The following is a 56,037-nucleotide window of genomic DNA, read 5'->3' as shown; positions in this document are numbered from 1 at the left end:
TTTATCATGCCCTCCAGCACCGTGCCGGGTAGCAGCCTGACCCTCTGGGATGCCACCTCCAGCCTGCTGACGCTGAAGATTATGACCATTGCCGCACTCATCTTTGTGCCGATCATTCTGGCCTACACCAGCTGGTGCTACTACAAAATGTTCGGTCGCATTACCCAAGATGATATTGAACGCAACACGCACTCTCTCTACTGATTAAGGAGCTTTTGCATGTGGTATTTTGCCTGGATCCTCGGCACGCTGCTGGCCTGCGCATTAGGTGTGATCACCGCCCTGGCGCTGGAGCAGAGAGATGCAAACCGTGCACAGGATGACAACGCCTGATCGGTCAGCATGCTGGCCGGTAGCATGGGGTAATAAAGGGGTCCGGACGGGCCCTTTTTTTGTGCCTGTTAACGGCACACTCGCCTGACTGCAGACCAGGACTTTTGTCAGTATCAGGTCAGGAAATGTTGAGTAATTCCTTCTGGTTGTTACCGTCAGATAATTATTTTCTTCTGGCTCTGGCGGACCATTCCCAAGCGGATCGCTCTTGCGTATAGTAGCAACGTTTAAAAATGAGACCGGGATGTAGAGTGAGTACAACGCTGTTTCGCTGGCCGGTGCGGGTCTACTATGAAGATACCGATGCCGGAGGTGTGGTTTACCACGCCAGCTATCTTGCTTTTTATGAACGAGCACGTACCGAAATGCTGCGTCAGCGCCATTTCAATCAACACGTCCTGTTAGAAGAGCAGGTCGCATTTGTGGTACGGCGCATGACGGTGGAGTTCATTGCCGCGGCTCGCCTTGATGACCTTCTGGAGATACAGACCGAAGTGACCTCAATGACCCGCGCAACCATGACCTTCACCCAGCGTATCGTCAATGCTGAAGGCAGGGTGCTCAACGAGGCGGATGTCCTGATCGCCTGCATTAACCCACACCTGATGAAGCCGATTGCGCTTCCCAAGTCTATTGTCGCGGAGTTCAAGCAGTGACTGACATGAATGTTCTTGATTTGTTCCTGAAGGCGAGCCTTCTGGTCAAACTTATCATGTTGATTTTGATCGGCTTTTCTATTGCCTCCTGGGCAATCATCATCCAGCGTACGCGCATTCTGAATGCGGCAGGACGCGAAGCGGACGCCTTTGAAGATAAGTTCTGGTCCGGTATCGAACTCTCGCGTCTCTATCAGGAGAGCCAGGGGCGTCGTGATGAGCTGGGCGGTTCGGAACAAATTTTCTACGCTGGCTTTAAAGAGTTTGCCCGCCTGCATCGCGTAAACAGCCATGCGCCGGAAGCGGTGGTAGAGGGCGCCAGCCGCGCCATGCGTATCTCTATGAATCGCGAGCTGGAAGCGCTGGAGACCCATATTCCTTTCCTCGGCACCGTGGGTTCTATCAGCCCTTATATCGGTCTGTTTGGTACCGTATGGGGGATCATGCACGCTTTCATCGCGCTGGGCGCAGTCAAGCAGGCCACGCTGCAGATGGTGGCACCGGGTATCGCAGAAGCGCTGATCGCCACTGCAATCGGCCTGTTTGCCGCGATCCCGGCGGTCATGGCCTATAACCGTCTGAACCAGCGCGTCAACAAGCTGGAGCAGGGTTACGATAATTTTATGGAAGAGTTCACGGCTATCCTGCATCGTCAGGCTTTCTCTAGCGACAATACGAAGTAAGTCGAGGTTTACGATGGCCAGAACCCGTGGTCGCGGACGCCGCGATCTTAAGTCGGAAATCAACATTGTTCCGCTGCTCGATGTGCTGCTGGTGCTGCTGCTTATCTTTATGGCAACCGCGCCAATCATTACGCAGAGCGTGGAAGTTGATCTGCCGGACGCCACTGACTCCAAAACGGTTGCCAGCGATGATAATCCGCCGGTAATTGTTGAAGTGGCCGGTGTAGGACAATACAGCCTGGTGGTGGATCACGATCGTATGACCCAGCTGCCGCCTGAGCAGGTTGTGAGTGAAGCGCAGCGTCGTATTGAAGCCAATCCTAAAACCGTGTTTCTGATTGGCGGGGCCAAAGATGTGCCTTACGACGAAATCATTAAAGCGCTGAACCTGCTTCATCAGGCTGGCGTCAAATCAGTCGGTCTGATGACGCAGCCGATTTAACGCGACTTGTTTTTGGGAACCGAGAGTGTCGAAGGCAACCGAACAGAACCAGAAGTTGAAACGCGCAATTATCGTTTCGGTGGCGCTGCACATCGTGCTGATTGCGCTGCTGATCTGGAGCTCGTTCAACGAACATATTGAAGCGAGCGGCGGCGGCGGCGGTAGCGATATTGATGCCGTCATGGTCGATCCCGGGGCTGTGGTTGAACAATATAATCGTCAGCAAAATCAGCAGAGCGACAGCCAGCGTGCGGAACAGCAGCGGAAAAAGCAGGCGCAGCAGCAGGCGGAAGAGCTACAGCAGAAGCAGGCCGCCGAGCAGCAGCGTCTGAAAGCGCTGGAAAAAGAGCGGCTGCAGGCGCAGCAGGAAGCGAAAGAGCAGGCTAAACAGCAGGCTGAGCAGCAGAAAGCGGCCGAAACGGCTGCAAAGCAGGCTCAGGAGCAGCAAAAAGCGGCTGAAGCCGCTGCCGCACAGGCGAAAGCGGATGCGAAAGCAGAAGCAGACGCGCGCGCTAAAGCAGCAGCAGAAGCGAAAGCAACCGCAGCGGCTGAAGCGAAGCAGGCTGCTGCCGAGGCGAAGAAACAGGCAGAAGAGCAGGCGAAAGCAGCGGCAGCGGATGCTGCAAAAGAGAAAGCGGCAGAGCAGGCGAAAGCGGCAGCTGAGGCGAAAGCTAAAGCACAGGCGGAAGCGAAAGCGCAGGCAGCGGCCGATGCCAAAGCTAAAGCAGCGGCAGAGGCGAAAGCCAAAGCTGCGCAGGAAGCCAAAGAGAAAGCAGCAGAGGCGGCGAAGGAGAAAGCTGCGGAAGCTGCTAAAGAGAAAGCAGCTGAAGCGGCTAAAGAGAAGGCGGCCGCTGAGGCAAAAGCGAAAGCAGACGCCGCTGCCAAAGCGAAAGCGGATGCAGCCGCTAAAGCAAAAGCAGATGCAGCGGCGAAAGCCAAAGCAGCCGCGGACGCGAAGAAAAAGGCTGCTGCTGAAGCCGCGCAGGGCGAAAGCGATGTTGACGATCTGCTGGGCGGCCTCTCCTCCGGTAAAAACGCGCCGAAGAGTGGCGCTGCAGCCGGCGGCGGTGGTGCAGCAGGGCAGGGCAATCAGAAGAAAGCGGGTGCATCGGGTGCTGAGGTCAACGCCTATCTGGGCCAGATCACCAGCGCCATCCAAAGCCGCTTCTATGATGCCGATCTCTATCGCGGTAAGAGCTGCGATTTACGTATTAAGCTGGCACCCGATGGGCTGCTGATTGATGTGAAATCGGAAGGGGGCGATCCGGCACTTTGCCAGGCTGCCATTGCCGCTGCGAAGCAGGCGCGTATTCCTAAGCCACCTTCGCAGGCGGTGTATGAAGTGTTTAAAAACGCACCAATGCGTTTCAGGCCGCAATAATGCAGTAACGTACGGCAGGTTGAACTAAGGTTAGCTTGCCGTATTCTATAAAATACTCGTGTTTTTTCAGGAACTGTGCGAATTATCGTGAACTCAGGTTCAGGTAAGGGAGATAAGATGAAGCAGGCACTTCGTGTAACCTTAGGTTTTTTTGTACTGCTGTGGGCCGCTGTGCTGCACGCAGAAGTACGCATTGAAATTACGCAGGGCGTTAACACTGCCCGTCCGATTGGTGTAGTACCGTTTAAATGGGCCGGACCTGGCGCGGCGCCAGAAGATGTCGGCGGTATTGTGGCAGCTGACGTGCGCAACAGTGGTAAATTTAATCCGCTGGATCGCTCACGTCTGCCGCAGCAGCCCGGCAGTGCGCAGGAAGTTCAGCCTGCCGCATGGAGCGCGCTGGGTATTGATGCCGTGGTGGTCGGTCAGGTCTCACCTAACGCCGATGGCAGCTATCAGGTCGCCTATCAGCTGGTCGACACCGGTGGTGCACCGGGCAGCGTACTGGCACAAAACTCCTTCAAAGTAACAAAACAGTGGCTGCGGTATGCGGCGCATACCGCCAGTGACGAAGTCTTTGAGAAGCTGACCGGCATTAAAGGCGCATTCCGCACCCGTATCGCTTATGTTGTGCAGACCAACGGCGGCCAGTTCCCGTATGAGCTGCGCGTGTCTGACTACGATGGTTACAACCAGTTTGTGGTACACCGTTCACCGCAGCCGCTGATGTCACCGGCCTGGTCACCTGACGGCAGCAAACTGGCCTACGTTACGTTTGAGAGTGGCAAATCAGCGCTGGTGATCCAGACGCTGGCAAATGGCGCTATTCGTCAGGTTGCCTCCTTCCCGCGTCACAACGGTGCACCATCGTTCTCACCGGATGGTTCTAAGCTGGCTTTCGCCCTCTCTAAAACGGGCAGCCTGAATCTCTATGTAATGGACCTGGGCTCAGGTCAGATCCGTCAGGTAACAGACGGCCGCTATAACAGCACTGAGCCAACCTGGTTCCCGGATAGCCAGACCCTGGCGTATACCTCGGATCAGGCGGGTGCACCGCAGATTTATAAAGTCGGTGTTAACGGCGGCGCGCCACAGCGTATTACCTGGGAAGGCAAACAGAACCAGGATGCGGATGTGTCGACCGACGGTAAAACCATGGTGATGATCAGCAGCGCCGGTGGCGCGCAGCACGTCGCCAAACAGGATCTGGAAACGGGAGCCGTTCAGACGTTAACGGACACGTTCCTGGATGAAACGCCAAGTCTGGCACCAAACGGCACCATGGTTATCTACAGCTCTACTCAGGGGATGGGATCCGTGCTGCAGCTGGTTTCAACTGACGGGCGTTTCAAAGCGCGTCTTCCGGCAACTGATGGACAGGTAAAATCACCTGCCTGGTCGCCGTATCTGTGATGCATCGCTCCCTTGCCTCGTCGGCGGAGGAGTCAATGTATGGCAAACAAAATAATAGGATAAAGAAATGCAACTGAACAAAATGCTGAAGGGTTTAATGCTGGCTCTGCCAGTGATTGCAGTCGCTGCTTGTAGCTCACACAAAAACAACAACAACGATCAGTCCGGTATGGGTGCTGATGGTGCGTACGGTGCGGGCTCTGGCGCTGGCATGAACGGCGGCAACATGTCTTCTGACGAGCAGGCGCGTCTGCAGATGCAGCAGCTGCAGCAGAACAACATCGTTTACTTCGGTCTGGACAAGTATGACGTGCAGTCTGACTATGCTCAGATGCTGGATCAGCACGCAGCTTTCCTGCGCGGCAACCCGTCTTACAAAGTGACTATCGAAGGTCATGCGGATGAGCGTGGCACGCCAGAGTACAACATCGCGCTGGGCGAGCGTCGTGCTAACGCAGTGAAAATGTATCTGCAGGGCAAAGGCGTCTCTGCCGATCAGATGTCTATCGTATCTTACGGTAAAGAGAAACCAGCCGTACTGGGCCATGACGAATCAGCGTATGCTAAAAACCGTCGTGCCGTACTGGTTTACTAAGAGAATCATATGATTAGTAACTTCAGACTATCCCTTGCGGGTCTGTCGTTACTGGTTGGCGTAGCGGCCCCCTGGGCCGCTAATGCCCAGGCGTCAATCAGTAGCGTTGGCTCAGGCTCGGTCGAAGACCGTGTCACCACTCTTGAACGTATCTCCAATGCTCAGGCGCAGCTGCTGCAGCAGTTACAGCAGCAGATGAGCGATAATCAGAGCGACATCGATTCCCTGCGCGGGCAGATCCAGCAGAACAGCTATCAGCTTAACCAGGCGGTTGAGCGTCAGAAGCAGCTTTACCAGCAGCTCGACACGTTAAGCAGCAGCCAGTCCGCTGCACAGAGCGGCGGTAACGCTGATGCTGCCGGTGCCGCAGCGGGAAACGCTGATGCGGGTAGCAGTAATACGGCTGCCGCACCTGCACAAACCGGCGATGCAAATACCGATTACAACGCTGCCGTCGCGCTGATTCTGGAGAAGAAGCAGTACGATCAGGCTATCTCTGCACTGCAGGCATGGGTGAAGAAGTATCCTGACTCTACCTATCAGCCAAATGCCAACTACTGGCTGGGGCAGCTGCATTACAACAAAGGCAAGAAGGATGATGCGGCTTACTATTTTGCCACGGTGGTGAAGAACTATCCCAAATCACCGAAAGCGGCGGAAGCGCTGTTTAAGGTTGGCGTGATCATGCAGGATAAAAAAGACACGGCAAAAGCCAAAGCGGTTTATCAGCAGGTGATCAAGCAGTTCCCGGATAGTGAGTCAGCAAAGCAGGCGCAAAAGCGGCTGGCCGGATTGTAATTTGTACGAAAAAGACCAGATTTCGCCTGATTTCTGGTCTTGCCGCCTGAAAGGTAAGCAGTTGAGCTATCTGCGGGAAAATAAGGGTTGCGCCCTCCCGCTAAATCAGTAATATATGCCGCCGTTGCCGGGACATATGTAAATGCGTATCGGCGACGCTGAAGATGGGTCGTTAGCTCAGTTGGTAGAGCAGTTGACTTTTAATCAATTGGTCGCAGGTTCGAATCCTGCACGACCCACCATCTCAACCACAGGTTCAGGCGGGTTCTTCAGTTAGCTTCACAACCTTGATGGGTCGTTAGCTCAGTTGGTAGAGCAGTTGACTTTTAATCAATTGGTCGCAGGTTCGAATCCTGCACGACCCACCATCAAGTTTAAAGTTGTAAGCCGCTTCCACAGCGGGTCGTTAGCTCAGTTGGTAGAGCAGTTGACTTTTAATCAATTGGTCGCAGGTTCGAATCCTGCACGACCCACCAGATTCAGAAAAAAGCGCCCAACGGGCGCTTTTTTCGTTTTCCGCAGTACGGTAATGCCCCCCCACAGACGCGCATTAATACACCAGGGTCGCATTAATGCGACCCCTACGGGTATGGGGAGCGGTAATGCATTGACGGAATATGCCCATCCATACGTAGGGGCGCCATTTATGGCGTCCTGGCCGCGTATAACCCCCGATGGTTAATGAACGCGTCAGGGTCGCATTAACACGCCAGGGGCGCATTAATGCGACCCCTACGGGTATGAGGAGCGGTAATGCGTTTGCGTTGACGGAATATGCCCATCTATCCGCAGGGGCGCCATTTATGGCGCCCTGGCCGCTACCGTGCCGGCTTTTTCCGGGAGGCTTTTTCGGGCATCAGGCTTTTCCAGATATGCTGCACGGCATAGCTGCGCCATGGCCGCCAGACCTGCGATAGCTGCTCTGCCTCTCTGGCCGTTACGCCACCGAGATTATTACGGATAGCGATATCCTCTTTCGGGAAAGCATCAGGCCAGCGTAGCGCCCGCATGGCGATATAGCTGGCGGTCCACGGGCCGACCCCCTTCAGCGCCAGCAGCTGCTGCTGTACGGTATCCGGCGGCAGAGATCCGTTAAAGCGCAGCGCGCCGCTGGCGCAGGCGTGGGCCAGTGCGATAATCGCATTTGAACGGGCGCTGACTATGCCGAGCACCGCAATATCATCGACCGTTGCTGCTGCCAGCGTGGCCGCGTCCGGAGAGAGGCGGGAGAGCGCTGGCCAGGGCGTCTCCAGCGGCTCGCCAAAGCGCTCCGTCAGACGGCTGCTGAGCGTTACAGCCGCTTTTACCGTAACCTGCTGGCCGAGAATCGCGCGCACGCTTAACTCAAACGCATCGAACGCGCCGGGCACGCGCAGGCCCGGGTGGCGCGCCAGGCTCTCTGCCAGCAGCGGATCGCGGCCCAGTAGCTCGCTCACCGCCTGCGGCTGAGCATCCAGATCGAACAGATCGCGCAGCCGGCGCAGCAGGGCAGGCAGCACCGGCGTCAGTGTGGTAGTGAACTCAACCTGCAGCGCATGCTTATCGGGCAGGGCGCTGACGCGCACCCAGCCGCGACAGCCGCCCAGCGCGACGGTGCGGTGATAAGCGCCATCGGCCACCCACTCAGCCTGCTTCATGACGTGCGCTTCAAGAAACTCCAGCATCGCCGCCCAGTCATAGGGTGGACGGTAGCTCAGCTGCAGGGTGGCGCTCTGCTGTGGCAGCGCAGCGCCTTCCGGCTGGCTCCGCTTACGCAGCGCGGAAGGCGTCATGTGATAGCGCGCCTGAAACACATCATTAAAGCGGCGCAGGCTGCGAAAGCCGCTGGCGTAAGCGATCTCCGTTACGGGCAGCGCGGTTTCGGTCAGCAGCTGTTTGGCCAGCAGCATACGCCGCGTCTGACGCAGCTCCAGCGGCGAAACGCCCAGCTCCTGCTGAATAACGCGCCGCAGCTGACGTTCACTCAGAAAGAACTCACCGGCAATATCTGCCAGCGAGGTCTGCTCCTCCAGCATGCCCTCTTCAACGCGACGGATCAGACGATCGGCAATGCGGTGATGGTTATCTACCGGCGCAAATCCCGGCGCCAGCTCCGGGCGGCAGCGCAGGCACGGGCGAAAGCGCGCCTTTTCCGCTGCTTCTGCGTTATGAAAAAAGCGGCAGTTTTTCAGCAGCGGTTTGCGCACCGGACAGACAGGACGACAGTAAATACCGGTTGAGGTTACGCCCACGTAGAGCAGCCCGTCAAAGCGACTGTCGCGCGACGTCAGCGCCTGGTAAGCAATTTCAGGATCAAGCATCGTCTTCTCCGGTAAATAAAGGGCATCATGGCGCAGTCCGGGTGCGGAAACACGCTGCTTTCGGACAGCTAATCAGTTTATGTGCCTGTCCGAAAACAGCCAGTTTGCGGCGCGATTAATGCAATAATAGTCGGGAGTCATCCACTGCGGAGATCTGTTATGTACCATACTAAAACCATCGTGACGCCGGTCGGCGAGCTGACGCTGATTGCCAGCGATAAAGGCCTGGCAGCCGTGCTGTGGGAAAATGAAGGATCGCAGCGCGTGCCGCTGACGCCGCTGTCACGTAACGAGTCGCACCCGGTGCTGTGCGAGGCGGAGCGTCAGCTGCAGGAGTATTTTGCCGGCACCCGGCAGCGTTTTACCCTGAGCTACGACCCGTCCGGCACGCCGTTCCAGCAAAAGGTATGGGCCGCCCTGCTGACCATCCCATTTGGAGAGACGCGCAGCTACCGGCAGATAGCCGAGCAGATTGGGCATCCCAAAGCCGTACGCGCGGTGGGGGCTGCCAACGGCAAAAACCCGCTCTCTATTATGGCTCCATGCCACCGCGTCATTGGCAGCAACGGCAAACTGACCGGCTTTGCCGGTGGCCTGCCGGTTAAGGCGTTTTTGCTGGAGCTGGAGCGGGCAGGTAAAGAGCCGGGTGCGCCGGTTGTTTAGTATAAAAAACTAAATAGCGATTTATTATGCTTTGTAGTATTTTCGTGGCTTCTGTTGTTAATTACATAAAACACTGATGCGGTAGTGCGCCACCGGATCGGCGGCAGGCGAACCGCTCTTTTACGCACCCTGCATTTCAGGCACAGGAGCCAGTAATGGACATTTTCAGCACGCAAAATATCCTGGTACATATCCCTCTGGGCGCCGGCGGATACGACCTCTCATGGATTGAAGCGTTCGGCACGCTGGCCGGGCTGCTCTGTATCTGGCTGGCAAGCCAGGAAAAAATCAGTAACTACCTGTTTGGCCTGATCAACGTCACGCTGTTTGCGGTGATTTTCTTTCAGATCCAGCTCTACGCCAGCCTGCTGCTGCAGCTTTTTTTCTTTGTCGCCAATCTCTATGGCTGGTACGCATGGAGCCGGCAAACCAGTGACCATGAGCGCGCGTTAAAAATTCGCTGGCTGTCGCCGCCGAAAGCGCTGGCATGGGGCGCCGCCTGCGTTATTGCGATTGCGCTGATGACGCGCTATATCGATGTGGTGTTTGGCTTCCTTACCCGCAGCGCAGTGCAGATCATGCAGGGAATCGGCCTGCAGGTCAGCATGCCGCAGCTGCAGCCTGACGCGTTTCCCTTCTGGGATTCCTGCATGATGGTGCTCTCTGTCGTGGCAATGATTCTGATGACGCGTAAATATGTCGAAAACTGGCTGCTGTGGGTCGTCATCAACGTCATTAGCGTAATGATTTTTGCCCGGCAGGGGGTATATGCGATGTCGCTGGAGTACGCCATTCTCACGCTGATTGCGCTGAACGGCTCGCGTCTGTGGATACAGAGCGCACGCGAGCAGGGCTCACGTGCGCTGGCGGGTTAGTGATGATGATGCGCGTGTCCGTCCAGCACCGTATGATGATCGTCATCAGCGGCGTGTTCTGAACCGAGCGCGCAGTCGGGCAGGCTGCACGCCTGATACTCCATCTGCACCGTGGCATGTTCAATCTGATAGTGCTGATGCAGATAGTGATGAATTTTTCGCAGCAGGCCGTCGTGATCGTACGGCGGCACCACCTGAACATGCAGCGTAAGCACCGGCTTCTCTCCCACCTGCCACAGGTGAATATGGTGAACGTTACGCACCTCATCGATGTTCAGCTTCAGCTCGCGCGCCAGCTTATCAATATTGATATTCACCGGTGCACCCTCCAGCAGCTCATGCAGGCTTTCACGCAGCAGCGCCCAGGCGCTGCGCACCACCAGCACGGAAACCAGCAGTGAAAGAATCGGATCGATGGGCGTCCAGCCGGTAAGCATAACGATAACCGCGGCGGCAATGGCGCCCACCGAACCAAGCAGATCGCCCATGACGTGCAGCGCGGCGGCGCGCACGTTGAGATTTTTCTCGCCGCTGCCGCGATGCAGCAGCCAGAATGAAAGCAGGTTAGCAAACAGCCCGGCGATAGCGATACCGAGCATCAGGCCGCCCTCAATCGGCTGCGGATGAGTAAAACGCCGGATCGCCTCCCAGACAATCAGCACGGTGATCACCAGCAGCGCAATCGCGTTTACAAACGCCGCCAGGGTGGTCAGACGCAGCAGGCCAAAGGTATGCCGCGCATTGGGTTTACGGCGCGCAAACTGCACCGCCAGCAGCGCCATCAGCAGGGCGGCGGCGTCGGTCAGCATATGTCCGGCGTCGGCCAGCAGCGCCAGTGAACCTGAAAGAAGGCCGCCGATCACTTCGGCCAGCATAAACAGTGCCGTGACGCTAAACGCCGCCGCCAGGCGGGTGCGATTAGCATTGTGGTCACCGTGAGAGTGAGAGTGTGCCATAGCGTTCCAGTTGGTTGAGTAGCCTGTTGGTTAATAATATCAGTAAATTGAGCGTGTCAGGATGGAGCTGCTGCTGTTTCGCGGCGTCAATCAGCTGCTGACACGCTCCGGCGGCATCTTCAATGCCCAGCATCAGCCAGCTGCCTTTCAGGCGGTGAGCCGCTTTTTCAATCGCCGCCCAGTCGCGCTGCCCGCTGGCCTGCAGCAGCGCATCGCGATCCTGCGTAACGGCGCGCTGCAGCGTTTCACAGATGCGCGGCAGCCAGCTGGCGTCGTGCTGAGCCAGCTGCTGCAGCGTTGCCGGCAGCTGCGCCAGCGGATCGGACTGCGCCTGCGCCAGCAGCGCGGCCAGCGCCTGCAGCGTAACGGGCTTCACCAGCTGCGCCTCATGCGCCTGCAGCGGCAGGCGCAAGCGCTGCACGTCGGCGGAACAGATCACGCGCAGGGCAGGGTGTGGTCGCTGCCGCTGGCGGCGGCGCAGAATGCGCAGCAGCGTCAGGCCATCGGGATGCGGCATCATCTGATCGATAAACAGCACATCAAACGGCTGCCTGGCATCGGCGAGCAGCAGGGCGCGTCCCGCATCAAAGGTCTCAGCCTGAATGCCAAAAGCAGCCAGCTGCTGCTGCAGCACCAGCAGATTAACGGGATGATCGTCAACAATCGCCACCCGCAGCTGCGGATAGCGCGGCCAGACCGGATCGTCGCCGGCATCCGCAATGTCACAGGGCGTCAGCGGCAGCGTTACGCTGACGCGTGTGCCCTGGCCCGGCGCAGAGCTCAGCTGCAGCGTACCGCCCATTCGCTGTACGATTTCCCGGCAGATAAAGAGCCCCAGACCGCTGCCCTGTACCGCATGACGCCGGCCAGACGGCGCCTGATACCATGGCTCAAACAGGTGTGCCTGTTCGCTGAGCGGAATGCCGCTGCCGCTGTCCGTCACAACAAGTGTAATCTGCTCCTCTGCCGCCAGCGTAAGGCTTATTTCGCCTTCACGGGTGAACTTCAGTGCATTAGCCACCAGGTTATTAATGACCTGCTGCAGGCGATCGCTATCCAGCAGCACGCTGGCGGGCAGCGGCGTCAGGGCCGTTACGCGCAGCTGCGGACCGCCGGGGCGCATCAGCGGATGGTAAAGCTGCCGCTGCTGCTGCAGCCAGCGGGAGAGATTCAGCGGGTGCGGATTCAGGCGGAAACTCTGATTCTCAATCCGCGCATGATCCTGCAAATCGTTCAGCAGCGCCATTAGCGAGCGGGCGCTGCTGTGCATCAGCGCGACCCGTGAGGGCACATGCTGCTGCTGCTCCAGCTCCAGCAGGCCAAGGATCGCCTGCATCGGCGTGCGCAGTTCATGACTGACGGTCGCGAGAAACTGGCTTTTAGCCGCACTGGCGCGCTCCGCTTCTGCGCGCTGCCGCCGTTCACGCCGCTGCTGCAGCACGTGACGCAGCTGCAGCAGCAGCAGCCCTGCAATAATCAGCGCCGCTGCAAACAGCAGCAGTTTTGGTATGCTGCGCATCATCATCGTGCTGCCGGGCTGCGGCGGCTGCGCCCAGCTTGCCCGCATCTGGTTCAGCGTTTCTGGCGGTATCTGCTGCAGCGCGCGATCGAGCAGGGCGCGCAGCTGCGGCTGCTGCGGGGTTACCCGGGGCGCCATCGGCCAGGCGATATCGCTGGCGGCAAACGCCAGACGCAGCGCGGTGTCATCGCGGCTGGCCAGCCGCCAGCGTGCTGAGATCACATTATCCACCAGCGCATCAATCTGTCCGCTGCCGAGCGCCTGCCAGAGCCGGGTGCGGTCGTCAAACCACTGTGGCGTAATACCCGGCGGCAGCAGCTGACGGGCCAGATCGCCGCGCAGTACGCCAAGACGTTTGCCCTGCAGCGAGGACCAGTCGGCAGGCGCAAGCGGCATCCGGCTGTAAACGCCCCAGATAGCACGCCATACCGGAAGCGTAGTGGAGGCCGCATCGGGCGTATCCAGAGGCTCCAGCAGCGTAAGCATCACCGCCTGCTGTGCCAGCAGCGCCTGCGCCTGCTGCGGGTTAGCGACCCAGCGCGGCGTGAAGCGGATACCGGTGCTCTGGCCCAGCGCATTAAGCAGGTCAATACCAAAGCCGCGCGCGTTACCGCTGGCGTCCCGGTAGCTCCAGGGGGCATTATCTGGCGCGGCGGCGTAGGTGACAACGGGATGCGCCGCCAGCCACTGCTGCTCTGCCGGGCTGAGCATCAGCGTCTGCGTATCCTGATAGCGCGGCAGCGGCGGGCTCCAGCGCTGAGCAACCTGCCGGCTGAACTCCGCCGGCAGCAGGCGAAGCTGCGCATCGATCCATGTTGTCAGCGCCGGATCGCGGGCGATCGTGCGCAGCGTCAGTACCGCATCCGGATCGGCGGTGATCTGGTAGATCTCTCCCTGCTGCAGCTGGCTGAGCAGAAAGCCGGCGCTGGCTTCATCGGCGACCAGATAATCACTCTGCTGATTGAGCAGGGCGTAGAGCGCCTGTAAGTTGCCGGCCAGCGGATGCCAGCGGTGGCGCGCTGCCAGCTCCGGCGGCAGCTGCGTCAGCGTGCTGCCGGCAATCGTCAGCTGAGCGTTATCGCTGTTAAACATTACCGCGCGCTGATTTGCACGGTTGCGGTAAATACGGAGCGGCGTGCTGAACCAGCTGGCGCTGAGCGAGGCGCCGGCAGGCAGCGGTGCGCTTTCAGTCGTCAAAACTAGGTCCACCTCACCGCGCTTCAGCGCCTGCAGCTGCGCGCTCCGGTCAGGGTAGCCCTGCAGCTGAAACCGTACGCCGCTCTGCTGGCTGAGGGCGCTGAGATAGTCAGCATCAATGCCCCACAGGCGATCGCCGATGCGCATCGACCAGGGCGCGCTATTTTGCACCGGCACCGCCACGCGCAGCTGCGTGGCGGGCGGTGGCGCAGCGTGAGGCACCGGCATAACCGCAGGCAGCATGACGCTGCTGGCGGGCAGCAGTTCAGCGCGTGCGCCGGCTACCAGCAGCAAGCAGAGCAGCCAGAGCCGCTTCACTGCTGCGCTTTCCACAGTTCAGCCAGCTCAACCACCGAGGTTACGCCGGTCTTGGCCATGATATTTTTTTTATGCGTGCTGACGGTTTTATTGCTGATATGCAGCTGCTCACCAATCTGCAGGTTAGAGAGGCCGCGCACCAGCAGCGCTACAATCTGCTGCTCTTTCTCCGTCAGCGGCAGGTCCAGGCGCTCCGGCAGCGGCGGAAAGGCCTGCTGTCCCCCCAGCACTGCAAGGATGGCGCTGAGCAGCTGAGCCATGCTCTGGCTTTTCACCACATAGCCTGCCGCCCCCAGCGAAGCGGCGCTCAGTAAGGTGTGGCGGCTCTGCTGTGCAGAGTAGATCAGCACCGGGCGCTGTGCATCGCGGGCGCGCAGGCGGCGCAGCAGCTCCAGACCATCACAATCCGGCAGGCCGATATCAAGAATAATGACGTCAATATTATGCTGCTGCAGGCAGGCGCGTGCCTGAGATTCATCAGCGGCGGCATAGAGCTGCAGAGGAATAGGGGCGTGCTGGCAGGCAGCCTGAAGTGCGACTTCAACCAGCGGGTGATCGTCAATAAGCAGTAGGGTAGCCATGTCACCGTTCCTGTGAATTTCATGGCGGTTAGCATAGCGGAAAAGCGGGGCCGGCAAAAATAAAGGGCGAGCCTGCGCTCGCCCTGATTACCGCAGAGACATCTCTTACTGAGTTGTGCCGTCGGTCTTGGTATTCACGTTGTCGCTACCCGATTTGGTTTCGACTTTTTTGTTCATGTCCGGGCAGCGGCCATCTTTACACATGGTGTTTTTGTGCACCTCTTTGGCAGACATATCGCCTGACTCAGTGCCTGACATTGCTGCGCCGTTGGTATTGGTGTTGCCGGTGTTGATATCGCTATTATCAACATTGTGCGGAGGCAGATTCTGTTTTGCGCCGCCCGCTGCCGCACCCGCTTCAGCTGATGCGTTGGCCTGTCCATTGTTGTTTGCAGCCATCGCTGCACCGCTACCCAGAGTCATTGCTGCCGTCAGAAAAACAATTGCAAACTTATTCATCATTATGCTCCTGTAATAAATGGATAGTTGCCGTTTGACACCCACGGGTGCTGTGTGACGAAAAAAGCGGGCCGTAACGAAATTAAATTTCGTCAGGAGTGTTCGGCGTAAAAATATATAGTGTAAGCGACTCGTTCCTCAGTGCTTACGTTTAAAAGCTTAGTCTATGGCTCTATAAATGCAAATGAGACAAAAGCATTTTCATAACGCTCTTAATTTACTCATGCCGGCTGAAGGGATAGATTGAAGGGGTTACGTCCGGCGCACGCAGGGCGAAAATCTGAATGGAATAAGTATGGATTACCAGAACGACGATTTACGCATTAAAGAGATCAAAGAGTTACTTCCCCCGGTAGCGCTGCTGGAGAAATATCCGGCAACGGAGCGCGCGGCGGCGACCGTATCGCAGGCGCGTCAGGCCATTCACCGCATTTTGCATGGCGAGGACGATCGCCTGCTGGTGGTGATCGGTCCCTGCTCAATCCACGACACGGCAGCGGCGAAAGAGTACGCTGCACGCCTGCTGACGCTGCGCGATGAGCTGAGCGGCGAGCTGGAAGTGGTGATGCGCGTCTATTTTGAAAAGCCGCGCACCACGGTGGGCTGGAAAGGGCTGATTAACGATCCCCACATGGATGGCAGCTTTCAGATTAATGAAGGACTGCGTCTGGCGCGTAAGCTGCTGGTGGATATCAACGACACCGGTCTGCCGGCTGCCGGCGAGTTTCTGGATATGATCACGCCGCAATATATGGCCGATCTGATGAGCTGGGGCGCCATCGGTGCACGCACCACCGAATCGCAGGTGCATCGCGAACTCTCTTCCGGTCTCTCCTGTCCGGTAGGGTTCAAAAATGGCACCGACGGCACGATCAAAGTCGCTATTGACGCCATTGGCGCGGCCAGCGCGCCGCACTGCTTCCTGTCAGTAACCAAATATGGGCACTCGGCTATCGTTGAGACGCGCGGCAATGAAGATTGCCACATCATCCTGCGCGGCGGCAGAGAGCCAAACTACAGCGCTGAGCACGTTGCGGCAGTGAAGAGCGGGCTGGAAAAAGCGGGCCTGCGTCCGCAGGTGATGATCGATTTCAGCCATGCCAACAGCAGCAAGCAGTTCCAGCGGCAGATGGTTGTGGCGGAAGATGTGGCACAGCAGATTGCCGGCGGCGAGCAGGCGATTACCGGCGTGATGATTGAGAGCCATCTGGTTGAAGGCAATCAGAGCCTGGAGAGCGGGAAGCCGCTGGTGTACGGCCAGAGCGTAACCGATGCCTGTATTGGCTGGGAAGATACGGAAACAGCGCTGCGTCAGCTGGCGCAGGCGATCCGTACCCGTCGCGGCTGAAAGTAAGTCATAAAAAAGGCCAGACAAACGTCTGGCCTTCAGGTTTACTGCGGAGGTTTACTTCGCTTTACCCTGGTTTGCCACGGCCGCGGCTTTCGCTGCGATCTCATCGGCATCACCCAGATAGTAGTGTTTGATTGGCTTGAAGTTTTCATCGAACTCATACACCAGCGGCACGCCGGTCGGGATGTTCAGTTCGAGGATCTCATCTTCGCTCATGTTATCGAGATATTTTACCAGCGCGCGCAGCGAGTTACCGTGTGCGGCGATGATAACTTTCTCACCGCTTTTAATGCGCGGCAGAATGGTTTCGTTCCAGTAAGGGATAACGCGATCAATGGTCAGCGCCAGGCTTTCGGTCGTTGGCAGCTGTGCATCGGTCAGTGATTTATAACGTGCATCGTGGCCGGGGAAACGCTCATCGCTGCGATCCAGCTCTGGCGGAGTAATGGCAAAACCACGACGCCACTGCTTAACCTGGTCATCACCATATTTAGCCGCGGTTTCTGCTTTATCCAGACCCTGCAGCGCACCGTAATGACGCTCATTCAGACGCCAGGTTTTTTCTACCGGCAGCCAGGCCTGATCCAGTTCATCCAGCACGTTCCACAGGGTGTGGATGGCACGTTTCAGCACGGAGGTATAGGCGAAATCGAACACGAAGCCCTCTTTCTTCAGCAGCTGACCCGCCGCTTTCGCTTCGGTACGACCTTTGTCAGAGAGATCCACATCATACCATCCGGTGAAGCGGTTTTCCTGATTCCACTGGCTTTCGCCGTGGCGGACCAGAACCAGCTTAGTTACGGCCATAGCTTTACTCCTTAATGCTTAAGTAGATTAGTAATGAACCCGGCTGCGGCCGCCTGAAGCGGCGGCACACTGATAGCGCCATACCATAACGGAAAACGGCGCACGGCGTAAGTCTGTCGCATACGCAGTGCGCGTTTTTCAGCCGTCGTCTCAGTGTGCCGTAAAGCGATACCGCGTCTCTGAGCGCCAGATGTCACCGGGTTGCAGCCAGCAATCGGGCTGCGGCCACTCGCTATGGTTAGGCGAATCGGGTAAAAATTCACTCTCCAGCGCAATGCCCTGGAAAGCAGTATAGCTCTCCTGCTCGCGGGCGCGCGTTCCCGCCAGGTAGTTGCCGGTATAGAACTGCAGAGCAGGTGCCGTGGTAAACACGCTGAGCTGCAGCGCGCCGTCAGCGGACCATAGCCCGGCGGCACACTGCGTAATGTCGCCTGCCGCGTTCAGTAAAAACGCGTGATCGTAGCCTTTGACCGCCTGCTGATCGGCATCAGCCAGAAACTCGTCCGCCACGCGCTTAGGCTGGCGGAAGTCGAAGCTGGTCGCCGCAACGGCTTTCAGCGGCGCAGCGGGGATGCCCGCGCTGTCTACCGGCAGGTAACGATCTGCCTGCAGTTGTAACCGATGCTGGCGGGCGTCGCCATGATGCGCATCAAGGTTAAAGTAGGCGTGATTTGTCAGGTTAACCGGGCAGGCGCGATCGGTCTCCGCCTGATAGCGGATCGCCAGCGTATTATCCTCCGTCAGTTCATAGGTCACGGAGGCGATAAGATTACCCGGATAGCCCTGATCGCCATCCGGCGAGTCGAGCCGGTAGTGCACGCTGCTGTCGCTCTGGCTGACAATCTGCCAGCGGCGTTTGTCAAACCCTTCCGGCCCGCCGTGCAGCTGATGCGGCCCCTGATTGGCAGCCAGCTTCAGATTAAGCGTCTTTAGCTCAGCCTGCGCGATGCGGTTGGCGTAGCGGCCAATCGTGGCGCCGAGATAGGCGTCCTGATGCAGATAATCTGACGGCGTGGCGCAGCCCAGCAGCGCTTCACGCACGCTGCCATCCTGCATCGGCACGCGCGCCGAAAGCCAGGTGGCACCCCAGTCCATAAAGGTGGCCACCATGCCGTGACGGTTGCGCAGCACCGTGATGCGCCACGGCTGTCCGTCTGGCGCATGGGAGTTGACGTCGCTTACCATTGACCCGCTCCCTCTGAGGCCTTGCAGACGTAGAAGGTCTCTTTGATACCGGTCTGCGCTTCATATTTTTCCGCCACGGCCGCTCTGACCTGATCTACCCGCTCTGCCGGCATCAGCGCCACGATGCAGCCGCCAAAGCCGCCGCCGGTCATGCGCACGCCGCCGTGCGGACCCACTTCCTGTTTAACAATCGCCACCAGCTGATCGATTGCCGGTACGGTGATTTCAAAATCGTCGCGCATAGAGGCGTGTGAAGCCGCCATCAGCTCGCCCATGCGTTCAAGATCGCCCTGACTCAGCGCGTCGGCCGCTTCCAGCGTCCGGGCGTTTTCGGTAATAACATGACGCACGCGCTTCGCCACCAGCTTATCCAGCTCATGCTCGCGTGCTTCAAACTCCTCCAGCGTGACGTCGCGCAGCGCCGGTTTGTTAAAGAAGCGCGCGCCGGTCTCACACTGCTCGCGGCGGGTATTATATTCACTGCCTACCAGCGAGCGGCGGAAATTGCTGTTGATAATAACCACGGCGACGTTGTCCGGCATCGGCACCGCACGGGTCGCCAGGGTGCGGCAGTCGAGCAGCATGGCGTGATCCTGTTTGCCGAGTGCTGAAATCAGCTGATCCATAATGCCGCAGTTACAGCCAACAAACTGGTTCTCCGCCTCCTGGCCGTTGACCGCAATCGCCGCGCCATCGAGATCCAGCTGCCAGAGTTCACGGAATACCGTGCCGACGGCCACTTCCAGTGACGCAGAGGAGCTGAGGCCGGCGCCCTGCGGCACGTTGCCGCTGATCACCATATCCACGCCGCCGGTGCCGGCGTCACGCTGCTGCAGGTGTTTCACCACGCCGCGCACATAGTTGGCCCACATCGGCTCTTTTACCGGTTCGATCGGCGCATCCAGCGAGAAGCTATCCTGCTGGTTGTCATAATCCATGGCGATCACCCGGACCTGGCGATCGTCGCGGCGTGCGCAGGCGATTACCGTCTGATAATCGATAGCGCACGGCAGCACAAAGCCGTCGTTGTAATCGGTGTGTTCACCAATCAGATTAACGCGGCCCGGCGCCTGAATGGTATGGGTGGCAGCATAACCAAAGGTGTCAGCGAACAGCTGCCGGGTAGTCGATTTCAAAGACATTTATTGCGCCTCACGAAAATGGATATCGCTGACAGAGCGCAGACGTTCTGCTGCCTGCTCCGCCGTTAAATCACGTTGGGTTTCAGCCAGCATCTCATAGCCGACCATAAATTTACGCACCGTTGCCGAGCGCAGCAGCGGTGGATAGAAGTGCGCATGCAGCTGCCAGTGATCGCCGGCCTCTTCGGTAAACGGCGCGCCGTGCCAGCCCATCGAATAGGGGAATGAGCACTGGAACAGATTGTCATAGCGGCTGGTCAGCAGCTTAAGCGCGCGCGCCAGGTCGCTGCTCTGCTCTGCGCTGAGTTCGGTCAGGCGTCTTACGTGCGTTTTTGGCAGCAGCAGGGTTTCAAACGGCCAGGCGGCCCACCACGGTACTACGGCGATCCAGTGTGCCGTCTCCACGACGGTACGGCTGCCATCCTGCTGCTCGCGTGCCGCGTAATCCAGCAGCAGCGGCGTGCCTTTTTCGGCATAGTAACGGCGCTGGTTATCATCCTCTTTCTGCGCTTCATTAGGCAGAAAGCTGTTAGCCCAGATCTGACCGTGCGGATGCGGATTGGAGCAGCCCATGGCCGCGCCTTTGTTCTCAAACACCTGCACCCACGGATAGTGCTGTCCCAGCTCAGCGCTCTGCTGCTGCCAGGTCGCAACAATGGCTTCAAGGTTGCTCAGCGACAGCTCCGGCAGCGTTTTGCTGTGATCGGGCGAAAAGCAGATCACCCGGCTGGTGCCGCGGGCGCTTTCACAGCGCATCAGCAGGTCGTCGCTCTGCGGCGCATCCGGGGTCTCCTCCATCAGCGCAGCAAAGTCGTTAGTAAAAACATAGGTGTTGGTGTAATCAGGGTTTTTATCACCGGTGATACGGGTATTGCCCGCGCACAGAAAGCAGTCGGGATCGTGCGCCGGCAGCGTCTCACGCGCTGGCGTCTCCTGCGCGCCCTGCCACGGGCGTTTCGCCCGGTGCGGTGACACCAGGACCCACTGATCGGTTAACGGGTTATAGCGGCGATGCGGATGATCCACCGGATTAAATTTTTGCATAACTTGTCCTGGTAACGGCAAACAGTAAACGTTTTCTGCGCTCAAACTAGCATATGCCCGCAGGCAAAAGCGTGATCAAGTCTGGATAAATGGTATCGTTTACACAAGTCGCTTATTCTTAATTTTGCGGTCTGTGAAACAAATGGATTCAAAATTAGCACAGATTAGTGGTAGCGATTACATTGGCAGGTGAGGCACCGGTCGCCTGCCTGACGGAGCAGGCGATCGGCAGGGCAGAGTAAGCGGGGCAGAACGCGGTCAGGGCTGCGGCGTGCGCAACGCCTCCTGCTGATAACAGTAACCCTGCGGGGTTTTGACAAAGCTGAGGCGATGGGTAATACAGCGCGGCGCATCTTCAGCGTGGTGCGAGACGAACAGCAGCTGGGTGCGGCCTTCACCAATCAGCACATCCGTAAAGCGGCGTACCAGCTGACGGTTAATCGGGTCCAGCCCCTGCAGCGGCTCATCCAGAATCAGCAGGGCGGGATGTTTAACCAGCGCGCGCGCAATCAGCACCAGCCGCTGCTGACCCCAGGAGAGGCTGTGAAAAGGGGCATCTGCCAGCGCGTTATCCATGCCGAGCAGCGCCAGCCACTGACGCGCCAGCGCTTTCTGCCGCTCTGAAACGGCCTGGTAAAGGCCAATCGAGTCAAAAAAGCCGGAGAGCACCACGGTGCGCACGCTGCAGCTTACCCGGTAGTCAAGGTGCAGGCTGCTGCTGACGTAGCCGATATGCTGCTTAATATCCCAGATGGTTTCGCCGCTGCCGCGCCGGATGCCAAACAGCGTTAAGTCGTTGCTGTAGCCCTGCGGATGATCGCCGGTCACCAGGCTAAGCAGGGTGGATTTGCCGGCGCCGTTTGGCCCGGTAATCTGCCAGTGTTCGCCGGCGTTAACCTGCCAGCTGAGGTTATCGATGATAGGACAATCATCATAGGCGACCCTGCCATGACGCAGTATTACGCGTGGCGTGTCAACGGCCAGCGCCGGCAGCAGATCGGGGCGATCTGCCTCCGGCAGCGCCATGCCCTGCAATCGTTCGCTGTGCGCCAGCTGGGCCACCAGCGCTTCCGCCAGCAGCGTCCTGCGGTCACCGGCGTGGGTCAGGGTGCACTCTGCCAGCACGCCCGCCTGCTGAATGAAATCGGGGATATCTTCAAACCGGTTCAGCACCAGCACCAGCGTATAGCCCTGCGTATGCAGCTGCTGCAGCAGCGCGGTGAGGCTGGCGCGCGACGCGACGTCCAGCCCGTCAAACGGCTCATCAAGGATCAGCAGATCCGGCTCTGCCATCAGCGCCTGACAAAGCAGAGTTTTGCGGGTTTCACCGGTAGAAAGATATTTAAAGCGGCGATCCAGCAAATCCTGGATACCAAACTGCTGCGCCAGCGCGCGGCAGCGGGCTTCATCGCTGACGTCCGCCTGGACGATCTCTGCAGCGGTGCGGCCGGTATCCTCTTCCCCTTCGCTGAGCATATCGGTGTTATTGCGCTCCCACTCCTCACTCACCAGCTGCTGCAGCTGCTCAAATGAGAGGCGAATCGGCCGGCGAAAATCGCTGCTGAAGTGGCCTTTTCCCGCGTTAAGTTCACCTGCCAGCACCCGGGCCAGGGCAGATTTACCGCTGCCGTTAGCGCCAACAAAGGCCCAGCTCTCACCGCGCTGAACGGTCAGCGCGTTAATGCTGAGCGCGCGATGGTGACTAAGATGAAATGTGCCTTGCGAAATCTGCAATAAAGACATGATTTATTCCGGTTTGTGCATCGTTGTTACTGTTGTAACGGCCGCTGCTACGGAAGTCAATCAGGGCAGAGGCGTCAGATTAGCGTGGCAATAATCGCCTGTTCAGCGCTAAAGCAGGCGGTGACTGCGTCGCCTGGCCGCAGCGGCTGTTGCGCCAGCTGCGCTGCGCTCAGGGTAGCGCACAGCGTTTCACCACCGCTCAGCGTCAGCAGCACTTCGCTCATCTCTTCTCCCTCTTCAATGGCGCTGACCTGAGCAGAGAGGGCGTTATCGCCGGGTTCTCCTTCGTCACCGAGCCGGATCCACGGCGCTTTAATCAGCACCAGCACCTCTTTTCCGGGTACCAGCTGCAGCCGCTGCGCGCTGCGCGCGGTCAGCGCCACGTTAACCGGGGTCACGCCATCGGCCAGTACCACCTCAATATGCTGCTGCACCGGCCGGTTATCACGGCTGCGCACGGTGGCAAACAGCTGATTACGCGCGCTGGTCTGCAGCGAGAAGCGCGCAATCGCAGCCAGCAGGCTGTCGAGCGGCAGGTTATCCTGCTGCAGGGCATCAAACGCTTTCTGCTGGATCTGCGCCAGCAGATCGAACAGCTGGATCAGTCGTGTGCCATAGCGCGTCAGACGGGCGCCGCCGCCGCCTTTGCCGCCGGTAGCCCGCTCAACCAGCGTCTCATCCGCCAGCTGGTTCATCTCGTTGATGGCGTCCCAGGCGCTTTTATAACTGATGCCCGCCAGCCGGGCACCCTGACTGATTGACCCCGTCTCAGCAACCCGCCGCAGCAGTTCAATACGGCGCGGATCGGCAAACAGTTTCTGCTGAAGACGAATATGAAGTGAGAGATCGGCTTGCATGTCAGCTCCTTTAGTCGGAAGCGGGTAGTGTACGGCGTAAAGTAAAAGCACGAAAAGGGCAGCGCCTTTTTTTCCGCTGCCGCTACAATCACTTTTTTAAATTCTGCGTGAGGTTTCCATGCTGGAACTGATAAAAAGCCTGGCCGTCGCGGTCATCATGGTGCCGATTGTGATGGCGATTATGCTGGGTCTGATTTACGGCCTCGGAGAGGTGTTTAACATTATCTCCAAATTTGGCCGCCGCAATGACCGCCCGGCGAAAAGCTCACAGCACTGATTGACCCGCCCGCACGCTGCGGGCGTTTTTTTATCAATTTCCGCCCGCTCCTGCCGATACCCACTCTGATAATATTTATCCGCATGCTGCGCATAGCGGCATCTGCCCAAGCGTTGTATTATTCGGTATACAACGAAACAGGGAGTCTTACATGCTGAACAAATCTTCTTACTGGCTGGCTACGGCTACGCTGACCCTTTCGCTGGCGGGCCAGGCGGTGGCGGCTGATAAAATTACGGTGTTTGCTGCAGCATCACTGACCAATGCGCTGCAGGAGATCGCTACCCGCTATCAGCAGCAGAGTGGGACCGAAGTGGTCTCCTCGTTTGCCTCCTCCTCTACGCTGGCACGCCAGATTGAACAGGGCGCGCCGGCCGATCTCTTTATCTCTGCCGATCAGCAGTGGATGGATGACGCGGCGGCAAAACAGAGTATTGAAGCGGAGACGCGCGTAACGCTGTTGGGTAACGATCTGGTGCTGATCGCGCCTAAAGCTGCCGGCGCGGCACCCGTAACCATCTCTGCCGCCACCAACTGGAAAAATCTGCTGCAGGGGCAGCGTCTGGCGGTGGGCGATCCGGCACATGTGCCCGCCGGGATTTACGCCAAAGCAGCGCTGCAGAAGCTGGGCGCCTGGCAGCAGCTCGCGTCACAGCTTGCGCCAGCCAGCAACGTGCGCGCCGCGCTGGCGCTGGTTGAGCGTAACGAAACCCCCTATGGCATCGTGTATGGATCTGACGCCGTCGCAAGTAAAGGGGTGATGGTTGCCGGGCGTTTTCCCGCCGATTCTCATCCGCCGGTGGAGTATCCGATGGCCATAGTCAAAGCGCATCAGAACGCGGCGGTCAGCGCCTTCTGGCACTATCTGCAGGGGCCCGAGGCCGCGGCTATTTTTAAACAGTATGGATTTACGCCAAAAAGATGATACTGAGCGATCCCGAGTGGCAGGCTGTTGCGCTCAGCCTGAAAGTTTCCTGCGTGGCGGTGCTGTGCAGCCTGCCGTTTGGCATTCTCATGGCCTGGATTCTGGCACGCTGCCGTTTTCCGGGTAAAACGCTGCTCGATAGCCTGGTGCATCTGCCGCTGGTGCTGCCGCCGGTAGTGGTGGGCTATCTGCTGCTGCTGGCGCTGGGACGTCGCGGCGCGATCGGTGCCTGGCTCTGGGAGTGGTTTGGCTTTACCTTCGCCTTCAGCTGGCGCGGTGCGGCGCTGGCGGCGGCGGTGATGGCATTTCCGCTGATGGTGCGCGCCATCCGGCTGGCGCTGGAGGCGGTGGATACCCGGCTGGAGCAGGCCGCGCGAACGCTGGGAGCGGGGCGCTGGCGGGTCTTCTTTACTATTACGCTGCCGCTGACGCTGCCGGGCATTATTGCCGGTACCGTGCTGGCGTTTGCCCGTTCGCTGGGGGAGTTTGGCGCCACGATCACCTTTGTCTCCAATATCCCCGGAGAAACCCGTACCATTCCTTCCGCGATGTTTTCCCTGATTGAAACGCCGGGTGCAGAAAGCACCGCCGCGCGGCTCTGTGCGGTGGCTATCGCACTGGCGCTGCTGTCGCTGGTGGCGTCAGAATTACTGGCGCGCTGGGGCCGCAAACGCTGGGGGATCGCCTGATGCTGACGCTGCAGTTTTCCCAGCGGCTGGGTGATCATTTGCTGGAGCTGGATACGACGCTGCCGGCGCACGGTATTACCGCCGTGTTTGGCGTCTCGGGCGCGGGTAAAACGTCGCTGATCAACGCTATCAGCGGCCTGACCCAGCCGCAGCTGGGCCGCATACAGATCAATGAGCGGCTGCTGTTTGACAGCGCGCGCGGCATCAATCTGCCGCCGGAGCAGCGACGTATCGGCTATGTGTTTCAGGACGCGCGACTCTTTCCGCACTATCGGGTGCGCGGCAATCTGCAGTACAGCATGGCCGCATCAATGAAGCCGCAGTTTGCGCAGCTGGTGACGCTGCTGGGACTGGATGCGCTGCTGGATCGCTTTCCGGCCACGCTTTCAGGCGGTGAAAAACAGCGCGTGGCGATTGGCCGGGCGCTGCTGAGTGCGCCCGATCTGCTGCTGATGGATGAACCCCTGGCGTCACTGGATCTGCCGCGCAAGCGTGAGCTGCTGCCGTGGCTGCAGCAGCTGACAAAGCAGATTGCCGTGCCGGTGCTCTACGTTTCGCACAGCCTGGATGAGATTGTGCAGCTCGCGGACAACGTGCTGGTGCTGGATAACGGCAGCGTTAAAGCGGCAGGCCCGCTGGAGAAAGTCTGGAGCAGCAGCGCAATGCGCCCCTGGCTGCCGGTCAGCGAACGCACCAGCGTGCTGCGCGTGCAGGTGCTGGAGCAGCATCCTTACTACCCCATGACCGCACTGCTGCTGGGCGATCAGCATATCTGGGTGAGTCGCGTTAACCTGCCAGCAAAAAGCACGCTGCGCATTCGCATCGCGTCAGCCGATGTCTCACTGGCGCTGCAGCCAGCCCAGCATACCTCCGTGCGTAACATTCTGCCTGCGCAGGTCATGGAGCTGCTGGATATTGACGATCAGGTCGAAGTCAGGGTCCGCATCGGCAGCAGCGAGCTCTGGGCACGCATCACGCCGTGGGCACGCGATGAGCTGGGCATTCGCGTCGATCAGTGGCTCTATGTCCAGCTCAAAAGCGTTTCAGTTATTGCCTGACGGAGGCGGCTGCCGTCACAGCACTTCCCGGCGAATAATCTCTGCAATACCCGGCTCAAGATTGGTGCCGGTCACCTCGGCCGCGCGCGCTTTGATGGCGTCATCGGCGTTGCCCATTGCAACGCCCAGTCCCACCTGCTCCAGCATGCTAAGGTCGTTATAGTTATCGCCAAACGCCAGCACCTCCTGCATGCTGAAGCCCTGGCTCTCCACCCACTGCGCCAGGCGTTTGCCTTTGCTGTTACCCGCCTGGGCGATATCAACCTGATCGTGCCAGGACCATTCACACGCCAGGCCCAGCTCCGCTTCGGTGCGTTCAGCAAACTGCTGTAATGCGCGGGTATCCGGATGTGACAGGGCAAACTTCCAGATCGCTTCAGCATCCTGTGCCGCCTGCGCCAGGCTGGGCACCTGCAGGAACAGCGGACGCTGCGCTTCCGGCAGCGATTGCGCCCAGTTCAGCGTGCGGGTGACGTGACCGGTCGGCTCCTGGTAGAGCATGGCATCGTCGACGTACAGCAGACCGTGAATGTTCTCCTCATCAAGCATCTCTATTACCCTTGCAGCCTGACTTTTCGCCAGCGGATCGGCGGCCAGCACTTTTTTTGCCTGATAATCATACAAATAGGTACCGTTACAGCAGATTGCGGGTGTATCAAGCTGCAGCGCCTGATAAAAAGGGTGGATAGCGCAGTGATGGCGACCGGTAACGATCAGCACTTTAACGCCCGCCTGCTGCGCGCGGGCCAGCGCCTCCAGCGATTCAGGCAAAATAGTTTTATTGGGTGTCAGCAGGGTGCCATCCAGATCGAGGGCGATTACGCGATAGCTCATTACGGGTTCCGTCTTTGAATAACCAGGCATCAAGTCTACACCTGCCAGCCGCGCTGAGACAAAAAAGCGGGCAAAAATCCCGCCAGCGTAGCCGGCTGAAACAGGCTACAGTTATCCCTTTCATCAGGCAGCGAATAAGGAAAAACGCATGAAACAAGTCGTGTATACCGCCAGTCCCGAGAGCCAGCAGATCCACGCCTGGCAGCTTCAGGAAGATGGCGCGCTGACGCTACTGCAGGTTACCGATGTGGCCGGTCAGGTGCAGCCAATGGTGGTGAGCCCGAAAAAAGATTTTCTTTATGTGGGCGTACGTCCCGATTTTCGCGTGCTCGCCTACCGCATCGCCGCAGACGGAACGCTGACGCTGGCGGGTGAAGCGCCGCTGCCAGGCAGCCCGACGCATATCTCCACCGATCGCGAAGGCCGGTTTCTCTTTTGCGGCTCCTATAATGACGCCTGCGTCAGCATCAGTCCGCTGGATGAGAACGGCCTGCCGCAGGCCCCGTCGCAGGTGATCAACGGCCTTGAGGGATGCCACTCCGCCAACATCGACCTGGATAACGAGACGCTGCTGGTGCCGGCGCTGAAGCAGGATCGCATCTGCCGTTTTCAGCTGCATCAGGATGGCACGCTGACGCCGCACGCGCAGGCAGACGTCAATACTGCCGCAGGCGCAGGCCCGCGCCATATGGCGTTTCATCCCGGCGGCGCTTATGGCTATGTGGTCAATGAACTCAACAGCACGGTGGATGTCTGGTCACTGCAGGGCGAGATGAGGTGCGTACAGAGTCTGGATATGATGCCGGCTGATTTCAGCGGCACACGCTGGGCGGCAGATATTCATATCACACCGGATGGCCGGTCGCTCTACGCCTGCGATCGCACCAGCAGCACGATTACCGTGTTCAGCGTCAGTGAAGCGGGCGATGCGCTGACCATTGAGGGCCATCAGCCAACGGAAACGCAGCCGCGCGGTTTTAATATCGATAGCCGTGGCGCTTACCTGGTGGCTGCGGGACAGAAATCGCATCATATTGAAGTGTACCGGATTGCGGAGCGTGGCCTGCTGCAGCCGCTGGCGCGTTATGCGGTCGGGCAGGGGCCGATGTGGGTAGCGATCCTCGCGCTGGCGTGATGATGTCACGCAAGGTCGCCCTCAGAGGCGACCTTTATCAGGGTGCGCAGCGAAGCGCGCCCGGTGCGATCAGGCGTATTTTACCGTAACCGATGCGCTGGCAAGCGCATGGAAATGCACGTTAAAGCCGACCATTGCGCCGCTGGCGCCTTCATCCACATCCAGCGTCTCCACGTCCAGCGCGTGCACGCTGAAAATGTAGCGGTGTGATTCACCCTGCGGCGGTGCGGCGCCGCCGTAGCCGGTCTGGCCGAAGTCGGTACGGGTCTGGATGGCGCTTTCAGGCAGCTCTGCCACGCCGGAACCGGCGCCCTGCGGCAGCACCGTGACCTCAGCCGGAATATTGGCTACCACCCAGTGCCACCAGCCGGAACCGGTGGGCGCATCGGGATCGTAGCAGGTGACAACAAAGCTCTTAGTGCCTTCCGGCACCTCATCCCAGGCGAGATGGGGCGACAGGTTATCGCCCTGATAACCCATGCCGTTAAACACGTGGCGCTCTGGCATCTTATCGCCGTCGTTAAAATCCTGACTAAACAGGCGCATAACTCCTCCTTTTTGCTAATCGCGGAAGGCCATCATGGTGCAAAACCGCCGCAGATACCAGCGGCGTCAGGGCTGAAAATGGCCGGTGTGATCCAGCGCGTCCCGAATGGCGCGGGTGAGCTGGCTCAGCGCCTGCGCAGAAATCAGATAAGGTGGCATCAGATAGATCAGCCGGCCAAACGGGCGGATCCAGACGCCGCGCTCAACAAAGAACTGCTGCAGCGCGGCCATATTCACCGGCTGATGCGTTTCGATAACGCCAATGGCACCCAGCACGCGCGCCTGCGCCACGGCGGGATGCAGCTGCAGCGGCAGCAGCTCCCGCTGCAGCTGCAGCTCAATCGCCGCGACCTGCGTCTGCCACTCGCCTTCCGCCACCATGGCCAGGCTTTCAGCGGCAACTGCGCACGCCAGCGGGTTGCCCATAAAGGTCGGGCCATGCATGAAGCAGCCAGCGGCGCTGCGGCTGATGGTGTCAGCCACCTCGCGCGTGGTCAGCGTGGCGGCGAGCGTCATCGTCCCGCCGGTCAGCGCTTTACCGAGGCATAAAATGTCGGGTGTCACGCCCGCGTGTTCACAGGCAAACAGCTTGCCGCTGCGGCCGAAGCCGGTGGCGATCTCATCGGCGATCAGCAGCAGCCCGTAGCGATCGCACAGCGCCCGCACCTGCTGCAGATAGCGCGGATGGTAAAAGCGCATCCCGCCCGCACCCTGCACAATCGGTTCCAGGATCACCGCGGCAATGTCGCGATGGTGCTGCTCCGCCAGCCGGGCGAAGTCGCTGAAATCGGCATCATCCCATGTATCAGTGAAACCGCACTGCGGCGCAGCGGCAAACAGATGCTCCGGCAGATAGCCACGCCACAGGCTGTGCATTGAGTTTTCCGGATCGCATACCGCCATCGCCGCAAACGTATCGCCGTGATAGCCGCGCTTCAGCGTCAGGAATGTCTGGCGCCTCTCGCCGCGACCCAGCCAGTACTGCAGCGCCATTTTCATCGCGACTTCCACCGCAATGGATCCGGAGTCAGCCAGAAACACGCACTCCAGCGCTTCAGGCGTCATCGCCACCAGCTGACGGCTCAGCGCGACTGCTGCCGGATGGGTAATACCGCCGAACATCACGTGTGACATCTGCGCCATCTGCTGCTGCAGTGCCTGGTTGAGACGCGGATGATTGTAGCCGTGGATCGCCGCCCACCATGACGACATACCGTCAACCAGCTCGCGTCCATCTGCCAGCTGCAGCTGGCAACCCTGGGCGGCCACCACCGGATAACAGGGCAGCGGGTCGCGCATTGAGGTGTAGGGATGCCAGATATGCTGGCGGTCAAAATCGAGGTCGTCAGGCGTGAACATCTGTCTTGTAAACCATTTTGAAAAGATTTAGTTTACAAGTATAACCACGATCATTGTCGGGATGAACCCCTTTTTGGAGTATGTAATGGCTAACCGCTGGACACTGGCCCAGGCCCAGGCCCTGTTTGATAAACCTTTTCTGGAACTGATGTTTGAGGCGCAGCAGGTGCATCGCCAGCATTTTGACCCACGTCAGGTACAGGTCAGCACGCTGCTGTCGATTAAAACCGGCGCCTGCCCGGAAGATTGTAAATATTGCCCGCAGAGCGCGCGCTACAAAACCGGACTGGAGTCTGAACGGCTGATGGAAGTGGAGGCGGTGCTCGCCTCGGCGCGTAAAGCTAAAGCGGCCGGCTCCAGCCGTTTCTGCATGGGCGCCGCGTGGAAAAACCCGCACGAGCGCGATATGCCTTATCTGGAGCAGATGGTACAGGGCGTGAAAGCGCTCGGCATGGAAACCTGCATGACGCTGGGAACGCTGGAGCAAAACCAGGCGCAGCGTCTGGCAGAGGCCGGGCTTGACTTCTACAACCATAACCTCGACACCTCACCGGAATTCTACGGCAGCGTCATCACCACCCGGACTTACCAGGAGCGTCTCGATACGCTGGATAAAGTGCGTGGGGCCGGTATCAAAGTCTGTTCCGGCGGCATTGTCGGTCTGGGTGAAACGGTGACGGATCGCGCCGGACTGTTGGTACAGCTGGCAAACCTGCCGGTGCCGCCAGAGAGCGTGCCGATCAACATGCTGGTAAAAGTCAAAGGCACGCCGATGGCGGATAACGCTGACGTGGAGCCGTTTGATTTTATCCGCACTATCGCCGTAGCGCGCATCATGATGCCCTCTTCGCACGTGCGTCTCTCAGCGGGGCGTGAGCAGATGAGCGAGCAGACGCAGGCGATGTGTTTTATGGCGGGCGCTAACTCTATTTTCTATGGCTGCAAACTGCTGACCACGCCCAATCCGGAGGAGGATAAAGATCTGATCCTGTTCCGCAAGCTGGGGCTGAATCCGGAACATACCACAACCGCGAGCGGGGATAACGCACAGCAGCATCAGCTGCAGGCGCAGCTGGCTGAGGCCGACACGCCGCAGTTTTACAACGCGGCGGTGTAAATGTGGGCTGAACGTATTACCGGGGCGCTGCAGGCGCGCCGGGACGCGGATGGCTGGCGCTACCGGCGCTGTGTTGAGCAGAACAGCGTGCGGGAAATCACGCTGGACGGTCAGCGCTATCGCCACTTCTCCGGTAACGACTATCTCGGGCTGAGCCAGCATCCGGCGGTGATTGCGGCTTGGCAGCAGGGTGCGGCGCAGGCGGGAGCCGGGGCAGGGGCGTCCGCGTATGTGACCGGCTATAGCCGTTATCACGCAGAGCTGGAGCAGCAGCTGGCAGGCTGGCTCGGCTATTCACGCGCGCTGCTGTTTATCTCCGGCTTTGCCGCTAATCAGGCGATTGTGCATCTGCTGGCGCAGAAGCAGGACCGCATCGTGGCGGATAAACTGGCGCACGCGTCGCTGCTGGATGCTGCCAGTCACAGCCCGGCCACGCTGCGGCGTTTTGCGCATAATCAGCCGGCAAGTCTGCAAAAGCTGCTGGCGCAGCCGGGGGCGGGCGCCACGCTGGTGGTCACCGAAGGCGTTTTCAGTATGGATGGTGACAGCGCCCCGCTGGCAGAGATTGCTGCGGCGACCCGGGCTGCGGACGGCTGGCTGCTGGTCGATGACGCGCACGGCATTGGCGTGAGCGGTGAACAGGGGCGCGGCAGCTGCTGGCAGCAGCAGGTGAAACCTGAGCTGCTGGTGGTGACGTTTGGCAAAGGCTTTGGCGTCAGCGGCGCAGCGCTGCTGTGCGATGATGCGACCGCCGATTACGTTGAACAGTTCTCGCGCCACCTTATTTACTCTACCGCCATGCCGCCGGCGCAGTGCTGCGCGCTGCTGGCGGCGCTGCAGCAGGTGCAGCAGGGCGATGCGCTGCGGGCACGACTGCGGGCCAATATCAGCCGCTTTCGCGCCGGCGCAGCGCAGCTGCCGTGGAGCCTTCCCGCCTCAGAGAGTGCCATTCAGCCGCTGATTGTGGGGGAGAACGCGGACGCGCTGGCGCTCTCGCAGCGGCTGGCGCAGGCGGGATGCTGGGTCAGCGCCATCCGCCCGCCTACCGTGCCGCCCGGTACGGCCCGGCTGCGTATTACCCTTACGGCGGCGCATGAGCCGGAAGATATCGACGCGCTGCTGGAGGCGCTGTATGACGCTGCAGGTTAACAAGCAGGCGGTAGCGCAGGCGTTTGGACGCGCCGCGCCACACTATGAGCAGCACGCCGCGCTGCAGCGCCTGAGCGGCGATGCGCTGCTGGCCTGTGCGCCAGCCGGATTTGGTCCGCACCTGCTCGATGCCGGCTGCGGCACCGGCTGGTACAGCCGGTACTGGCGCGATCGCGACCGTCGGGTAACCGCGCTCGATCTCTCTTTGCCGATGCTGGACGCCGCGCGCGCCCAGCGATCGGCACACCATTATCTGCAGGGCGATATCGACCGGCTGCCGCTGGCTGACGGCAGCGTGGATGGCGTCTGGAGCAACCTGGCGGTGCAGTGGAGCAGCGATCTGAGCGTGGCTCTGCAGCAATTTTATCGCGTGCTGCGGCCCGGCGGCACCGCGCTTTTTTCCACGCTGCTGGCGGGATCGCTGCCGGAGGTGGATCGCGCATGGGCAGCGATAGATTCCCGTCGTCACGCCAACCGCTTTCTTCAGGCCGGTGAGGTTGCCGCTGCCGCGCGGACCCAGCCGCTGCGCAGCACGCAGCAGATCGTTACGCTTCACTTTCCGGATGCGCTGAGTGCGATGCGCTCGCTGAAGGGAATTGGCGCGACCCACCTGCACGGCGGACGCAGCAACAGCGTACTGACGCGTCAGCAGCTGGCGCAGCTTGAGCGGCACTGGCCGCAGGATGAACAGGGCTATCGCCTCACTTATCACCTGATGTATGGAGTTTTGCAAAAATGAAACGCTGGTTTATCACCGGAACCGACACCGAAGTGGGAAAAACAGTTGCCAGCGGCGCGCTGCTGCAGGCGGCCAGCGCGGCCGGGCTGCGTACGGCAGGGTATAAACCGGTAGCGTCGGGCTGTGAGATGACGGCGGAGGGCGTGCGCAACAGCGATGCGCTGGCGCTGCAGCGCTACAGCAGCGTGCCGCTGCGCTATGAGCAGGTTAACCCGCTGGCATTTATGGAACCGACCTCACCGCATATCGTGAGCGCAGAAGAGGGCAGGCCGATCGACTTTGCACAGCTCTCGGCGGGTCTGCGCAGCGTGGAAGCGCAGGCTGAATGGCTGCTGGTTGAGGGGGCGGGCGGCTGGTTTACGCCGCTTTCTGAGACGCAGACCTATGCGGACTGGGTCATCGCAGAGCAGCTGCCGGTGATCCTGGTGGTGGGCGTAAAGCTGGGCTGTATTAATCACGCCATGCTGACCGCCGCCGCGATCAAGGCAGCCGGCTTACCACTGGCAGGCTGGATCGCAAACGATATTCAGCCGCCGGGCAAGCGGCATCGTGAATATATTGCGTCGCTGCGCCAGCGCATCGACGCGCCGTTTCTGGGCGAAATCCCCTGGCTGGCGTCCGGGACGGAGCAGGCGACCTGCGGACGCTACCTGACGCTGCCCTGAGCGATAAGCATCCCTTAAGACATCAGGCCGGCGTCAGCCATTTGTTCACGGTAAGATCGTCCAGCTGCGCAACGCGCCCCTGCGCCACATTACGTCCGCGGTGCAGCAGCAGAAAGTAGTCGGCGACGCGGCGTATAAACGAGACGTGCTGCTCCAGCAGCAGGATGGTCAGGCCATATTCCCGGTTGAGCCGCCGGATCAGGTTGCCCGTCTCCTCCTCCAGCCACGGCGACATCGTACCGGAAGGCTCATCGAGGATCAGCAGGCGCGGTTTCAGTACCAGCGCGCGCGCCAGTGCCAGCTGCTGCTGCAGATTAACCGGCAGCTCACCGCTGCGCTGATGGCGCAGTGAATAGAGCGCGGGAAACAGCTCAAACACCATCTCCGGAATGGCGCGGTTGCGCTCATCTTCAGCCGCCAGCAGGGCGATCAGCAGATTGTCCTCAACGCTCATCTGCGTAAAGATATGGCGCTTTTGCGGCACATATCCGATGCCCATCCGCGCCCGCTGCACGGCGGGCTGCAGCAGCAGGTTCTCCGGCGGATAGCCCGCCTCCTGCCAGCAGATAGAGCCGCTGTTGACCGGCAGATGGCCCATAATGCAGTTTACCAGCGTGGTTTTCCCCATCCCCGGACTGCCCAGCACGCCGGTGCAGGATCCCGGAGGCAGATCAAGATCGACATCCCACAGAATCTGATTCTGGCCATAAAACTGATTCACCGAACGTAAACTCAGCATCTGATCTTCTCCTTACAGATAGTTAGCCTGAATGCACCCGCTCTGTGTCGTCTGGCATGCAGTGACAGATTAAGTAACGCGGTGGTATCAGACATCAGGGCGTCCCTGTTAAACCTGAATGTTCTGCCGCCGGAAAAGAGATGCAATCAACGGGCCAGATCGATAATCCTGCGTTTCTGGCGTTATTAAATGCCCGTAATTGTGCCTTACACATCAGGAAAGCTTAACTGTGAAAAGGGGTGATTAAGCTTCTGCACTTTGACGGTGCTGATTACTAAGCTTTTCTGGTGCATCTGTTCATTAATAAGGCAGCGGTCCAGTGCAGGAAAACAGCGCAGCCCAGGCGTGGCGGCGCTGTGGAATCAAAAAAGAATAGTTAATTGCGCCATCCCTGCTGGAAAAATAATCATAAAAAAAATTTTTTTGTTGGGGCAGAAGAGGGCGGGATTTTTTATACACAGCCTGCGGGCTCGGGGCTGGCTTCACTTATCCACTATTCCTGTGGATAACCTTGTGCATTAGCGACTGAAAACCGGGCGCAAGCGAGGAAATACGCGGCCTGGATACATTATGCTGCGAAACTGGGCTTTTGGTCTATTTTCATTAAATTCAGTATGTTATCTAAAAGCAAGCCTGTAAAACTCCGGCTGAAGTTTACCGCTGCATTTTAATGACGTTCTCTTGACAATTGTTAAAAGCCCGGCCCGCCTGGGGATAACCTGGCGCGACATATTTTAGCCAGCTGCCGCTTTAGTGCCTCTGAAGCGGCGCCACGGGCAGCAGGACCATCGTGACGTTTATCTGTAAATATATCCAGTGTTTTTTTCTGGCAAAATCGCCATAGCAGAGTAGAATTATCAGCCTGCCAGCCCTTTTCTTCAGCAGGAATTCTGAAATCATGAGCAAAGTCTTTAAACTCAACTCCGCCTTTAAGCCTTCAGGCGATCAGCCTGAAGCGATCCGCCGTCTGGAGGAGGGGCTGGAAGATGGCCTTGCGCATCAGACCCTGCTCGGCGTAACGGGATCGGGCAAAACCTTTACCGTTGCCAATGTGATTGCCGATCTCAACCGGCCGACGATGGTGCTGGCGCCTAACAAAACGCTGGCGGCGCAGCTCTATGGTGAGATGAAAGAGTTTTTCCCGGATAACGCGGTAGAATTTTTCGTCTCTTACTATGACTACTATCAGCCTGAAGCCTATGTGCCGAGTTCTGACACCTTTATCGAAAAAGATGCGGCGGTGAACGAGCACATTGAGCAGATGCGCCTCTCCGCCACCAAAGCGATGCTGGAACGACGCGATGTCATCGTGGTCGCGTCGGTCTCGGCAATTTATGGTCTGGGCGATCCCGATCTCTATCTGAAAATGATGCTGCATCTGACGCGCGGTATGATCATCGATCAGCGCAGTATCTTACGGCGTCTGGCTGAGCTGCAGTATGCGCGTAACGATCAGGCGTTTCAGCGCGGTACGTTCCGCGTGCGCGGGGAGGTGATCGATATCTTCCCGGCGGAGTCCGACGATATGGCTCTGCGGGTGGAGCTGTTTGATGAAGAGGTTGAGCGGCTCTCACTATTTGATCCGCTTACCGGACAAATTGAGTCAGTGATCCCGCGCTTTACCATCTATCCCAAAACGCACTACGTTACGCCGCGCGAGCGCATCCTGCAGGCGATGGAAGAGATCAAAGATGAGCTGGCCCTGCGCCGTAAGGTGCTGCTGGAAAACAACAAGCTGCTGGAAGAGCAGCGCATTACGCAGCGCACCCAGTTTGACCTGGAGATGATGAACGAGCTGGGTTACTGCTCGGGGATTGAGAACTACTCCCGCTATCTCTCGGGACGCGGACCGGGTGAAGCGCCGCCGACCCTGTTTGACTATCTGCCGGCCGATGGTCTGCTGGTGGTGGATGAGTCGCACGTTACTATTCCGCAGATTGGCGGCATGTATCGCGGCGACCGCGCGCGTAAAGAGACGCTGGTGGAGTACGGCTTCCGCCTGCCGTCCGCGCTGGACAACCGTCCGCTTCGGTTTGAAGAGTTTGAGGCGCTGGCCCCGCAGACCATTTATGTCTCCGCCACGCCGGGTAAATATGAGCTGGAAAAATCGGGCACGGAAGTGATCGATCAGGTAGTGCGTCCGACAGGTCTGCTCGATCCCATTCTTGAGGTGCGCCCGGTCGGCACACAGGTGGATGATCTGCTCTCTGAAATCCGCAAACGCGTGGAGATCAACGAACGCGTGCTGGTGACGACGCTGACCAAGCGTATGGCTGAAGACCTCACTGAATATCTTGAAGAGCATGGTGAGAAGGTGCGCTATCTGCACTCTGATATCGATACCGTTGAGCGCATGGAGATTATTCGCGACCTGCGCCTGGGCGAGTTTGACGTGCTGGTAGGGATTAACCTGCTGCGTGAGGGACTTGATATGCCGGAGGTCTCCCTGGTGGCGATTCTCGACGCCGACAAAGAGGGCTTCCTGCGTTCAGAACGCTCCCTGATCCAGACGATTGGTCGTGCAGCGCGTAACGTGAACGGCAAAGCGATTCTTTATGCTGATAAAATCACGCCCTCTATGGCACGCGCGATTGAAGAGACAGAGCGACGTCGCGAGAAGCAGGAGCGCTACAACACCGAGCACGGCATTGTGCCGCAGGGGCTGAATAAGAAGATCACGGATATTCTTGAGCTGGGCAAAAACGTGGTGAAAACGCGCGGCAAAGGCAAAACGGCCACGCGCACGGCAGCAGAGAATGATGCTGATTACCTGGCGCTTACGCCACAGGCGATGCAGAAGAAAATTCACGAACTGGAAGCGCAGATGCAGCAGCATGCGCAAAACCTGGAGTTTGAAGAAGCCGCCAGCCTGCGCGACCGGCTGCATGAGCTGCGCGAACTGTTTATTGCCGCCTCATAACCACCAACCCGTGCCGCATTCCGCAGGAGCCGCATTACACAGCGGCCGCATTCCGTAGAGGGCCGCATTCATGCGGCCCTGGCGTATTCATGCGGCCCTGGCGTATTCATTCACCACCGGATTTGTACGCAACCAGGGCGCCATGAATGGCGCCCCTACGTTTATTCCGCGAATTCATACGCGACCAGGGCGCCATAAATGGCGCCCCTACACCAATATCTGTAGGGGCCGCATTTATGCGGCCCTGGCGTATTTATGCGGCCCTGGCGTATTTATACGGCTGGCGGCTTTAAAGCGCCTGGATGGCGTGCTCCAGCGCCAGGCGCAGAAGCTGTCGATCGTGGCGATAACGGATATCTTCAGCTTCCAGCGGCTCCTGCACAATAATGCGCTGCGCCAGACCCTGCGTGTCGGCAGTCGGGCTGATCACTACGGCATCAATAACCCGTTTACCAATCGCCTGCTCCATAATGGCCAGCTTATCTGCCACGCTAAGACGGGCGGCTGCCGGGCTAAGCTCGCGGCCAAGATTGCCAATAAATACCATCGTAGCGGGCGTACGCCGCAGCGCGCGCGCCATCTCTTCCATCAGCAAAATCGGCATCAGGCTGGTATAGAAACTGCCCGGGCCAATCAGGATCAGATCGGCTTCAGCCACGGCGTCCAGCGCTTCGCGGGTGGGATTAACCGCCGGATGCAGCATCAGCGCCTGAGGCGCCTGACGCATCTCATCAATCGCGGTTTCGCCATACACCATGTTGCCTTCTGCATCCTGCGCGACCAGATCAACCGGCTGCTCTGACATCGGGATGAGAAACGCATCAACCTTGAGCAGATTGCGGATAATGTTAATCGCTTCCAGCGGACGCACGCTGAGATGATCCAGCGCTTTCAGGATCAGGTTGCCAAGATTGTGGCCCGCCAGTTCGCCGTTACCGGCAAAACGGTATTCAAACATCGCGGAAGCGACGCTGGGCTCGGTGATCAGCTGATTAAGACAGTTGCGCATGTCTCCCCAGGCGATCCCCCCCTCTGAACGGCGGATACGTCCGGTGGAGCCGCCATTGTCCGTGGTGGTCACTATACCGGTGAGTCGCGAGCCCAGCGGCGCCAGCGCTGACATGACGCGGCCCAGGCCGTGTCCGCCGCCCAGTGCCACCACGCGATCTAAATCTGCCAGCGTTCGATTCATGCTGCTCCTTATCGGTCCACTGCGCTGAAAGCCAATTCTTTGCTGCCGGGGGCAGCGTCATGTGGCGCAGTTTAGCCTATTCTGCTGCGATAATGCCGCGAAAAATCGTTATATATCATGTTATACAACGCACGCAGTGACTGGCTGACTGACGCAAAGCGCGCTACCATCCAGAGACCGCGTTGTCCTCAATGACAACAAACTCCCAAGCCTTGCGCGCCTAAGTCAAATGATAGGGCCGCCTGGCCGCAGCGTCATGCTGCCAGGGTGCAGAAAGAAATGCCTGCATCTCCCGACTTTGGAAAGGTGTTAAGGTGCCACAATTTACAGATGCCTGGGCGCGCAGCTTCTACTATTTGCGCCTGTCGATCACGGATGTATGTAATTTCCGTTGTACTTACTGTCTGCCGGACGGCTACAAGCCTGGCAGTACCCGCAACAAAAGCTTTCTCTCGCTGGATGAGATCCGCCGGGTGACCCGCGCCTTTACCGCGGCGGGAACGGAGAAGATCCGGCTTACCGGCGGTGAACCCTCGATGCGTCGCGACTTTACCGACATCATCGCTGCCGTGCGTGAAAACGCCGCGCTGCGACAGATTGCGGTGACCACCAACGGCTATCGCATGGCGCGTGACGTACAGTCATGGCGCGATGCAGGGCTGACGCACATCAACGTCAGCGTGGACAGCCTGGATGCGCGGCAGTTTCATGCCATCACCGGACAGAACAAATTTGCTGAGGTCATGGCCGGTATCGACGCCGCATTTGACGCCGGATTCGAAAAAGTCAAAGTTAACAGCGTGCTGATGCGTGATGTTAACAGCCAGAGTCTGGATACGTTTCTGGCCTGGATCCGCACGCGTCCGATTCAGCTGCGTTTTATTGAGCTGATGGAAACCGGTGAAGGGGGCGATCTGTTCCGGCGTCACCATATCTCCGGTGAGGTGATCCGCGACCGGCTGATCGTGCAGGGCTGGCAGCGGCAGCCGCGCGGCCGCAGCGACGGGCCGGCACAGGTATTTCGTCATCCCGACTATCAGGGTGAGGTCGGCCTGATTATGCCTTATGAAAAAGATTTCTGCGCCAGCTGCAACCGGCTGCGCGTCTCGGCCACCGGTAAACTGCACCTCTGCCTGTTTGGCGACGGTGGGGTAGAGCTGCGCGATCTGCTCGCCTCCGATGCACAGCAGGACGAGCTGCAGGCGCGTATCGCCCATAGTCTTGGCCAGAAAAAGCAGACCCACTTTCTGCATCAGGGCCAGACCGGTATTACGCAAAATCTCTCTTTCATTGGTGGCTAAACACAGGAGTTACAGCCATGGCTAAACCAACCGGCGAATTTACCGCTCTGACTGCCGCGGTGCTGACCATATCCGACAGCCGCGATGCGGCGAGTGACACCTCAGGAGACTATCTGCGTGAGGCGCTGGCGGACGCGGGGCATCAGGTGGTGGATCACGCTATTCTGCCTGACAATCGCTACCGCATTCGCGCCACGGTATCGCGCTGGATCGCCAGCGACGATATCCAGGTGGTGATTGTGAACGGCGGCACCGGCTTTAACAGCAAAAACAGTACGCCGGAAGCGCTGCTGCCGCTGTTTGACCGCGAAATTGACGGCTTTGGCGAACTGTTCCGTATGTTCTCGTATGAAGATATCGGCAGCGCAACGCTGCAGTCGCGTGCCGTTGCCGGCCTCGCCAATCAGACCCTGATTTTTGCCCTGCCAGGCTCCACCAGCGCCTGCCGCTGCGGCTGGGAACGTATCATCGCCGATCAGCTGGATGCGCGCACCCGGCCCTGTAATTTTGTCTCTCATCTGAAGAAAGTCACTGTATGAATCAGTTAACGCATATTAACGCCGCTGGCGAAGCCCACATGGTTGATGTCTCCGGCAAAAATGAAACCGTGCGCGAAGCGCAGGCGGAGGCGCTGGTTTTGATGTCACCTGCCACGCTGCAGATGATCATGGAAGGCAGCCATCATAAAGGCGATGTCTTTGCCACGGCCCGTATCGCCGGCATTCAGGCGGCAAAGCGCACCTGGGAGCTGATACCGCTCTGTCATCCGCTGATGCTGAGTAAAGTGGAAGTGACGCTGGAAGCGGAACCGGCGCAGAGCCGGGTACGCGTCACCGCGCGCTGCCGCCTGACCGGTAAAACCGGAGTGGAGATGGAGGCGCTGACGGCCGCTTCCGTGGCGGCGCTGACCATCTACGACATGTGCAAAGCGGTGCAGAAAGATATCGTGATTGACCAGCTGCGCCTGCTGAGCAAAAGCGGCGGGAAGTCAGGTGACTTCAGGGCGGTCAGCCATGATTAAAGTCCTGTTTTTTGCCCAGGTGCGTGAGCTGAGCGGCACCAGCGAACTGACGCTGCCGGAAGCCTATCCTGACGTGGCGGCACTGCGTGCTGCACTGGCGCAGCGCAGCGACCGCTGGGCGCTGGCGCTGGAATCGGGCAGGCTGCTGGCCGCAGTCAATCAGACGCTGGTCCCCATGACGCATCCGCTGCAGGCGGGTGATGAAGTGGCGTTTTTCCCGCCGGTCACCGGAGGTTAACCATGACAACCCGTATTCGCGTTGGCCCCGAGCCGTTTGATACCGGGGCTGAATACCGGCTGCTGGCCGCAGACGATCGGGATGGCGCTATCGTTACCTTCACCGGTAAAGTGCGCAATCATAACCTCGGCGCCGACGTAGCGGCGCTGACGCTGGAGCACTATCCGGGTATGACGGAAAAAGCGCTGGCGGAAATCGCTGAGGCTGCCCGGCAGCGCTGGCCATTGCAGCAGATAACAGTGATCCATCGCGTGGGTGAACTCTTTCCCGGTGATGAGATAGTGCTGGTGGGCGTCAGCTGCGCACACCGCGGCAGCGCATTCGCAGCCGCAGAATTTATTATGGATTATCTTAAAACCCGTGCGCCGTTCTGGAAGCGCGAAGCCACCCCGGAGGGGGATCGCTGGGTGGATGCGCGTGACAGCGACCATCAGGCAGCGGCGCGCTGGGAGTAATAACGGACAGGGCGGAGGCCGGGAGCCTCGCGCCCGCAACGTGCCTGAAGCACGCATTTTTTTATCAGGGAGCAGGATGAAACCAACCTTCTTACGCCGCGGCGCGCTTCTGCTGACCGCGCTGATCGTGGCCGGCTGCAGCAGTAAAAAAGAGCCGCAGGCGCCGGCGCGCCAGCCCGCAGATGTTAAAGCGCAGATTGAGCAGCTGCTGCCCGGGTACGTGACGCAAAAATCAGCCTGGGCTGATGACATCTATACCGCTTTCCGTGTCCAGCAGCTCGATACGAGCGCCAGCAATCTGTGCGCGGTGATCGCCGTCGCCGGGCAGGAGTCAAATTTCAGCGCCGATGCTGAGGTGCCCGGGCTGCCAAAAATTGCCTGGGGGGAGATTGACCGGCGCGCGGCAAAGCTGCACATTCCGGCATTTCTGGTGCGGACTGCGCTGCTGATCAAATCCTCCAATGGTGAAAGCTACGCCGCGCGGCTGGACAAGGTGCGCAGTGAAAAGGAGCTGAGCGCCATTTTTGATGATTTTATTGATATGGTGCCGATGGGGCAGACGCTGTTTGGCAGGCTGAACCCGGTACACACCGGCGGGCCGATGCAGGTAAGCGTTGCCTTTGCCGAGGCGCATGCGCAGGGCTACCCGTATGCCATCGATGGTTCGATCCGGCGCGAGGTGTTCAGCCGGCGCGGAGGGATCTGGTTCGGCACGAAGCATCTGCTGGGCTATCCGGCAGACTATAGTCAGCCGCTCTATCGCTTTGCCGACTTTAACGCAGGCTGGTATGCCAGCCGCAACGCGGCGTTTCAGGCCGCGATTGCGCGCGCCAGCGGGATCCGCCTCGCGCTGGATGGCGACCTTATCAATTACGGCAGCGAGCAGGCGGGCTCGACTGAGCTGGCGGTGCGTACGCTGGGCAAACGCCTGGATATGAGCGACCGGGAAATTCGCCGCGATCTGGAAAAAGGGGATACGGCGGACTTCAGCAATACAACTTTGTGGAAACAGACCTTTATTCTGGCGGATAAAATGGCGGGCAAGCGGGTGCCGCGCGAAATGCTGCCGGGGATCAAACTGGAGAGCCCGAAAATTACCCGTAATCTCACCACCGCGTGGTTTGCCCAGCGGGTTAACAGCCGATATCAGCAGTGTATGACGCGCCGTTGAGGCGGCATGGTATACACTTCACTCTGACCCTGTAATTTCTATTTGAGAGGTGCATCATGGATCGATATCCACGTAATGATTCGTTTGTGCAGCCGGCGTCGGCCGGGCTGCAGGCCTATATGGCTCAGGTGTACGGCTGGATGACCTGCGGCCTGCTGCTCACCGCGTTTGTCTCCTGGTTTGCCGCGCGTACGCCTGCGGTCATGGAGCTGGTGTTCGCTAACCGCATTACCTTCTTTGGCCTGATCATCGCACAGCTGGCGCTGGTCTTTGTGCTGTCGGGTCTGGTCCAGCGTATGAGCGGGGCCGTGGCGACGGCGCTATTTATGCTCTATTCGGCGCTGACCGGCCTGACCATGGCGAGTATTTTTCTGGTTTACACCTACTCGTCTATCGCCAGCACCTTTTTTGTTACCGCCGGAATGTTTGGGGCGATGAGCTTTTACGGCTACACCACCAAACGCGATCTGAGCCGTATCGGCAGCCTGCTGTTTATGGCGCTGATTGGTATCGTGCTGGCGTCGCTGGTGAACTTCTGGCTGAAAAGCCCGGCGCTGATGTGGGCTATTACCTATATCGGCGTGGTGGTGTTTGTGGGGCTGACCGCCTATGACACGCAGAAACTGAAAGCGGTGGGTGAAAATATTGACGCCCGCGATAGCGAAAACCTGCGTCGCTACTCCATTATGGGGGCGCTGACGCTCTACCTCGACTTCATCAATCTGTTTTTGATGCTGCTGCGGATTTTCGGCAACCGCCGCTAAGACGCCGGCTTTATCTTTACCGGGGGCGCAGCGATGCGCCCCCGTTTTTTATCCTTCCAGCTGCGGTTACTGCTCTGCCATTTTCTGCTGATTTTTGTGTCGCAGATGCTTCGCCCGGCTCTCCAGCCAGAGATACAACACCAGCGCCAGCAGCAGCGGCAGAATAAAGTAGAGGACGCGGTAGGCAAGCAGCGCGGCGATAATTTCACCGTGTGAAGCGTGCTGTCCGCTCAGCAGGGCCAGAAACACCGCTTCCAGCACGCCGATACCCGCCGGAATATGAATAATGACGCCGGCAATACTGCTGATCAGCAGCACGCCCAGTACGATGGGATAGTCCACTTCACGCATCAGCAGCAGCCAGATAATGGTGCCCATCACCATCCAGTTTGCGCAGGAGACGGCAAACTGAAACAGCGCCATACGCAGTGAAGGCAGCTGCAGCCGCTGGCCCTTCACCGTCCACTGCCGCTTTTTCGCAAAGGCGCAGGCCCAGAGATAGACTGCCGTCAGCAGCAGCAGTGCACCACCGATGATACGCAGCGTGCCTTCACCAATAAACCAGCGCGGCGGAATCGGCACCATGCCGGAGACAAACACCACGCCGCCCAGCAAAATATAGCCAAGCCAGTTAGTGGCAATGCTCAGTGAAAAAATGCGGGTAATGGTGCTGCCTGAAAGGCCCAGGCGTGAATAGAGGCGGTAGCGCATGGCGACGCCGCCCACCCAGGTGCTGAGCGTCAGGTTAAAGGCGTAGCAGATAAACGACACCAGCATGACCTGCCGCTTCGATAGCTTATGACCGCAGTAGACGCGGCCAATCAGATCGTACAGGCCATAGGTAATATAACTGACCACCACCAGCCCGGCCGCGCCCAGCACCACATAGCGGTTGTAGCCGGTGATAACCTTGTAGACATCTTCCCAGTTGACTTTGCGCGCGTAGACCACCAGCAGAACAACGACGGCAATAAAAAAGAGCCACGTGAGAATTTTTTTCGCCAGCCGCCACTTCGGATTCTTTTTGCTCATCAGGATTTCGCTCCTTCATTATTGGCTTCCACCCGATCCTGCGTCTCCATCTCAGGCTGAACCGGAGGCGAGACCTGGGATAGCTGAGGCGTATGCGCAGGCAGCCAGCCAGCAATGGCCGGGAAGTGGCGCAGAAAGTGGAATACAATGACGCCCTTGGTTAACTGCCACCAGTTGCGCGGCGGCAGTTTGTCATCCTGGACGCGAACACAGTCGTGCTGAATCAGGCCTTCCAGATTATCGCGCAGCGTCTGGTTGAAAGCGCGGTCGTGAATGATCAGGTTAGCTTCAAGATTAAGCGACAGGCTGAGCGGATCGAGGTTACTGGAGCCGACGGTGGTCCAGTGCTGATCCTGCACCGCGACCTTGCCATGCAGTGGCCGGCGGCAATACTCATAGACCTCCACACCGCCATCCACCAGATAGTTATAGAGCAGTTCAGCCCCCACTTTTACAATCGGCATATCGGGCTCACCCTGCACAATCAGCCGCACGCGCACGCCGCGCCGGGCAGCGTTGCGCATCTCGCGCAGCAGGCGATAGCCAGGGAAGAAGTAGGCATTAGCGATAATCACGTCGCGTTTCGCTTTGCGCAGCATATCCAGATAGTGCTGCTCAATGTCGTCGCGGTGTTCATTGTTGTCGCGATAAACAAACAGCACCTGAGCGCTGCCGGGCTGGGCATTAACGGCCACATGTCTTGACGGTTTTCCCCACCAGCGGCGGGTGATCTGATCGCTGCCCATCGCCATCTGGACAAAGCGGGCGATATCGATCACCACCGGCCCCTTTACCTCCACGGCATAATCCTGTTTCGCTTCCGGACCGTAATCGGTGTTGTGCTCAGCCGAGAAATTGATGCCGCCGACAAAGGCGATCTGCTCATCGATCACCACGATTTTACGGTGCAGACGGCGAAAAAGATTGGTACGCATCCCCATGACCAGCGGGCGCGGATCATAGTAGATAAACCGAACGCCCGCCTCCGTAAGGGTATTAACAAACTCATCAGAGAGATCGGGAGAGCCATAGCCATCTACCATGACTTCGACCTTCACGCCGCGCTGTGCCGCCGCCAGCAGGTCACGGTGCAGCGCCTTACCTACGTTATCTTCAAAGAGAATAAAGGTTTCGAGCAGCAGCGTGCGCTCGGCGCGCTGGATGGCACCCGATACGCGCGGAAAAAACGCTTCGCCATTCTCCAGCAGGCGCAGCTGGTTGCCGTCACGCCAGTTGAAATTCATAGGAATATCTCCACCGCCAGCGGCGCATGATCGGACAGATGAGACCAGGGTTTGACCGGCAGCGCCCAGGGCTGGCTGACGGACGCATTACGAATATAGATACGATCAAGTCGTAAGAGCGGAAAGCGTGCCGGGAACGTGCGCGCCGGCCGGCCATTTTTCAGGCTGAACACCTCTTTCAAACCGGCACCGCGCTGCAGAAAACGGTTAGCGCGCACCTGCCAGTCGTTGAAATCCCCGGCCACGACCAGCGGTGCATCCGCTGGCAGCGCGTTGATCACATCGCACATCATCTTCATCTGCGTCAGCCGATGCTTCTCTTTCAGGCCAAGATGGACGCAAATGACATGCAGCGGCTGCGCCCGGTCGGGCAGCGTAATCTGGCAGTGCAGCATGCCGCGCTTTTCGCTGCCAGCAACAGAAATGTCGCGATTTTGATATTCAGCAATAGGAAAGCGTGACAGTATCGCGTTGCCGTGGTGGCCTTCGGGATAAACCGCGTTGCGGCCATAGGCGAAGTCGTGCCACATGGTGTCAGCCAGATACTCATAATGTGAGTTCTCAGGCCACGCTTCTATCTGTGCGGCATGAATAGCGTGGGTACCCATTACCTCCTGTAAAAAGACGATATCCGCTGATGTGGCGCGTACGGCGTCGCGTAATTCCGGCAGAATAAAACGACGATTAAACGTGGTGAAACCTTTATGGGTATTGATCGTCAGGACTTTAAATGAAAATCCTTGCGTGTTTTGTGGCATACTGCGACGCGCTCCTTTTCATCATGAATAGAACAAAGTGTAGTCTTTGTCACAAACGGGTGGTGCCAGGGCGAGAAAATTAAGGTCTTATCTGAAATTTGTTTTACATTGAGGAAATCCGTCTGGCTTCGGTCAGATACACTTGGGCGACCTGTTGGGTCTGCCAGGAGAAAAGTATGAAATGGTCTAATCGTGTTCAGATTGTTACCGGTCAAACCTGTCTGCACATCGCCACGCATTTGCTGGTGATTGCCGCACTGGTCTGGGGCTGGAAACATAAGGCACTGGTTGAAGTGAGCAGTACCCTGGTGGCAGCTTATGCAGTGGTGTTTATCTCCATGCTGGCCCTGCAGCGTAGTGCCCGTTTACGCCGTATGGGTGACACTCTGGAAGAGGTCACCACAACCTACTATTTTGGCGCAGCGATGCTGACGCTGTTCCTGATCTCACGCTTTTTCCATAACAACCTGCTGATTGGTTGCCTGGGCGTGGTCATGCTGGTGGGTCCGGCGCTGGTTTCTTTGCTGGCCAGAGAACCTGCCCCCCGCGTGGAGAAAAAGCGTAGCTGACCGCTGCGCATCCCGCCAGTCAGGGAGCCTTAAAGGCTCCCTTTTTATTGCCTGCTGCACCTCACGTCACGCAGCAGCAACCAGCGACGTGCCTGTTTTGCAGGTCGCAGTGCGCAGTGAAAGCTGGTACACTCGCCTCCTTACGCATGGTAGTTTGTGCCCTTTTCACACGCAGGCCCCCGGGGCTGCGTCATATCCCCCCTGAAAACTACATCGCGCAGCGCGATCAGGGCGGTTCGGAGTAATACACCTGCATGTCCTTTGACTCTCTCGGCTTGAATGCCGATATTTTGCGTGCGGTAGCAGAACAGGGCTATCGCGAACCGACGCCAATTCAGCGTCAGGCAATTCCCGTAGTGCTGGCTGGCCGTGACCTGCTGGCGAGCGCCCAGACCGGTACCGGTAAAACCGCCGGTTTTACGCTGCCTCTGCTGCAGCGTCTTTCTGAAAACCCTGCCGCTGCACGCGGCCGCCGCCCGGTGCGTGCGCTGATCCTGACGCCAACGCGTGAGCTGGCCGCACAGGTCGGTGAGAACGTGCGCGAATACAGCCAGTACCTGAACATGCGTTCTCTGGTGGTATTTGGTGGCGTCAGCATTAATCCGCAGATGATGAAACTGCGCGGCGGCGTTGACGTACTGGTGGCGACGCCAGGCCGTCTGCTGGATCTGGCGCATCAGAATGCGGTCGATCTCTCGCAGGTAGAAATTCTGGTGCTGGATGAAGCCGATCGCATGCTCGATATGGGCTTTATTCACGATATCCGTCGCGTCCTGGCGAAGCTGCCGGTGAAGCGTCAGAACCTGCTGTTCTCAGCAACCTTCTCCGACGAAATCAAAACGCTGGCAGAAAAACTGCTGACTAATCCGGAGCAGGTAGAAGTGGCCCGCCGCAACACCGCGTCAGAGCAGGTGTCGCAGCAGGTGCACTTTGTTGATAAAAAGCGCAAGCGGGAACTGCTGTCGCTGATGATTGGCCGTGACAACTGGCAGCAGGTACTGGTGTTTACCCGTACCAAGCATGGTGCCAACCATCTGGCTGAGCAGCTGAACAAAGATGGCATCACCGCGGCGGCTATCCACGGTAATAAGAGTCAGGGCGCCCGTACCCGCGCGCTGGCTGATTTCAAATCGGGCAGCATTCGCGTGCTGGTCGCTACCGATATCGCCGCACGCGGTCTTGATATCGAAGAGCTGCCGCACGTAGTGAACTATGAGCTGCCAAACGTAGCGGAAGATTACGTACACCGTATCGGCCGTACCGGACGCGCGGCGGCAACCGGCGCCGCGCTGTCGCTGGTCTGCGTTGATGAGCACAAGCTGCTGCGTGATATCGAACGCCTCCTGAAGCGTGAAATACCGCGCATCGCGCTGCCGGGGTTTGAGCCGGATCCGAGCATTAAAGCGGAGCCGATCCAGAATGGTCGCCAGCAGCAGCCGCGCGGTCGTGGTCAGGGGCAGGGCGGCAACGCCGGTCGCTCCGGCGGCGGTCAGCGTCAGGGCAACGGTGCGGCACGTCCGCAGAGTGAGTCGCGCGCGCCGCGTCGTCAGAGCGGTAACGGTCCGGCGACAGGTCACGCGGGCAAACCGGCACGTTCACGTCGTCCGGCTGCCAAAGGCAACGGGAACGCATAACGCGATGCGGGTGTTACTGGCTCCGATGGAGGGCGTACTGGATTCACTGGTGCGTGAACTGCTATCCGGCGTCAATGATTACGATCTCTGCGTGACTGAGTTTCTGCGCGTGGTCGATCAGCTGCTGCCGGTAAAGTCGTTCTATCGCCTCTGTCCGGAGCTGCGCCACCAGAGCCGCACGCCATCCGGTACGCGGGTGCGGCTGCAGCTGCTGGGACAGCATCCGGCCTGGCTGGCAGAAAACGCCGCCCGCGCAGCTGAACTCGGCTCGTGGGGCGTCGATCTCAACTGCGGCTGTCCGTCAAAGCTGGTTAACGGCAGCGGCGGCGGTGCCACGCTGCTGAAAGATCCGGAGCTGATTTACCGCGCCGCGCAGGCGATGCGTGCCGCCGTGCCGGATCACCTGCCGGTCACGGTTAAAGTGCGGCTCGGCTGGGATGGCAGCGATCGCCGCTTTGAAATTGCCGATGCGGTACAGCAGGCGGGGGCCAGCGAGCTGGTGGTACACGGCCGCACCAAAGAGGATGGCTACCGGGCTGAATGCATTAACTGGCAGGCGATTGGCGAAATTCGTCAGCGGCTCTCGATCCCGGTTATCGCCAACGGTGAGATCTGGAGCTGGGAAGATGCGCAGGCCTGTATGCGTATCACCGGCTGCGATGCGGTGATGCTGGGCCGCGGTGCGCTGAATGTGCCTAACCTCGGGCGCGTGGTGAAGCATAACGAGGCGCCAATGGCCTGGCCTGACGTGGTGGCGCTGCTGCTGAAGTATACCCAGCTGGAGAAGCAGGGAGATACCGGCAACTACCACGTTGCGCGCATCAAACAGTGGCTGGGCTATCTGCGTAAAGCCTACGCCGAAGCGAACGATCTCTTCAGCGAAGTGCGGACGCTGCGGGTATCTGCCGATATCGCCGCAGCGATTGAGCGCTATGCGGCGCGCCTGGTGCGCTAAGCGTTATGCGCTTCCCACAGTAAAAGCCAGCCTCCGTGCTGGCTTTTTTTTACCTTACCGGCGCTCATATCCGGGCAAATAGCGCATAAAGCACGCCCGCCAGCAGCACGGAGACCGGCAGCGTCAGGATCCAGGCCATCGCCAGGTTGCGCAGCGTGGCAAGCTGCAGGCCGGAACGGTTTGCGGCCATGGTTCCCGCCACGCCCGATGAGAGCACGTGCGTGGTGGAGACCGGCAGGCCAAACGCATCAGCTGCGCCGATAGTCGCCATCGCAACCAGTTCGGCGCTGGCACCCTGGGCATAGCTGAGATGCGATTTGCCGATGCGCTCGCCTACCGTAATGACGATACGTCGCCAGCCCACCAGCGTGCCCAGACCCAGCGCCAGCGCCACCACCACTTTTACCCAGAGCGGAATAAAGCGCGTGGCGCTGTCCAGCTCGCGCTTCACGGCGCTGAGATTGCGGGCGGTCTCTTCGGGCAGCGTTACGCTGCTGCTCTGCAGATGCCGGATACTCTCCGAAGCCAGGTACATATCGTTACGGGTATTGGTCACCGCCTGTGCCGGAATATTATTCACCGAGCCGTAGCGCCGGATCTGATCGCTGATATCACCCAGCAGCAGGCCCAGCGCCGGCAGCACCTGAGGCCGGGGCTGACGGCTGCGGACAAACTCAGTCAGTACCGTACGCGGTGCCGGCATCGCCCCGGGTGCCGGCTGCAGCGTCAGCAGCTGCTGCTCCGTGACCTGCGCCAGCGCGGCGACGCGCGGGATCTGCTCCGGCGGCAGCGACCGGTTCAGCGCATAGGCAATGGGCATCGTGCCGACCAGAATCAGCATGATAAGCCCCATGCCTTTCTGACCATCATTAGAGCCGTGTGCAAAAGAGACGCCGGTGCAGGTCAGGATCAGCAGCCCGCGGATCCAGACCGGCGGCGGGCGGGCGCTGTCGGGCGCCTGATAGAGCTGACGATTACGCACCAGCGCTTTCAGCGCCAGCAGCAGCAGAGCCGCGCAGACAAATCCCACGATCGGCGAGAGCAACAGAGCGTAGCCCACTTTCAGCGCCTGATCCCAGTCAACGCCGCTGGTGCCGCTGCGGCCATGCAGCAGCGCATTCGCTACGCCGACGCCGATGATGGAGCCAATCAGCGTATGGGATGAGGAGCTCGGCAGACCAAAATACCAGGTTCCCAGATTCCAGATAATGGCAGAGAAGAGCAGCGCATAGACCATGGCAAAGCCGTGTCCGCTGCCCGCCTGCAGAATAAGCTCGACCGGCAGCAGCGAAATAATGCCAAACGCCACCACGCCGCTGGAGAGCAGCACGCCAAGAAAGTTGCAGATGCCGGACCAGACCACCGCCACGCCGGGCGTCAGAGAATGGGTGTAGATCACCGTGGCTACGGCATTGGCGGTGTCGTGAAAGCCATTCACAAATTCAAATCCCAGCGCAATCAGCAACGCCAGCGTCAGCAGCACAAAGGGCGTATAGGTGGTGACCACCGCGCCGGTTTCCGCCACATCGTTAAACAGGTTAACCCCGGTAAAAATCAGCCCTGCGGCCAGCAGCAGCAGAAACAGTATGCGGGAGAGCGGACCGCTGCCGCGCTGCAGATCGGGACGTCCGCGCGCCGCCGGTAAACTGGTTTCAGCCATGACACACCCCATTGATGACCGGATGCACCCACCGCATCCGCTACTGGCAGTGTGATACGCCTGCAGTGTGACAGAATGATGATGACAATAAAAAAGCCAGCCCGGAGGCTGGCTTTTCTGACAGCATCAGAATGTTATCAGAGGCTGTTGCTGGTCGCGGGCTGCGCCTGATCGACTGGTGCCGGCTGCTGTTCTGCCTGCGGTTGTGCAGCAGGCTGATCGGCTGGCGGTGCAACGGCCGTTGCGCCCTGCGGCGTCATCGGTTCCTCTTTTGGCATTGCATCAGCCGATTCCTGCACGGCAATTGCTGCCGGCTGCGCATCATCGGCCTGACCGTTGATTTTGGTCGGCATACCGCTGCGTGCCTGGATGGCGTTGTTGACCGCATCCTGACGGGTGCTGGCGTCAGCAACCACTTTTGTCACGGCTGACGTCAGATTGATCGGTACCAGCTCACGCGAGTTGAACTGCTCTTCCGTGGTGGAGAGCGGGTTGTGCACCTCAATCCAGCGTGAACCATCCGGCTCAACGGTCGCTTTAACCGGCTGATCGATAAACTGAACGCGGGTGCCGACCGGCACGTTATCAAACAGCCATTTGATATCGTCGGCACGCAGGCGGACGCAGCCGTGGCTGACGCGCAGGCCGATACCGAAGTTGGCGTTAGTCCCGTGAATGGCATACAGACGACCAATATAGAGCGCGTGCAGCCCCATCGGGTTATCCGGGCCAGCCGGGAAGACGGCCGGGATGCTTTCGCCGCGTGCCGCATATTCAGCGTGCATCGCCTTGGTTGGCGTCCAGGTCGGACCCGCTTTTTTACGCTCTACTTTGGTGGTCCAGTTTACCGGAGTATCTTTACCCAGCTCACCGATACCGATAGGCAGCACGACCACGGTCTTTGTGCCTTTCGGGTAGTAGTAGAGACGCATCTCAGCGCTGTTGATCACGATGCCTTCACGCGGTGCGTCAGGCAGGATCAGCTGCTGTGGGATCACCATTTTGCTGCCCGCTTTAGGCAGATAAACGTCAACGCCGGGATTCGCTTCCAGCATATTGCTGAGGCCCATCTGGTACTGAGCCGCAAAAGCTTCCAGCGGAAGTTTACTCTCTTCCGGCACGGTGATTTCAATATTTTCGCCAATCAGGCGGCTATTCGCTGCAGGAAGCGGATAGACGACAGCAAAGGCTGACTGGCTGAAAGCGGCCAGGGCAAGAGCTAGTGAAGCGAACGCGCGAATGCTTTTTTTCATGTTTTTACAAGTCGTTATGGCCGTGTTTCAGGCTTGTCAGTGTATCGAACCCATCGTGGTCGGTGTGACCCGCTGCGCATTATATGTGCATTGCCGCGGCGATGGGAATGATGATTTTTACTGCCTGAAGATACTTTACGCAAAAAGTCCTTCTTCACAGATAAATCTGTTGGCGCAATGACCCAAATTGTGAATAGTCAGGGCTGCCAGAGCGTGACTTCACCGCTGAGTTTCCGGTTAAGAAAAAAGGCGGCACTGATCAGCGCCAGGTGGCTCAGCGCCTGCGGAACGTTGCCCAGGGCATAGCCGCGCTCGGTAAACTCTTCGGCATACAGACCCAGCGGGTTGGCATAGCTTAGCAGCTTCTCAAACTCAAAATGCGCCTCCTGCACCCGGCCGGCGCGCGCCAGGCACTCTACGTACCAGAAAGAGCAGGCGACAAAAGAGCCTTCGCCGCCGGCCAATCCGTCAGCCGGTGTTTCGCTGATATTATAGCGCCGTACCAGACCATCGCTGACCAGGTTAGCCTTGATGGCATCCAGCGTGGCCAGCCAGTCGGGGTCGGTGGAGCTGACAAAGCGCACCAGCGGCATCAGCAGCATTGAGGCATCCAGAGCGGTGCCGCCGCGCGTCGCAGTGAAATGCCCCAGGTCGGCGTTCCAGAAGTTCTGCCAGATATCGTCGCGGATCTCGCTGCGCACCCGGTCCCAGCGATCGTAAGGCATCGGCAGTGAACGCTTCATGCCCAGCCGCAGCGCGCGATCCAGCGCCACCCAGCACATCAGGCGCGAGTGGAGAAAATGCTCCGGCTCACCGCGCATCTCCCAGATGCCGGCGTCCGGCTGGTTCCAGTTGTCGCAGACGTAATCAATCATGCTGGAGACGTGCAGCCAGCCGCGGTGGGAGATGGCGTCGCCATATTTGTTGGCCAGATAGATGGCGTCCATCAGCTCGCCATAAATATCAAGCTGCGTCTGACGCCACGCGTCATTACCGATGCGAACCGGCCGTGAATCGGCGTAGCCAGAGAGGTTCAGCAGTTCGCTTTCATGCAGTTCGGTGCCGCTATCGAGACGATACATCACCTGCAGATGCGGCGTGTCGTCATGGCTGTGTTCAACGCAGCGGCCGACCCAGCGGGTAAAATCGTGCGCCTCCTCTACATAGCCAAGGCGCATCAGCGCATACATGCTGAACGAGGCGTCGCGGATCCAGGAGGCGCGGTAGTCCCAGTTGCGCTCGCCGCCCAGCTCCTCCGGCAGGCCAAAGGTGGCGGCGGCGGCGATCGAACCATGTTCATGTGAGGTAAGCAGCTTCAGCGTCAGCGCTGAACGCGTCACCATTTCACGCCAGCGCCCCTGATAGGAGCTGTGATTGCTCCAGCGCAGCCAGTAATCGAGCGTATCCTGAAAGCAGCGCGCCGTTGAGATGGTTTCAACGTGCGGATCGTCATCGTTGCCAAAGACAAACTCCGCGTGTTCGCCACTCTGCAGCGTAAATTCCGCTACCGCCGCCTGATTTTCGCAGCGCAGCGGCAGCGTGGCGCTCAGGCGCAGCGCGGGCTGCCCCTCCGCCAGAAAGGCCACGCCGCTTTCACGCATTTCAGCGCGCGTCTCAGCCCGGGCGTAATCGTGACGCGGCGCGCAGACCAGCTGAAAAGTGGCGGTGCCGCGCACCATTTTTACCCGACGTACCAGCCGCGGGACTTTGCTGCTCTCGTCGCAGATCGGCATATAGTCGGTGATCTCCGCCACCCCCTCATCGGCCAGCCAGCGGGTCTGCAGAATATTGGTATCAGGCAGGTAGAGCTGCTGGCGACGCGCCTGTGGCCAGTCAGGCGCAAGGGTAAAACGGCCCGCCTCTTCGCTGTCGAGCAGCGCCGCAAAGACAGAAGGGCTGTCCAGCTCTGGCCAGCAGAGATAGTCGATAGTGCCGTCGTTTGCGATCAGGGCGCAGGTGCGCAAATCGCCGATTACGCCGTGGTCATCAATTCTGCGTTTAATTTTGCTCATCCCGCCTCCGGTACCTTATCTGACTGTTAACTATAGACGAAACGGCTGGCCGGGCAGCGCCGTGGCACGGATGGATAACTTCTGTACTGAAAAATCGTTAACAGCGAGGAGAGCGTGTGATGGCGGATTCACTCTGGCGAATCCGCAGTTCAAAGGCTACCACAGTTAACCGGCGCGGCGGTGGTTCCAGCGGCGGATCAGATAGCGTAAGACAATACCGGTGACGATAGCCGCCGCCAGCCAGACCAGATGTTTAAGATGCTGATCGAGCTTATGCAGCCAGGGCGCAATGATTTCGCCGGCAAAATAGCCCAGCGTGACAAAAATCAGCGCCCAGAGCGCAGCACCGATAACATTAAGCACAAAAAAGCGCAGCGGCTTCAGACGGCTGGTGCCGATGATAATCGGCCCAATCAGGCGAAAACCGTACATAAAGCGCACGCCGATAACAAACAGGCTGGGACGCTTCTGGATCAGACGGTTAGCTTTGCCAATCGTCGCCTGATGTTTACTGAAGCGGCGCAAAATGCGCGTACCGTAGCGGCGGCCAAGCCAGAACAGCAGCTGGTCACCAATGATGCCGCCTGCCATCGCCGCCAGCACCACGCCGCCGTAGTGCAGCAGCCCCTCATGCGCCGCCACGCCGCCCAGCAAGGTAAAGGTTTCCCCTTCGGCAATACAGCCAATCATCAGGGCCAGATAGCCATACTGGGTGATTAATCCATTGATATCGAGATGCAATTTTTTCTCCCTGGACAGAACAGACACCTGAGCAGTGTAGCTGCAGGCGGCTTTTTTTGTGCAGCGGGCCGCAAAAACAGGCGCGCTGGTTATACTTGAAGAGACGCTGCCTGTCGGAGTCTGACTGAATGCTAAAGGGGCGGCCCACTGCATCAGAGGAGTGATTTTATGAATCATGTCTGGGGTCTTCTGGCGCATCCGAATCAGGAAATGCGCCATATCAAGCAGGAAAACGAAAGCGTTTCACATCATTACACGCATCACGTGCTGCTGATGGCAGCGATACCGGTTATCTGCGCCTTTATCGGCACGACACAATTTGGCTGGAATCTGGGCGACAATCGCTTTATTCAGCTCAATCTGCTCACTGGCCTCGGTCTGGGTATTCTCTTTTATCTGTTAATTCTGGGTGGCGTCGCGGTAATGGGGCGGGTCATTCACTGGATGGCGCGCGACTATCCGCAGCGTCCCGGTATTCAGCGCTGTACCGTGTTCGCCGGCTATGTCGCCACGCCGCTGTTTCTCAGCGGTCTGGTCGCACTTTATCCGCTGGTATGGCTCTGCGTACTGGCGGGTGCCGTGGCGCT

The 56,037-nt window shown here is 59.0% G+C and carries 56 protein-coding genes, 3 tRNA genes and 1 riboswitch (2 of these 60 running past the window's edge); of the genes, 36 read left to right on the top strand and 23 right to left on the bottom strand.

Going from position 1 to position 56,037, the window contains the following annotated elements; translation table 11 throughout:
* The 12 genes from cydB to FS690_RS06085 form a co-directional block, all read left to right on the top strand.
* Positions 1–204: the final stretch of a cytochrome d ubiquinol oxidase subunit II gene (gene cydB, locus FS690_RS06140; RefSeq protein ID WP_039383238.1), read on the top strand. 936 nt of this gene lie to the left of the window's left edge; the window shows 204 of its 1,140 coding nt (coding positions 937–1,140); its start codon lies beyond the left edge, outside the window; the stop codon is at positions 202–204.
* A 15-nt stretch (positions 205–219) separates the two neighbouring features.
* Positions 220–333 carry a cytochrome bd-I oxidase subunit CydX gene (gene cydX / locus FS690_RS06135; RefSeq protein WP_071668990.1) on the top strand — a complete coding sequence of 38 codons (114 nt, stop codon included), beginning with the start codon at positions 220–222 and terminating at the stop codon, positions 331–333.
* Between the two features lie 251 nt (positions 334–584).
* On the top strand, positions 585–989 hold the full coding sequence (ybgC, locus tag FS690_RS06130) for a tol-pal system-associated acyl-CoA thioesterase (RefSeq protein WP_039383240.1): 405 nt from the start codon (positions 585–587) through the stop codon (positions 987–989).
* The gene (gene tolQ / locus FS690_RS06125; RefSeq protein ID WP_039383242.1) at positions 986–1,672 is read left to right on the top strand and encodes a Tol-Pal system protein TolQ; all 687 of its coding nucleotides are present in this window, start codon (positions 986–988) and stop codon (positions 1,670–1,672) included. The genes ybgC and tolQ overlap by 4 nt, the downstream gene beginning before the upstream one ends.
* Before the next feature lie 13 nt (positions 1,673–1,685).
* The gene (gene tolR / locus FS690_RS06120) at positions 1,686–2,114 is read left to right on the top strand and encodes a colicin uptake protein TolR (RefSeq protein WP_039383244.1); all 429 of its coding nucleotides are present in this window, start codon (positions 1,686–1,688) and stop codon (positions 2,112–2,114) included.
* Positions 2,115–2,139: 25 nt separating this feature from the next.
* Positions 2,140–3,495, top strand: coding sequence for a cell envelope integrity protein TolA (gene tolA / locus FS690_RS06115; RefSeq protein WP_039383246.1), 1,356 nt, complete (start codon positions 2,140–2,142; stop codon positions 3,493–3,495).
* A gap of 117 nt (positions 3,496–3,612) precedes the next feature.
* Complete coding sequence (tolB, locus tag FS690_RS06110) at positions 3,613–4,908, top strand: Tol-Pal system beta propeller repeat protein TolB (RefSeq protein WP_039383247.1); 1,296 nt, start codon at positions 3,613–3,615, stop codon at positions 4,906–4,908.
* A gap of 67 nt (positions 4,909–4,975) precedes the next feature.
* Complete coding sequence (gene pal / locus FS690_RS06105) at positions 4,976–5,503, top strand: peptidoglycan-associated lipoprotein Pal (RefSeq protein WP_039383250.1); 528 nt, start codon at positions 4,976–4,978, stop codon at positions 5,501–5,503.
* A gap of 9 nt (positions 5,504–5,512) precedes the next feature.
* A complete protein-coding gene (gene cpoB / locus FS690_RS06100) occupies positions 5,513–6,301 on the top strand; it encodes a cell division protein CpoB (RefSeq protein ID WP_071668993.1) in 789 nt (262 codons plus the stop codon).
* 166 nt (positions 6,302–6,467) lie between these two features.
* Positions 6,468–6,543 (top strand) — tRNA-Lys (locus FS690_RS06095).
* A 50-nt stretch (positions 6,544–6,593) separates the two neighbouring features.
* Positions 6,594–6,669, top strand: a tRNA-Lys gene (locus tag FS690_RS06090).
* Between the two features lie 32 nt (positions 6,670–6,701).
* Positions 6,702–6,777: transfer RNA gene (locus FS690_RS06085), tRNA-Lys, on the top strand.
* A gap of 342 nt (positions 6,778–7,119) precedes the next feature.
* On the opposite strand, the gene FS690_RS06080 is transcribed toward FS690_RS06085, so the two are convergent.
* Positions 7,120–8,601 carry an AlkA N-terminal domain-containing protein gene (locus tag FS690_RS06080; RefSeq protein ID WP_039383254.1) on the bottom strand — a complete coding sequence of 494 codons (1,482 nt, stop codon included), beginning with the start codon at positions 8,599–8,601 and terminating at the stop codon, positions 7,120–7,122.
* A gap of 159 nt (positions 8,602–8,760) precedes the next feature.
* On the opposite strand from FS690_RS06080, the gene FS690_RS06075 reads away from it, so the two are divergent.
* Complete coding sequence (locus FS690_RS06075) at positions 8,761–9,264, top strand: methylated-DNA--[protein]-cysteine S-methyltransferase (RefSeq protein ID WP_039383258.1); 504 nt, start codon at positions 8,761–8,763, stop codon at positions 9,262–9,264.
* 155 nt (positions 9,265–9,419) lie between these two features.
* Complete coding sequence (gene pnuC / locus FS690_RS06070) at positions 9,420–10,139, top strand: nicotinamide riboside transporter PnuC (protein WP_145339197.1); 720 nt, start codon at positions 9,420–9,422, stop codon at positions 10,137–10,139.
* Here pnuC and zitB read toward each other — a convergent pair.
* From zitB to FS690_RS06050, 4 genes are all read right to left on the bottom strand, one after another.
* Positions 10,136–11,095 (bottom strand): CDF family zinc transporter ZitB, encoded by a 960-nt coding sequence (zitB, locus tag FS690_RS06065; protein ID WP_104084672.1) that lies wholly within the window; start codon positions 11,093–11,095, stop codon positions 10,136–10,138. The two genes, pnuC and zitB, sit on opposite strands and share 4 nt — an antisense overlap.
* The gene (locus FS690_RS06060) at positions 11,070–14,144 is read right to left on the bottom strand and encodes an ATP-binding protein (protein WP_145339195.1); all 3,075 of its coding nucleotides are present in this window, start codon (positions 14,142–14,144) and stop codon (positions 11,070–11,072) included. Before FS690_RS06060 ends, zitB begins: the two co-directional genes overlap by 26 nt.
* Positions 14,126–14,710: a response regulator transcription factor gene (locus FS690_RS06055; protein WP_039383269.1), complete on the bottom strand. Its 585-nt coding sequence runs from the start codon at positions 14,708–14,710 to the stop codon at positions 14,126–14,128. Before FS690_RS06055 ends, FS690_RS06060 begins: the two co-directional genes overlap by 19 nt.
* A 105-nt stretch (positions 14,711–14,815) precedes the next feature.
* Positions 14,816–15,169 carry a YbgS-like family protein gene (locus tag FS690_RS06050; RefSeq protein ID WP_082032651.1) on the bottom strand — a complete coding sequence of 118 codons (354 nt, stop codon included), beginning with the start codon at positions 15,167–15,169 and terminating at the stop codon, positions 14,816–14,818.
* Between the two features lie 295 nt (positions 15,170–15,464).
* Between FS690_RS06050 and aroG the strand changes: the two genes are divergently transcribed.
* Positions 15,465–16,517, top strand: a complete 1,053-nt coding sequence (gene aroG / locus FS690_RS06045; RefSeq protein WP_039383273.1) for a 3-deoxy-7-phosphoheptulonate synthase AroG — start codon at positions 15,465–15,467, stop codon at positions 16,515–16,517.
* 57 nt (positions 16,518–16,574) lie between these two features.
* On the opposite strand, the gene gpmA is transcribed toward aroG, so the two are convergent.
* From gpmA to modE, 6 genes are all read right to left on the bottom strand, one after another.
* Complete coding sequence (gpmA, locus tag FS690_RS06040; RefSeq protein ID WP_104084674.1) at positions 16,575–17,327, bottom strand: 2,3-diphosphoglycerate-dependent phosphoglycerate mutase; 753 nt, start codon at positions 17,325–17,327, stop codon at positions 16,575–16,577.
* Between the two features lie 150 nt (positions 17,328–17,477).
* Positions 17,478–18,512: a galactose-1-epimerase gene (galM, locus tag FS690_RS06035; protein ID WP_104084675.1), complete on the bottom strand. Its 1,035-nt coding sequence runs from the start codon at positions 18,510–18,512 to the stop codon at positions 17,478–17,480.
* Positions 18,506–19,654 (bottom strand): galactokinase, encoded by a 1,149-nt coding sequence (gene galK / locus FS690_RS06030; RefSeq protein ID WP_094112180.1) that lies wholly within the window; start codon positions 19,652–19,654, stop codon positions 18,506–18,508. Before galK ends, galM begins: the two co-directional genes overlap by 7 nt.
* The gene (galT, locus tag FS690_RS06025) at positions 19,655–20,698 is read right to left on the bottom strand and encodes a galactose-1-phosphate uridylyltransferase (protein WP_108569701.1); all 1,044 of its coding nucleotides are present in this window, start codon (positions 20,696–20,698) and stop codon (positions 19,655–19,657) included.
* Between the two features lie 258 nt (positions 20,699–20,956).
* A complete protein-coding gene (gene modF, locus FS690_RS06020; RefSeq protein ID WP_071668997.1) occupies positions 20,957–22,441 on the bottom strand; it encodes a molybdate ABC transporter ATP-binding protein ModF in 1,485 nt (494 codons plus the stop codon).
* A 74-nt stretch (positions 22,442–22,515) separates the two neighbouring features.
* On the bottom strand, positions 22,516–23,298 hold the full coding sequence (gene modE / locus FS690_RS06015) for a molybdenum-dependent transcriptional regulator (protein ID WP_071668998.1): 783 nt from the start codon (positions 23,296–23,298) through the stop codon (positions 22,516–22,518).
* Positions 23,299–23,416: 118 nt separating this feature from the next.
* On the opposite strand from modE, the gene FS690_RS06010 reads away from it, so the two are divergent.
* From FS690_RS06010 to modC, 4 genes are all read left to right on the top strand, one after another.
* Positions 23,417–23,575: an AcrZ family multidrug efflux pump-associated protein gene (locus FS690_RS06010; protein ID WP_039383289.1), complete on the top strand. Its 159-nt coding sequence runs from the start codon at positions 23,417–23,419 to the stop codon at positions 23,573–23,575.
* Positions 23,576–23,726: 151 nt separating this feature from the next.
* Entirely contained in the window at positions 23,727–24,500 is a 774-nt protein-coding gene (gene modA / locus FS690_RS06005; protein WP_145339193.1) for a molybdate ABC transporter substrate-binding protein, read from the top strand.
* Positions 24,497–25,189, top strand: a complete 693-nt coding sequence (gene modB, locus FS690_RS06000; RefSeq protein WP_039383292.1) for a molybdate ABC transporter permease subunit — start codon at positions 24,497–24,499, stop codon at positions 25,187–25,189. The genes modA and modB overlap by 4 nt, the downstream gene beginning before the upstream one ends.
* The gene (gene modC / locus FS690_RS05995) at positions 25,189–26,247 is read left to right on the top strand and encodes a molybdenum ABC transporter ATP-binding protein ModC (RefSeq protein WP_039383294.1); all 1,059 of its coding nucleotides are present in this window, start codon (positions 25,189–25,191) and stop codon (positions 26,245–26,247) included. Before modB ends, modC begins: the two co-directional genes overlap by 1 nt.
* 15 nt (positions 26,248–26,262) lie before the next feature.
* Here modC and FS690_RS05990 read toward each other — a convergent pair whose 3' ends face one another.
* Positions 26,263–27,081, bottom strand: coding sequence for a pyridoxal phosphatase (locus FS690_RS05990; protein ID WP_039383296.1), 819 nt, complete (start codon positions 27,079–27,081; stop codon positions 26,263–26,265).
* 148 nt (positions 27,082–27,229) lie between these two features.
* Between FS690_RS05990 and pgl the strand changes: the two genes are divergently transcribed.
* On the top strand, positions 27,230–28,216 hold the full coding sequence (pgl, locus tag FS690_RS05985; RefSeq protein WP_039383299.1) for a 6-phosphogluconolactonase: 987 nt from the start codon (positions 27,230–27,232) through the stop codon (positions 28,214–28,216).
* 69 nt (positions 28,217–28,285) lie between these two features.
* Here the strand turns inward: pgl and FS690_RS05980 are convergent, their stop codons facing one another.
* On the bottom strand, positions 28,286–28,762 hold the full coding sequence (locus FS690_RS05980; protein WP_065649814.1) for a kinase inhibitor: 477 nt from the start codon (positions 28,760–28,762) through the stop codon (positions 28,286–28,288).
* 66 nt (positions 28,763–28,828) lie between these two features.
* Positions 28,829–30,121, bottom strand: a complete 1,293-nt coding sequence (bioA, locus tag FS690_RS05975) for an adenosylmethionine--8-amino-7-oxononanoate transaminase (protein WP_071669000.1) — start codon at positions 30,119–30,121, stop codon at positions 28,829–28,831.
* Positions 30,122–30,206: 85 nt separating this feature from the next.
* On the opposite strand from bioA, the gene bioB reads away from it, so the two are divergent.
* From bioB to bioD, 4 genes are read left to right on the top strand one after another with little or no spacing between them, the layout of a single operon-like run.
* On the top strand, positions 30,207–31,238 hold the full coding sequence (gene bioB / locus FS690_RS05970; protein ID WP_071669001.1) for a biotin synthase BioB: 1,032 nt from the start codon (positions 30,207–30,209) through the stop codon (positions 31,236–31,238).
* Positions 31,239–32,387 (top strand): 8-amino-7-oxononanoate synthase, encoded by a 1,149-nt coding sequence (bioF, locus tag FS690_RS05965; protein WP_145339191.1) that lies wholly within the window; start codon positions 31,239–31,241, stop codon positions 32,385–32,387.
* Positions 32,371–33,126: a malonyl-ACP O-methyltransferase BioC gene (bioC, locus tag FS690_RS05960; RefSeq protein WP_145339190.1), complete on the top strand. Its 756-nt coding sequence runs from the start codon at positions 32,371–32,373 to the stop codon at positions 33,124–33,126. The genes bioF and bioC overlap by 17 nt, the downstream gene beginning before the upstream one ends.
* A complete protein-coding gene (bioD, locus tag FS690_RS05955; RefSeq protein WP_071669003.1) occupies positions 33,123–33,791 on the top strand; it encodes a dethiobiotin synthase in 669 nt (222 codons plus the stop codon). The genes bioC and bioD overlap by 4 nt, the downstream gene beginning before the upstream one ends.
* A 22-nt stretch (positions 33,792–33,813) precedes the next feature.
* On the opposite strand, the gene FS690_RS05950 is transcribed toward bioD, so the two are convergent.
* The gene (locus tag FS690_RS05950; protein ID WP_094112315.1) at positions 33,814–34,530 is read right to left on the bottom strand and encodes an ABC transporter ATP-binding protein; all 717 of its coding nucleotides are present in this window, start codon (positions 34,528–34,530) and stop codon (positions 33,814–33,816) included.
* An 898-nt stretch (positions 34,531–35,428) separates the two neighbouring features.
* On the opposite strand from FS690_RS05950, the gene uvrB reads away from it, so the two are divergent.
* Complete coding sequence (gene uvrB / locus FS690_RS05945) at positions 35,429–37,450, top strand: excinuclease ABC subunit UvrB (RefSeq protein ID WP_039383316.1); 2,022 nt, start codon at positions 35,429–35,431, stop codon at positions 37,448–37,450.
* Between the two features lie 289 nt (positions 37,451–37,739).
* Here the strand turns inward: uvrB and yvcK are convergent, their stop codons facing one another.
* A complete protein-coding gene (gene yvcK, locus FS690_RS05940) occupies positions 37,740–38,642 on the bottom strand; it encodes a uridine diphosphate-N-acetylglucosamine-binding protein YvcK (RefSeq protein ID WP_039383318.1) in 903 nt (300 codons plus the stop codon).
* Positions 38,643–38,832: 190 nt separating this feature from the next.
* Positions 38,833–38,967, top strand: a riboswitch (molybdenum cofactor riboswitch).
* Here yvcK and moaA point away from each other — a divergent pair.
* From moaA to FS690_RS05905, 7 genes are all read left to right on the top strand, one after another.
* Positions 38,957–39,943 (top strand): GTP 3',8-cyclase MoaA, encoded by a 987-nt coding sequence (gene moaA / locus FS690_RS05935; RefSeq protein ID WP_039383320.1) that lies wholly within the window; start codon positions 38,957–38,959, stop codon positions 39,941–39,943. It overlaps the preceding riboswitch by 11 nt.
* 17 nt (positions 39,944–39,960) lie before the next feature.
* A complete protein-coding gene (gene moaB, locus FS690_RS05930) occupies positions 39,961–40,482 on the top strand; it encodes a molybdenum cofactor biosynthesis protein B (protein WP_039383322.1) in 522 nt (173 codons plus the stop codon).
* Positions 40,479–40,964 (top strand): cyclic pyranopterin monophosphate synthase MoaC, encoded by a 486-nt coding sequence (gene moaC / locus FS690_RS05925; protein WP_039383325.1) that lies wholly within the window; start codon positions 40,479–40,481, stop codon positions 40,962–40,964. Before moaB ends, moaC begins: the two co-directional genes overlap by 4 nt.
* On the top strand, positions 40,957–41,202 hold the full coding sequence (gene moaD / locus FS690_RS05920; RefSeq protein ID WP_039383327.1) for a molybdopterin synthase sulfur carrier subunit: 246 nt from the start codon (positions 40,957–40,959) through the stop codon (positions 41,200–41,202). Before moaC ends, moaD begins: the two co-directional genes overlap by 8 nt.
* 2 nt (positions 41,203–41,204) lie before the next feature.
* A complete protein-coding gene (moaE, locus tag FS690_RS05915) occupies positions 41,205–41,657 on the top strand; it encodes a molybdopterin synthase catalytic subunit MoaE (protein WP_145339188.1) in 453 nt (150 codons plus the stop codon).
* 76 nt (positions 41,658–41,733) lie between these two features.
* Positions 41,734–42,828 (top strand): DUF1615 domain-containing protein, encoded by a 1,095-nt coding sequence (locus FS690_RS05910; RefSeq protein ID WP_108569709.1) that lies wholly within the window; start codon positions 41,734–41,736, stop codon positions 42,826–42,828.
* 56 nt (positions 42,829–42,884) lie between these two features.
* The gene (locus FS690_RS05905; protein WP_039383334.1) at positions 42,885–43,592 is read left to right on the top strand and encodes a Bax inhibitor-1/YccA family protein; all 708 of its coding nucleotides are present in this window, start codon (positions 42,885–42,887) and stop codon (positions 43,590–43,592) included.
* Between the two features lie 66 nt (positions 43,593–43,658).
* Here the strand turns inward: FS690_RS05905 and FS690_RS05900 are convergent, their stop codons facing one another.
* From FS690_RS05900 to FS690_RS05890, 3 genes are read right to left on the bottom strand one after another with little or no spacing between them, the layout of a single operon-like run.
* Positions 43,659–44,624, bottom strand: a complete 966-nt coding sequence (locus FS690_RS05900; protein ID WP_108569710.1) for a lysylphosphatidylglycerol synthase domain-containing protein — start codon at positions 44,622–44,624, stop codon at positions 43,659–43,661.
* The gene (gene clsB, locus FS690_RS05895) at positions 44,624–45,868 is read right to left on the bottom strand and encodes a cardiolipin synthase ClsB (protein WP_039383337.1); all 1,245 of its coding nucleotides are present in this window, start codon (positions 45,866–45,868) and stop codon (positions 44,624–44,626) included. Before clsB ends, FS690_RS05900 begins: the two co-directional genes overlap by 1 nt.
* The gene (locus FS690_RS05890; RefSeq protein ID WP_104084682.1) at positions 45,865–46,626 is read right to left on the bottom strand and encodes an endonuclease/exonuclease/phosphatase family protein; all 762 of its coding nucleotides are present in this window, start codon (positions 46,624–46,626) and stop codon (positions 45,865–45,867) included. Before FS690_RS05890 ends, clsB begins: the two co-directional genes overlap by 4 nt.
* 176 nt (positions 46,627–46,802) lie before the next feature.
* Between FS690_RS05890 and FS690_RS05885 the strand changes: the two genes are divergently transcribed.
* From FS690_RS05885 to dusC, 3 genes are all read left to right on the top strand, one after another.
* On the top strand, positions 46,803–47,195 hold the full coding sequence (locus FS690_RS05885; protein WP_039383339.1) for a YbhQ family protein: 393 nt from the start codon (positions 46,803–46,805) through the stop codon (positions 47,193–47,195).
* A 254-nt stretch (positions 47,196–47,449) separates the two neighbouring features.
* Positions 47,450–48,829: an ATP-dependent RNA helicase RhlE gene (gene rhlE / locus FS690_RS05880; protein ID WP_145339186.1), complete on the top strand. Its 1,380-nt coding sequence runs from the start codon at positions 47,450–47,452 to the stop codon at positions 48,827–48,829.
* Between the two features lie 4 nt (positions 48,830–48,833).
* Positions 48,834–49,784, top strand: a complete 951-nt coding sequence (gene dusC / locus FS690_RS05875) for a tRNA dihydrouridine(16) synthase DusC (protein WP_104084684.1) — start codon at positions 48,834–48,836, stop codon at positions 49,782–49,784.
* A 64-nt stretch (positions 49,785–49,848) separates the two neighbouring features.
* Here the strand turns inward: dusC and FS690_RS05870 are convergent, their stop codons facing one another.
* From FS690_RS05870 to FS690_RS05855, 4 genes are all read right to left on the bottom strand, one after another.
* Positions 49,849–51,444 carry an inorganic phosphate transporter gene (locus tag FS690_RS05870; RefSeq protein WP_104084685.1) on the bottom strand — a complete coding sequence of 532 codons (1,596 nt, stop codon included), beginning with the start codon at positions 51,442–51,444 and terminating at the stop codon, positions 49,849–49,851.
* A 137-nt stretch (positions 51,445–51,581) separates the two neighbouring features.
* Positions 51,582–52,697 (bottom strand): L,D-transpeptidase family protein, encoded by a 1,116-nt coding sequence (locus FS690_RS05865; protein ID WP_065649793.1) that lies wholly within the window; start codon positions 52,695–52,697, stop codon positions 51,582–51,584.
* A 197-nt stretch (positions 52,698–52,894) separates the two neighbouring features.
* A complete protein-coding gene (locus tag FS690_RS05860) occupies positions 52,895–54,709 on the bottom strand; it encodes a glycoside hydrolase family 15 protein (RefSeq protein ID WP_145339185.1) in 1,815 nt (604 codons plus the stop codon).
* Positions 54,710–54,874: 165 nt separating this feature from the next.
* Positions 54,875–55,450, bottom strand: coding sequence for a DedA family protein (locus FS690_RS05855; protein WP_094112246.1), 576 nt, complete (start codon positions 55,448–55,450; stop codon positions 54,875–54,877).
* Positions 55,451–55,618: 168 nt separating this feature from the next.
* On the opposite strand from FS690_RS05855, the gene FS690_RS05850 reads away from it, so the two are divergent.
* Positions 55,619–56,037, top strand: the 5' portion of a protein-coding gene (locus FS690_RS05850) for a Yip1 family protein (RefSeq protein WP_039383350.1). Its footprint extends 169 nt past the window's final position; only the first 419 of its 588 coding nucleotides appear in the window; its start codon is at positions 55,619–55,621; the stop codon falls past the right edge of the window.

Origin of the sequence: Pantoea sp. PSNIH1, from assembly GCF_007680655.1 — a bacterium.
Lineage (GTDB): Bacteria > Pseudomonadota > Gammaproteobacteria > Enterobacterales > Enterobacteriaceae > Pantoea > Pantoea eucrina.
This window is presented reverse-complemented; position numbering and strand designations above follow the sequence as displayed.

Bases quoted from the DNA above. Each gene is read 5' to 3' on its own strand.
- galM (WP_104084675.1), bottom strand. From the start codon at position 18,512: ATGGTAAGCGACGTCAACTCCCATGCGCCAGACGGACAGCCGTGGCGC.
- yvcK (WP_039383318.1), bottom strand. From the start codon at position 38,642: ATGAATCGAACGCTGGCAGATTTAGATCGCGTGGTGGCACTGGGCGGC.
- bioD (WP_071669003.1), top strand. From the start codon at position 33,123: ATGAAACGCTGGTTTATCACCGGAACCGACACCGAAGTGGGAAAAACA.
- clsB (WP_039383337.1), bottom strand. From the start codon at position 45,868: ATGAATTTCAACTGGCGTGACGGCAACCAGCTGCGCCTGCTGGAGAAT.
- pgl (WP_039383299.1), top strand. From the start codon at position 27,230: ATGAAACAAGTCGTGTATACCGCCAGTCCCGAGAGCCAGCAGATCCAC.
- moaC (WP_039383325.1), top strand. From the start codon at position 40,479: ATGAATCAGTTAACGCATATTAACGCCGCTGGCGAAGCCCACATGGTT.
- dusC (WP_104084684.1), top strand. From the start codon at position 48,834: ATGCGGGTGTTACTGGCTCCGATGGAGGGCGTACTGGATTCACTGGTG.
- rhlE (WP_145339186.1), top strand. From the start codon at position 47,450: ATGTCCTTTGACTCTCTCGGCTTGAATGCCGATATTTTGCGTGCGGTA.
- zitB (WP_104084672.1), bottom strand. From the start codon at position 11,095: ATGGCACACTCTCACTCTCACGGTGACCACAATGCTAATCGCACCCGC.
- moaE (WP_145339188.1), top strand. From the start codon at position 41,205: ATGACAACCCGTATTCGCGTTGGCCCCGAGCCGTTTGATACCGGGGCT.
- FS690_RS06050 (WP_082032651.1), bottom strand. From the start codon at position 15,169: ATGAATAAGTTTGCAATTGTTTTTCTGACGGCAGCAATGACTCTGGGT.
- FS690_RS06080 (WP_039383254.1), bottom strand. From the start codon at position 8,601: ATGCTTGATCCTGAAATTGCTTACCAGGCGCTGACGTCGCGCGACAGT.
- FS690_RS05870 (WP_104084685.1), bottom strand. From the start codon at position 51,444: ATGGCTGAAACCAGTTTACCGGCGGCGCGCGGACGTCCCGATCTGCAG.
- gpmA (WP_104084674.1), bottom strand. From the start codon at position 17,327: ATGGCCGTAACTAAGCTGGTTCTGGTCCGCCACGGCGAAAGCCAGTGG.
- cydX (WP_071668990.1), top strand. From the start codon at position 220: ATGTGGTATTTTGCCTGGATCCTCGGCACGCTGCTGGCCTGCGCATTA.
- uvrB (WP_039383316.1), top strand. From the start codon at position 35,429: ATGAGCAAAGTCTTTAAACTCAACTCCGCCTTTAAGCCTTCAGGCGAT.
- FS690_RS05860 (WP_145339185.1), bottom strand. From the start codon at position 54,709: ATGAGCAAAATTAAACGCAGAATTGATGACCACGGCGTAATCGGCGAT.
- bioA (WP_071669000.1), bottom strand. From the start codon at position 30,121: ATGTTCACGCCTGACGACCTCGATTTTGACCGCCAGCATATCTGGCAT.
- FS690_RS05950 (WP_094112315.1), bottom strand. From the start codon at position 34,530: ATGCTGAGTTTACGTTCGGTGAATCAGTTTTATGGCCAGAATCAGATT.
- cpoB (WP_071668993.1), top strand. From the start codon at position 5,513: ATGATTAGTAACTTCAGACTATCCCTTGCGGGTCTGTCGTTACTGGTT.
- FS690_RS05890 (WP_104084682.1), bottom strand. From the start codon at position 46,626: ATGCCACAAAACACGCAAGGATTTTCATTTAAAGTCCTGACGATCAAT.
- FS690_RS05885 (WP_039383339.1), top strand. From the start codon at position 46,803: ATGAAATGGTCTAATCGTGTTCAGATTGTTACCGGTCAAACCTGTCTG.
- FS690_RS05905 (WP_039383334.1), top strand. From the start codon at position 42,885: ATGGATCGATATCCACGTAATGATTCGTTTGTGCAGCCGGCGTCGGCC.
- bioF (WP_145339191.1), top strand. From the start codon at position 31,239: ATGTGGGCTGAACGTATTACCGGGGCGCTGCAGGCGCGCCGGGACGCG.
- galK (WP_094112180.1), bottom strand. From the start codon at position 19,654: ATGTCTTTGAAATCGACTACCCGGCAGCTGTTCGCTGACACCTTTGGT.
- pal (WP_039383250.1), top strand. From the start codon at position 4,976: ATGCAACTGAACAAAATGCTGAAGGGTTTAATGCTGGCTCTGCCAGTG.
- galT (WP_108569701.1), bottom strand. From the start codon at position 20,698: ATGCAAAAATTTAATCCGGTGGATCATCCGCATCGCCGCTATAACCCG.
- moaD (WP_039383327.1), top strand. From the start codon at position 40,957: ATGATTAAAGTCCTGTTTTTTGCCCAGGTGCGTGAGCTGAGCGGCACC.
- modA (WP_145339193.1), top strand. From the start codon at position 23,727: ATGCTGAACAAATCTTCTTACTGGCTGGCTACGGCTACGCTGACCCTT.
- bioC (WP_145339190.1), top strand. From the start codon at position 32,371: ATGACGCTGCAGGTTAACAAGCAGGCGGTAGCGCAGGCGTTTGGACGC.
- pnuC (WP_145339197.1), top strand. From the start codon at position 9,420: ATGGACATTTTCAGCACGCAAAATATCCTGGTACATATCCCTCTGGGC.
- FS690_RS05900 (WP_108569710.1), bottom strand. From the start codon at position 44,624: ATGAGCAAAAAGAATCCGAAGTGGCGGCTGGCGAAAAAAATTCTCACG.
- FS690_RS05865 (WP_065649793.1), bottom strand. From the start codon at position 52,697: ATGAAAAAAAGCATTCGCGCGTTCGCTTCACTAGCTCTTGCCCTGGCC.
- moaB (WP_039383322.1), top strand. From the start codon at position 39,961: ATGGCTAAACCAACCGGCGAATTTACCGCTCTGACTGCCGCGGTGCTG.
- modE (WP_071668998.1), bottom strand. From the start codon at position 23,298: ATGCAAGCCGATCTCTCACTTCATATTCGTCTTCAGCAGAAACTGTTT.
- modF (WP_071668997.1), bottom strand. From the start codon at position 22,441: ATGTCTTTATTGCAGATTTCGCAAGGCACATTTCATCTTAGTCACCAT.
- modC (WP_039383294.1), top strand. From the start codon at position 25,189: ATGCTGACGCTGCAGTTTTCCCAGCGGCTGGGTGATCATTTGCTGGAG.
- tolB (WP_039383247.1), top strand. From the start codon at position 3,613: ATGAAGCAGGCACTTCGTGTAACCTTAGGTTTTTTTGTACTGCTGTGG.
- FS690_RS05980 (WP_065649814.1), bottom strand. From the start codon at position 28,762: ATGCGCCTGTTTAGTCAGGATTTTAACGACGGCGATAAGATGCCAGAG.
- aroG (WP_039383273.1), top strand. From the start codon at position 15,465: ATGGATTACCAGAACGACGATTTACGCATTAAAGAGATCAAAGAGTTA.
- modB (WP_039383292.1), top strand. From the start codon at position 24,497: ATGATACTGAGCGATCCCGAGTGGCAGGCTGTTGCGCTCAGCCTGAAA.
- FS690_RS05910 (WP_108569709.1), top strand. From the start codon at position 41,734: ATGAAACCAACCTTCTTACGCCGCGGCGCGCTTCTGCTGACCGCGCTG.
- tolR (WP_039383244.1), top strand. From the start codon at position 1,686: ATGGCCAGAACCCGTGGTCGCGGACGCCGCGATCTTAAGTCGGAAATC.
- FS690_RS05990 (WP_039383296.1), bottom strand. From the start codon at position 27,081: ATGAGCTATCGCGTAATCGCCCTCGATCTGGATGGCACCCTGCTGACA.
- bioB (WP_071669001.1), top strand. From the start codon at position 30,207: ATGGCTAACCGCTGGACACTGGCCCAGGCCCAGGCCCTGTTTGATAAA.
- FS690_RS06075 (WP_039383258.1), top strand. From the start codon at position 8,761: ATGTACCATACTAAAACCATCGTGACGCCGGTCGGCGAGCTGACGCTG.
- FS690_RS06010 (WP_039383289.1), top strand. From the start codon at position 23,417: ATGCTGGAACTGATAAAAAGCCTGGCCGTCGCGGTCATCATGGTGCCG.
- FS690_RS06055 (WP_039383269.1), bottom strand. From the start codon at position 14,710: ATGGCTACCCTACTGCTTATTGACGATCACCCGCTGGTTGAAGTCGCA.